This window comes from Segatella copri (genome assembly GCF_024330485.1).
Lineage (GTDB): Bacteria > Bacteroidota > Bacteroidia > Bacteroidales > Bacteroidaceae > Prevotella > Prevotella copri_L.
Genome location: NZ_JANDWX010000001.1, coordinates 576,716 through 634,386, shown reverse-complemented (window position 1 = coordinate 634,386; position 57,671 = coordinate 576,716). Strand labels below are relative to the sequence as shown.

Sequence of the window (57,671 nt, the reverse complement as noted above, 5' to 3'; positions counted from 1 at the left end):
CAGTAGCCAACTGCACCCAAACTGAATCTACAGAATCCTGAGGAACCATACGAATATCCGTAACCACCAGCAGGCGGTTCTTTCGGACGGCGAAGGAGTCGATAGGCAAATTGCTCAAAAATTCTTCAGGCTGTTGCGCTATCAATTCCAGGGAATCCTTGAATACCAGAAAATTGAATTTGTTGGTATAATGATGGGTAGTAGAAAACGAAATGGAATCGAGTTGTTTATTACTGTACTCTACCATAGCAGCATGCATCTGGTGATGAGCACGGCGATGATAACAACTGCTGAACATCAAGAGGATGCCCAGCATACAAAGAATCTGTATCGTCCATTTCTTTTTCATTTATTTCTCACTATATAAGTTCATCTGACATTCGTTGCACGCAAACTCCAGACGGAAGCGGCGACCGTCGCCCAACTGCAGGAAGAGAGGCTCTCTCCAGGATGGTTTCTTGCCTCCACGCTTCACACAGTAGCCCAACGAATAGCGGATACAATGGCGGCACTGCATCAGGAGCGATTCTCCCTTTTCATTGGTATACTTAGGTTGCAAACTTCGGTTTGCCTTGTCTTTTTCTATATTCTCATCATATTCTTCCTGGGTCTTAGCATCCCATGCAGAAGGAATATTCTTACCCAACTCAAATGCCGGAACTACTGGCGACAGACCATGAATCTGATAAAAATCTCTTGCATCATAGTTAGCTATATTATAGAGGTATCCCCATCTTCCGTATTCCGACTGCCAAGTCAATTCCTCTTTCGTAAGTCGGTGCTCACCGGGCTGACTGAATCCAAAACCATTGTTGAACAGGGTTCTATCCCATCCACCCCACAACGACTTATCAAGCTGTTTCTGATTTGCCTTGGTAAGTTCATCTATCAATTCACGCCGGATAGCAGTGAGAATACTGTTCGGAACAAAGTATGTCTCCATTCCCTTCAGAAGTTCTACCTGGTAAGCTTCGTAAATCGTATCGCCCAGTTTGCTCATCTGAGCCTTTATATTTTCGCCCTGCGGGCGTTTCGCCTTTTCGAGTTTCAACTCTTTAAACACCTCAGCCACCTGATAAATCAAGCCACCATCAACCTCTTTCGTCTTCATGATGTTGACAACAGCCTTTACCCCCTGTGGCTCTTCCCTGAACTCATTACCCATCACAGGCTCCATTGCTATGACAATATAGATTTTACGTTCAGCAGACTTACGGGCCAGCAAAGCCTCGAAAGCCCGATCGTTATTACGATAAAGAGCCATGCCCGGACGCAAATGTTCAGGCATTCCAAACGGATAGAGGCGATTGCCCTCTACTCTGTTCACACGAAAGCCTTCCAACTCACGGTCATCATTGATAAAACACAGTCCATCGCCATTTTTAAAGCTGGCTACTGTGGCTACGTTGAAAGAAATGTTGCCACGTATCTCCTTAACCTTACCCACAAACTCACCTATAGCTTTCGGCGTATCGAAAGAAGCAATATCCGGCTGTCGCCCATTCAGGAAATAATGGGTAAAGCCACGATTGAAAGTCTTCTTCAGATTAGGTGTAAAATTATATTGAACATGTCCCACCGATGCACGGCGATACTTACGCGGTTCAGCTTTTACGATTGCATCGAGTTGACTGCTATAGGCAGCCACCACATTCTTGACGTAGTTGATATCTTTTAATCTTCCTTCTATCTTGAACGAAGTAGCTCCAGCATCAGCAAGATCCTTGAGATGATCAAGCTGACAAAGATCCTTGAGCGACAACAGATAACGCTGATGTTCTATCTCCTGACCATTGGAATCGAGCAGATCAAACTTCATACGACAGAACTGTGCACATTCTCCGCGATTGGCAGAGCGCCCGAAACACTTCTCAGAAGCATAACAGACACCCGAATAGCTTACGCAGAGCGCTCCATGTACAAAGACCTCTATTTCTCTATCAGGAATCGCCTGATGGATCGCCTTGATTTCATCGAGCGAAAGCTCACGAGCCAGAACAACACGTTTGAAACCTAACGTGGTAAGCCAAAACGCCTTTTCTGGAGTTCTTACATCACACTGGGTACTGGAATGCAATTCTCTACTCCACAAATTCTGCGCCCTCACCTCAGTAAGCACACCCATATCCTGCAGCAAAAGTGCATCAACACCAATCTCATCAAGTTGCTGGATCATCTTAAGCGTATCCAACATCTCATCCTGATAGATGATAGTATTCACTGTAACATGAACCTTTGCTCCAAACTGATGAGCATAATCACACAACTGTCTGATATCTTCCAGCGAATTGCCTGCTGCTGCTCGTGCCCCAAAACGAGGTGCACCAATATATACGGCATCTGCACCATGATCAATGGCAGCAATACCACATTCCAAGTTCTTGGCAGGCGCCAATAATTCTAATGTTTGCATAAGAAATCAATCTCGAAATCATCCAACTCCTTCAAATTAACTGATTTCGTCAATATTGTAAGGAGTCTCCTGATAAACATAATAGTTGATCCAATTACTATAGAAGAGGTTGGCATGAGCACGCCATGTCACCAAAGGTTCTTCATTCGGATCGTCATGATAATAATAATTTTTTGGCAGTTCTACATCATCACGCTTGCCCATATCACGCTTATATTCCTTATCCAGCGTGTTTGGCGCATACTCAAGATGACCCGTCACAAAGAATTCGCGGCCGTTTCTGGCCATCACAATGCTGACACCGCTTTCAGGCGATTCGGCAATGATGTCAAGTCCTGGCACTTTTTCAATATCCTCACGTCTTACCTCCGTATGGCGACTATGAGGCATATTAAAGATATCATCGAAACCGCGGAAGATTGGCTGAGACAAATCGAGAGGCTTCTGCTTAAAAATACCAAACATCTTCTTCTCTAAAGGATACTTAGGAACACCATAAAAATGATAAAGACCAGCCTGGGCACCCCAGCAGATATAGAGTGTTGAAGTAACATGGGTACGGGCCCAATCAAAAATCTCTTTGATTTCAGGCCAATATTCTACCTCCTCATAAGCCATCGTTTCGATAGGAGCACCGGTAACTATCATTCCATCAAACTTCTGTTTGGAAAGTTCCTGAAAATCCTTGTAGAACATCATCATGTGCTCTATTGGAGTATTCTTTGGCGTGTGACTTTTCAACTTCATAAAATAAACCTCTAACTGAAGAGGAGTATTCGACAGAAGACGAACGAGATCTGTCTCGGTCGTAATCTTGAGGGGCATCAAATTGAGCACACAGATTTTCAACGGACGAATCTCCTGTTTATGCGCACGACTTTCGTCCATCACGAATATATTCTCATGCTTCAGCAGTTCGATAGCTGGAAGCTTATCTGGTAATCTTAACGGCATTTATTTTATTCCTTTCTTAAATTTTTCTGCAAAGTTACACAATTTCAGCGAAGATAACGAAAGAAGAAACATTTTTTTGAGAAATATAAATAAATTAATGTGGAAAAGCAAAAGAAATCTTTCACTTTGAAAAGGATTGTTAAAGATAAATGAGAATATTAAACCTATCATCCTGCTTTTAATCAAAAAAACATATAAGTTGCAACTTTATAGGCAACGCTTACGTCAAAGCTAAAAATGATGTATCCTATTAAGATTTGCAATTATGGAAAGTAAGAACATTAATCCACATTTAATCAGAACAGATGCAAAGAGTTCTGTAAAAATGAAAACAAAAAGTAAAAAGAGTATGAACGCAAGTTTTAAAAACATGGCGGTAGCGCTGTTCATCATGTCGGCTCCTATCGCTGTACAAGCTAAGCAATGGTCACTGCAGGATTGTATCAGTTACGCACTGGCTAACAACATTCAACTGCAGAAGACTCAACTCACAAAAGCTTCAGCTCAGGAGGACTATCTGCAATCAAAGTCAGCGCTTCTGCCATCGCTCTCTGCCAGCACCAATCAAAGTGTAAACTATACGCCTTGGGTTTCTAATGGAATCAGCGGAGAAGGTTTCAGCAAAGCTTCCATCGACAAGGTATATTACAATGGCAGCTATAGCGTGATGGGCAATTATACGATTTGGAACGGAAACAAAAACAGAAATCAGGTGAAACTGAACAAGCTGGCAAAGGAAGCGGCACAACTCGATTCGACAGCACAAGCCCTCAACCTGCAAGAACAGATTGCTCAACTTTATGTACAGATACTCTACTCTACAGAGGCTATCAACGTAAACAAAGAAAGTTATCAGTCGAGTGTTCAAAACGAAGAGCGTGGTAAGGAAATGGTAAAAATTGGCAAGATGAGCCAAGCAGACTTAGCACAACTCACAGCACAGAGAGCACAAGATGAGTTTAACATCGTGCAGGCTGAAAGTAACGTTAAAAACTATAAACGACAGCTGAAGGAACTCCTGCAGATTACCAGTGAAGAAGCTTTCGACATCGCTATTCCAAGCACAACAGACCAGATGGCTCTGGCCTCTATCCCAGGAATGAACAGTGTCTATACAGCTGCGCTTCAGAATCGCCCTGAGTTTTTGAGCTATCAAAACAAACTCGACCAGAACGATCTGAACATCAAGATTGCAAAGGCAGGAAAGTTGCCAACCATCAGCGCAAATGCAGGAGCTACGACCAGCACCACATCCATGAACAAAAACGGTTGGGGCAGTCAGATGAAAACCAACTTCAGCCTGGGTGGTGGAATCGGTGTCAGCATTCCTCTCTTTGATAACCGACAGACCAAGACTTCTGTCAATAAAGCACTCATTCAGCGTGAAAGCATCTTGCTCGATATAAAGAATGAGCAAACTAAGCTCTACTCTACTATCGAAAACTATTGGCTGCAGGCTAATACAAACCAAAGCCAGTTTAAGGCTGCCAAGGCGAGCAGCGAAAGTGCACAAACTAGCTACGATCTTTTAAGTGAACAGTTTAAACTGGGATTAAAGAACATCGTAGAATTGAGAACCGGCAAAGATAATCTTCTGAAGGCTAAACAGAACGAACTTCAGGCAAAGTATCTTACCATTCTGAATATCAACATGTTGAAATTCTACCAAAACGGCAGAATCTAAAGAGAAAGATTGGTATTAACATCCGAAAACATATTGCAAATCATTAATAGGTATACATACATTTTTATGAAAAAACTTAGAATCAGCAAAATCTGGATTGCCATGATTGTGGTAATCATCGTAGCTGTGGCAGCATGGCTGTTCTCAGGAAGCAAAAACGAAGAGCAAATAGACTTCAAGCAGGAAGCTGTAACCACACAAACATTGCAGAATAGTGTAACTGCAACCGGTACTATTGAAGCGGTAACTTCTGTAACGGTTGGTACACAGGTGAGTGGTATTGTAAACAAACTTTATGTTGATTACAATTCGCAGGTAAAAAAGGGTGAAGTCATAGCTGAACTCGACAAAACCAACCTGATGAGCGAGTTGAATACTGCCAAAGCTAACCTGGCAAGTGCGCAAAGCAGTTTGAACTATCAGAGTGCAAACATGAGCCGCTACCAGACCCTCTATAAGAAAGGTTTGGTAAGTGCTGACGATTATGAAAATGCGCTTCTCACCTATCGCCAGGCGAAAGAGCAAGTAGCTTCGGCCAAGGAAAATGTACAGAAAGCCCAAACCAACCTGAGCTATGCTACAATTACATCGCCAATAGATGGAACTGTCATATCAAAAAGCGTAGAGGAAGGACAGACCGTAGCAGCAAGCTTCAACACACCAGAGCTCTTTACTATCGCTAAAGATCTGACCAACATGCAGGTGATTGCAAATGTTGACGAGGCAGATATAGGCGGTGTAAAAGAAGGTGACCGCGTTAATTTTACAGTAGATGCTTATCCTGACGATGTATTCCAGGGAACAGTAAAACAGGTTCGTCTGGAAGCTACTACAACAAACAATGTAGTCACTTACGAGGTTGTCATCTCTGCACCTAACGCAGATCTCAAATTAAAACCAGGTTTGACAGCAAATGTAACCATCTTTACACAAGAACGTGCTGGTATTCTTGCCGTTGCCAACAAAGCACTCCGCTTTACTCCAACCAAGGAAACTGTGGGAAAGAATATCAAAATTGTTGACTGCAAAGGAAAAAACAAAGTTTGGACTCTTGCTAACAATACCCTTACAGCTCATTCTGTAGCCATAGGTCAGAGCGACGGTATACATACTGAAATTATCAAGGGTTTGAAGAAGGGACAGAAGATTGTAACTGAAATCATAGTTAATACCTCTGAAGAGAATGAGGAGCCTCAACAAAGTCAAGGTTTGATTAGCGGTCCTGGACCTAGAGGAAAGAAAAAATAAGGAATAAGAGTATGACAAACGACAATATTCAAGCAAACAGCGAAAAGAAAGTTGTGATAGAACTCGACAATGTTCGTCGCGACTTTCTTGTGGGTGAGGAAACTGTCCACGCCCTAAAAGGTGTAAGCTTTAAAATATACGAAGGTGAGTTTGTTACCATCATGGGTAAATCAGGATCAGGTAAATCTACCCTGCTGAACCAGCTAGGGTGTCTCGACACCCCATCCAGTGGCGAATACTATCTGGATGGAGTAAGCGTACGAAAGATGTCACGTAATGATCGCGCCATTCTTAGAAACCGAAAGATTGGATTTATCTTCCAGAACTACAATCTTCTACCGAAGACTACAAGTGTAGAAAATGTAGAACTTCCACTGATGTACAACCCGAGCGTAAGCGCAGAAGAACGAAAGCAACGTGCTATCGAATCGCTGAAAGCTGTTGGTTTAGGAGAACGTCTCTATCATAAGAGTAATCAGATGTCTGGAGGACAAATGCAGCGTGTAGCAATAGCTCGTGCGTTGGTCAACAACCCCGCTGTGATACTTGCTGATGAAGCAACGGGTAATCTCGACACCAGAACCAGTTTCGAGATTCTGGTACTCTTCCAGAAACTTTATGCAGAAGGAAGAACCATCATCTTCGTTACCCACAACCCAGACATTGCAAATTATTCGAGTCGTAATATCGAACTGCGTGATGGTCACATCATCAGCGACACCTATAACGAACATATTCTCTCGGCAGCCGAAGGTCTGGCAGCCTTGCCGGCCAACACGGACGAATAAGTTTTCAATGTTAACATTTAACATTACAACAAGTAAAATGAATTATCAGAATCTTTTCAAAATAGCCATCCGCGCCATTGCTGCCAACAAAATGCGCTCTTTCCTTACCGCACTTGGCATCATCATCGGTATTGCTGCGGTTATTACCATGCTTGCCATCGGACAAGGAAGTAAAGCCAGCATCAAGGCAAACATCGCAGAGATGGGATCAAACATGATTATGATTTCACCAGGTGCAGACATGCGTGGCGGTGTGAGACAGGATGCTTCGTCAATGGAGACGCTCAAGCAAGCCGACTATCAGAGCATCAAAGACGAATGTAATTATATCTCAGCTATTTCTCCTACTGTAAACAGTTCCGGACAGTGGATCTACGGAAACAACAACACCCAAAGTTCCATTTATGGTGTAAACCAAGACTATCTTTCCATCCGACAACTGAAAGTGGCAGATGGAGAAATGTTTACTGATACAGACATTAAGGCTGCATCTAAAGTTTGTATTTTGGGACAGACAGTAGTTGACTATCTTTTCCCTGATGGCAGTGATCCTATCGGTAAGGTTGTGCGATTTAACAGCATTCCATTCAGAGTAATCGGTGTCTTGAAGAAGAAAGGTTACAATAGTATGGGTATGGACCAGGATGATTTGGTACTTGCCCCCTATACAACAGTAATGAAGCGAATTATGGCACAAACCTATTTAGGAGGCATCGTCTGCTCAGCTATCACCGAAGAGGCTTCTCAACCCGCCCAAGATCAGATTACAGAAATATTGCGACGCAACCACAAATTGAAAGACGCAACAGATACTACTGAAGCAGATGAAGATGACTTCAACATCCGCTCACAAGAGGAAATTTCAAGCATGATGAATTCTACCATGTCTACAATCACCATCCTGCTCGGATCCGTGGCAGGAATCTCGCTGCTGGTAGGCGGCATCGGAATCATGAACATCATGTATGTATCTGTAACAGAGCGCACCCGCGAAATAGGTCTTCGAATGAGTGTGGGCGCACGAGGTATTGATATTTTGAACCAGTTTCTGATAGAAGCTATCTTACTTTCTGTAACTGGCGGTATTATAGGAGTGATATTGGGAGTTAGTTTATCGCTCAGTCTGAACTCTTTCTTCCATATAGCCACCCAAATAGAGCCTTGGAGCATTATTATGAGTTTTGCAGTCTGTACATTTACTGGAGTTTTCTTTGGATGGTATCCTGCAAAGAAGGCAGCAAGGCTCGACCCTATCGAGGCTATCAGATACGAATAAAAAAAATGGGGAGAACATTAAATATTCTCTGAGGTTTTTCAAAAAAAACAAAAAGTTTTTTGGTGAATACAAAATAAAGTTGTACTTTTGCGTCTGCGGAAGTGCAACTTTTTTTATTTGAAGTTAAACGAATCGCATGAATTGAATAGTAAACAGGTTTAAATATAGAAGATTATGAAATTTATAGGAATTATTCCAGCAAGATACGCATCAACACGTTTCCCGGGAAAGCCACTTGCCATATTAGATGGCAAACCAGTGATACAGCATGTTTATGAGAAAGTAGCAAGTTGTCTAGAAGCAGCCTATGTTGCAACAGACGATGAGCGAATTTTCAATGCTGTAGAAGCATTTGGCGGTAAAGCTGTTATGACGCGCAAGGATCATAAGAGCGGTACTGACCGCATAGAAGAAGCTATCGAAAAAATTGGTGGAGACTGGGATGTCATTGTCAATGTTCAAGGAGATGAACCTTTTGTTGACAAGAGTCAACTGGAAACCATCTGCCAGTGTTTTGATGACCCAACAACCCAAATTGCCACTTTAGGAAAAGCTTTTACCAGTATGGAAGCTGTAAAAAATCCTAATAGTCCAAAGATTGTTGTAGACAATCAAGGCTTTGCTATGTATTTCTCTCGCAGCATCATTCCATACGTAAGAGGAAAGAAAGAGGAAGAATGGCTCAAGAGTTTTCCTTATCTGAAACATTTGGGCATCTACGCTTACCGCAAAGAAGTTTTAAAAGAGGTAACCAAACTGCCACAAAGCTCACTAGAAATAGCAGAGAGCCTGGAACAACTTCGATGGCTGCAGAATGGCTACAAGATAAAAGTTGGTACTACAGATGTAGAAACTGTAGGCATCGACACGCCAGAAGATTTGCAGCGGGCAGAAGACTTTTTGAAAAACAGAAAGTAATAAGAAACATCATATACTTTTAAAGTATCGCAGAATGAACAAAATTGAAAATATCGTCAAAAAATATATTATTCACCATGGTATGTTCAAGTGGCAAACACCATATATCGTTGCCTTGTCCGGAGGTGCCGATAGCGTTGCCCTATTGCTTATCTTGAAAAATATAGGACTGAATATTTCTGCTGCGCACTGTAACTTTCACCTTCGCGGCGAAGAGAGTGACAGAGACGAGCAATTTTGTGTAAATCTGTGCCAACAACAGGGAATCAGTTTGTCTCGAATCCATTTTGATACTTATGCTTATGCCCATTTGCACAAGGTAAGTATCGAAATGGCTGCACGCAACTTACGCTACAGCTATTTTGCCCAATTAGTAAAAGACTTGCATGCAGGAGGCATTTGTGTGGCCCATCATCGCGATGACAATGTAGAAACTTTACTTCTGAATCTGTTAAGAGGATCTGGAGTAGACGGATTAGCAGGCATCGCCCCCAAAAACGGAAATATTCTGCGCCCTCTTCTCTGCATCAGCCGACAGGATATATTGCAATACCTAAAAGAAAAAAAGCAAGATTTTGTCACAGATTCAACAAATTTGGAAGACGATGCTTTAAGAAATAAAATTCGCCATCATGTAGTACCTCTTTTGGAAAGTATCAACCCCGCAGCAAGTGAAAATATCGCTCTCTCTGCCAAATACATACGCCAAGCGAAAAGTATACTTGAGAGCATGGATAGCATCAGTACAACCGACTCTAATAGGAAAGTTATATATATCCCTAAAGTATCTGTCATGAATGCTCCAAGTCCGGAATTCATACTCCATAAAGAATTAGGCAGATATGGTTTTCATGGCAATGTCATTGATGACATCTGTGAAAGCCTCTTCAGTCAGGATCGTGGTGTCGGTAAAATCTGGAAAAACGAAGACTATATGATAGTCATCGACAGAGAACAGCTGTTGATTTCTAACATAAAAGACTTGAATAACATTCAGGAGCAAAGAGCGTTCCGACTGCCAGAAGAAGGCATTTACAACATGGACGAAGGAACCCAAATCAAGATAAGAATCTTCTCGCACATGAGTGACTTCATGCCAAGCAAAGAATCGCAATGTATCACTTTGGATGCTGAAAAAGTCAGTTTCCCCCTCACCTACCGACTGGTAAAAGAAGGCGATAGATTTCAACCTTTCGGCATGAAGGGTAGCAAACTGTTGAGTGACTATATGACCGATAGGAAATTTGACTATATACAAAAGAAGACACAGCATGTATTAACTGATAGTAAAGGTGAAATCATCTGGCTTATCGGCGAACGTACGTCTGAAAAAACAAAAATTACCGAAACCACCAAGAAAATATTGGAGGTCATCATCAAATGAAAAAGAAAATATTATATATCACAAGTTTAGTTCTCATTCTGCTGGCTGCCGCCAGCACATGGAGCTATTATTGTCTGAACCCATCAAGTGATAGAGTGAACAAGGCAAAAGCAAACATAAAAGTATACAGTCACTACGAATTAATTCAAAATGGAAAAACAATACTCCGGTTCGACGAAGACACTACGACACTGGCTGCCAACTTTATGAACCGTTGGGCGTTGATTCCTTCATGTGAAGGAAGACTTGCCGCCTGCTACAACAACAGCATCAGCCGGAATCACTATCTTGGCAAAGATGCGGATAGCATCTTTAAAGAGAAAGTTGATTCTTTAGACAGTTTGTATAGAGACTCCAAATGGAAAGTTGGAGAACTGAACTATTATATTCACTCTCATTCTGTCCTGGATGCAGGCTACAACTCTATTTGCGCTTATACCCAACACGAACTGGAACTACGCGATTCTGCCAAGAAACTGATTGACTCCCTGAAACATGTACAGAAAAAGGGACATTTCAAGTTGAAACGCTCCATTTCATATCAAGCCTATTATAGAGATGAGAACGGAAAATGGAAGAGTCAGGCATGCAAACTCATCAAAGCTATGAATGGTGAAACTGCACAAGGAAGCCACACATTCCAACTTTCCTCAGAAACAACTCCTGAAGGGGTTAAAGCTATTTCACCTCAACTTGCAGCATCTTTAGCAACAGCTCATGGAGTCACACTTCGACGCTCTATTGATTACACCCTCTTACCTGATTCTCTAGGATATTATCGGGGTACAACCGACAGTATCTATCAACCAAATGGTCATGGATGCTGGCAAGGATACGATGGAACCTATTATGAAGGTTACTGGAAAAACGGGAAACGTGAAGGATTCGGATTCAGCATTGCTCCCAAGAAACCATTACGAATAGGCGAATGGAAAAATGACCGCTATAAAGGCGAAAGACTCGTATATACATCGGAACGTATTTATGGCATTGATCTGAGCAAATACCAGCATGGAAAAGGCAGAAAAAAATATGCTATCAATTGGAACCGTTTACGCATTACACATCTTGGCCGCCTCAGCAAAAAGACAGTTTCAGGTACAGTAAACTTCCCTATTCGCTTCATCTATATCAAGAGTACAGAAGGTAAATCGCTGTTAAATCCATATTATAGAAAAGATTATCGTGATGCAAAAGCACATGGTTACAAGGTTGGAACCTATCACTTCTTTACCACTATAACACCTGCTGCCGAACAGGCACGACACTTTCTGAAACACAGTATCATTAGGAAAGGCGATTTTCCTCCAGTTCTTGATGTTGAACCGCTTCCTAGTCAAATCAAGAAAATGGGAGGGTCTGGAGTATTGTTTGCACGCATTAGAACTTGGCTTAGAATAGTAGAGAGAGCAACAGGTGTTAAGCCTATTCTTTACATCAGCCAAACTTTCGTAAATCGCTATCTGCCAAAGGCTCTCGATCTGAAACATAACTACCAGGTTTGGATTGCACGATATGGAGAGTATAAACCAGACATCCGATTGGTATATTGGCAACTCTGCCCCGACGGAAGAGTAGCAGGAATACATGGAGAGGTAGACATCAACGTGTTTAACGGATACGATGACGCTTTTCAAAGTTTTGTTAAGAACAGGACCGTAAAATAACCTTTAAATGAGTAAGTTAGGTTAATTACGTTAAAGTAAGTTATAATTCTAGTCGTGTATCAATATTTTTATTATCTTTGCGCCAATTGTGCAATGTGTAACTAAGAGGAAAGATAATGAGACAGCTTAAGATACAAAAGAGTATAACCAATCGTAATAGTGAAGCCCTCGACAAATATCTTGTAGAGATAGGTAGAGCCCCTATGGTTTCTATTGATGAAGAAATAGAATTGGCTCAAGCTATCCGCAAGGGAGGTAGAGCTGGCGAAAGAGCAAAAAATAAGTTGATTGAAGCCAACTTACGTTTTGTGGTGTCGGTAGCAAAACAATATCAGCACCAGGGACTCACCTTGACAGACTTGATTGACGAAGGAAACATCGGACTCATCAAAGCTGCAGAACGCTTCGACGAAACACGAGGGTTCAAATTTATCTCATACGCTGTATGGTGGATTCGCCAGAGCATTTTACAGGCAATAGCTGAGCAAAGCCGAATTGTTCGACTTCCTCTCAACCAGGTAGGATCACTCAATAAGGTAAACCAGGAAATTAATAAGTTTGAGCAGGAAAACCAACGTCGTCCAAGCGTTGAAGAACTTGCTGCCAGAACGGGTGTTGACGAGGACAAGATTTCTCAGAGCATGGCTGCCAGTGGTCATCATGTAAGCATCGATGCTCCATTTAGTGATGACGATGACAACTCTATGGCAGATGTAATGGCAAGCGGAGACGATGCCAGAACAGACAAGCAGGTTGACCATGAAAGTATGGCACAAGACCTAAGACAGGTTTTAAAAGTTTGTCTCAAGGATCGCGAACTGAAAATTATCTGCGCATGCTACGGAATTGGGGAAACCGAAAAGGGGCTCGAGGAAATTGGTGATAAAATGGGGCTGACCCGTGAGCGAGTTCGCCAAATAAGAGAAAAAAGCATCACCAAACTGAGAGAATCCGGGAAGATAGGAATCCTTATGAAATATCTTGGTTAGGAAAGCTGCTGTCCAAAATATTTAGCATAGTTTTTCTGCCAAGTAACATCTTAACTCATAATAGATGAAGAAATATCAAACACACATCATTTTGACGATTATCTTCTGCATGATGGCTTTTGCAGCACATGCAAGAAGAATGTCACCGAGAGCCGCCTTTAGTGACTCGGTGATGTGTTTGGTATTTAAATATTCACAATCTGTTGACACAACAGGTAGAGCTGAGCACAAGAGTTATGCCTACACTAAATTTCAAATCAAAACAAACAAACGTAATGCAACGCTCATGCTAGTACCGACAATGTATGCGGTGGCTCATGGCGGTGGCAGAAGATTCATCAGCGAGTTTTATAACCAAATGACGCTAGACGCAAATGGCAGACCAGTTGCCAAGCGTTTGCTGAACATAAGCACCATTCCGCATAGAAGCAACACATTGTCATCAGTTTTGAAATACATGACTCCAACGGTATATGGAGAAACACTTTTCGAAACTAATATTCTTTCTCCTTTCCACTATAAGAATCGCAGATATTATAAATATGCCGTCACCCAATTACCATTCGGCAAAGCACAAGTCTACGTATATCCACGTCTCAAAAACACCCAAGTTATTGAAGCACGTGCCATTGTTGATTCCCAAAGCGGAAAGATAAGCATGGTAGACTTTGAGGGCGAATATGATATGACCCGTTTCTATATCTCTATTATTATGGGTAAAGACGGATTTGGTTCACTTTCTCCTTCAAGGTGCAGCATGAGAGCCAACTTCAGTTTTATGGGTAACAAGATAACGGGCATGTATACAACTGTATACGGACTGCCGAAAATATTAAGTGATTCACTCAATAATGTAGCCGATACTGCATTAATGGCAAAAGTGCGCCCAATTGAGTTAAACCAAGATGAGGCTAACATATACAAAAAATTCTACGAAAAAAGGAAACAAATAACAGATTCCTTGAATAACAACATACCAGAGAAAAACTTTGCAAAAGACATACTTTGGGATGTTATCGGTGACAATGTATTAAACAGGATTTCCCAAGGCTTCGGAAAGCAAAACCAAGGCTACTTCCGTATCAGTCCTATTCTCAACCCACTCTATATGGGATACTCCGAGCGAAAAGGAATTGTATACAAGTTTGACCTGAAGGGAGGCTACAGGTTTACAGAAAATCTGGAATTGGGGCTTCGCTTTAAAGGAGGTTACAGTATGAAACAACACAGATTTTATTTCAATATACCATTGACATTCAACTATAACCCGAAGCACAATGGATATCTGAAGTTAGAAATCGGTAATGGTAATAGAATATCGAATAATCGTGTTGCACGAAAGATGTTAGGCATCAGCAAACCAGAAGATAACGATTTTCTATATCCACTATTCTCAGAATATCCAGGATTGTCATTACCGGAAATTTCTACAGATATTGAGGCAAACAACAGAAAACTGACAGAGTTTAAAGATGATTACCTTCGTCTTACTAACCACTGGAGTTTCAACGACTATATCGGTTTTGAAGTAGGTTTAGTTTCACATCAACGAAAAGCTGTAGTAGAAAGTTTCTATAAACTGTTTAATTATCCAAGCAAATATGTGTCAGTAGCACCAGCTGTAGCTTTAGAACTGTTACCATGGGGAAAGAAAGGGTCGATTTTTAAAATAGACTACGAAAAGGGATGGAAAAACCTACTAGGTTCAAACATAGACTACGAACGGGTAGAAGCAGATGCACAAACTATTTTTCAAGCATCACGCCGTCAATCATATTCTATAAGGTTAGGAGCTGGCTTTTATACCCGCAAAGGTGATCATTGGGACTTCGTTGACTATACCAATTTCCATGACGACAATATTCCTGGTGGCTGGAATGATAGCTGGAGTGGAGAATTCGAATTACTGCCATCCCAATGGTATAATGCCAGTGATTATTACGTTCGCGGAAATTTCACTTATGAAGCTCCCATGATTGCAACTGCATGGCTCCCCCTGATTGGGAAATATATAGAAGCAGAGCGTCTGTATGTAAGCAGTCTTGTTGTAAACCATTTACACCCATATACAGAATGGGGATATGGAGTAACAACAAGAGCTATTACATTAGGATTCTTTGCAGCCTTCAAAAACACGAAGTTTAATGGCATAGGCTGTCGCTTCGGTTTTGAACTATTTAGAGATTGGTAATATTCATAAAAGCATGGATAAAACATGATTTCTAGGGCACAATATCAATAACATCATAAAAAAAAACAAAATATGAGTTCACAACTAACTGTTTATAAAGCAAGTGCAGGATCAGGTAAAACATTTACTTTGGCTCGCGAGTATATGACACTCGTGATAGCTAATCCTGCTTCCTATAGAACCATTCTTGCAGTAACCTTCACCAACAAAGCTACTGAAGAAATGAAAATGCGTATCTTAGGAAAATTATACGAAATTGCACACGGACTACCAGAAGCAAACGATTATGTAAATCAAATACAGCAGGCTTTACCATATCTTTCATCCAAACAAATTCAGAAAAATGCAGAATCTGCCCTGCATTTGCTCATACATAATTATAACTATTTCCGGGTTATGACCATCGATACGTTCTTCCAGAGTGTATTGAGAAATCTAGCACGTGAACTTGATCTGACTGCCAATTTACGGATAGAACTCAATGACTATCAAATAGAACAGCATGCCGTTGATGAACTTATAGAAAGTCTTGAAGATACCGATCGTCTGCTTTTCTGGATTATGGATTATATCAAAGAAAATATTGATGATGATAAGAGTTGGAATGTCATAGGACAGATCAAGAAATTCGGTGAGAACATATTCAAGGATTATTACAAAGCTCATTCCGACAAGCTGACAGAATTGATGGAACAAGAAGATTTCTTCAAGGATTTTACCGACCGAATGAAGAAAATGCGCGATAAGGCAAAAGAGCAGCTTAAAGAAATTGCTGCTACTTTTTTCGATTCCCTTGAAGAAGAAGGCTTTACGGCAGACGACTTAGCTGGAAAAACGAGAGGTATTTGGAGCTATTTCAACAAGCTGAAAAATGGCAAATACAGTGATGATGATCTACATAATGATACTTTCTGTAAATGTCGGGAAAGTCCGGAAGCATGGGTCAAAAAATCTGATGTAAAAAATTGTACTGATATCTTCAATTATGTAGAATCGGTACTCTACCCTATTCTGCTGTTTGCAGAAGATAATCGTCCAAGACTCACCCGAATCTTCAAAAGTACCGATCTGACCATAAAGCATCTTAATCAGCTCCGCCTTTTGGAAAGCATAGATAAAAAAGTCAGGGAGATGAACAGAGAGGCAAACCGATTCCTTTTGAGCGATACTCAGACCTTGCTCAACTCACTGATAAAGGATAGCGATTCGCCATTCATCTTTGAAAAGATTGGCACTCAACTCGACCATATAATGATTGACGAGTTTCAAGATACTAGCACCATCCAATGGAAGAACTTTAAAGTGCTGCTCGAAGAAACCATGAGTAGAGAAGATGCAGGTAACCTCATTGTTGGTGACGTAAAACAAAGTATCTACAGATGGCGATCCGGCGATTGGAGACTGCTCAATAATATTGATAAAGAATTTAATAAAAGCGCGAAAAAAGTAAGCATAGAAACTTTGGGTACCAACTTCCGCTCTGATAGAAACATCATAGAGTTTAACAATGCTTTTTTCACAGAAGCAGTAAAATTGGAGATTGAAGACCTGACGGATAAATGTCCAGAGGAATGTAAACAGCTGGAAAGCGCATATAGCGATGTCTGCCAGCAAGTACCAGACCACCATTCTGTTCCTAATGGTTCTATCAGTATCCAGCTCCTGGGCGGTGAAAATATTGAAGACAGAATGATGCAAACAACATTGGACACTGTAGACAAGTTGGTTGAAAGAGGTGTTCCTTGCAACAAAATAGCAATCCTGGTAAGAAGCAACCGTAACATACAGGACATTGCTGAGTATTTTATGAACCATTCCGACTATCCGTTGGTTTCAGATGAGGCATTCAGGCTGGATGCCTCCCAAGCAGTATGCACATTGGTTAACGCTCTCTACATACTGGTACACCCAAATGACAATATTGCATTAGCAACTCTCAACAAGTTTTGTGACACGTATTCTGTAGCTGGAAATATGCCGGAACAACTTTTGACCAATCGTTCTGAGTATCTGGAAATGCCACTGTTCGATCTCACAGAACGCCTTTTTGCAGAACTTAAACTTGGCGAAATAAAAGACATGATCAAGCAAACTGCCTACATCTGTACTTTTTATGATTGCTTAAGTAAATATCTTACAGATAACAGTAGTGATATCACTGGATTTCTGAAAGAGTGGGATAACCGTATTCACGAAAAAAGCATTCATAGCGATGGCGATGGAGGTATCAGATTCCTTACTATACATAAGAGTAAGGGACTGGAATACGATCATGTCATCATGCCTTACTGTGACTGGCAACTAGAAAAAGCCAACACTATCTGGTGCACACCGCAAGAAGCTCCATACAACGAACTTCCACTGGTACCTATAGATTTCAGTGCTAAACTGATGAAGCAAAGTATATATGAAGCAGATTATAATCATGAACATTTGCAAAACATAGTCGACAATTTGAATCTGCTTTATGTAGCCTTCACGCGTGCCAGTCACAACCTGATTGTAATTGGCAAACGAGCTAATAGTGCATATCGTTCTGCCATTATCGAATCTGTACTCGACAAGGTAGCCAGCCGACTTGAAGCTAATGATGTAAAGATGGAGTTAACAGGAATAGGTTCTGATGCCAAAACAGATGACATATCTTTCTGCTATAATGAAATATATGTACCTGATTCTTCCAAGAAATCAAACGAGAAGAAGGATACAAACGTGCTCTCAGCCTATTCTCAACCTTTAGAAATTAAAATAAATGTTACGCCTGAAATGCCAGAATTCAGACAAAGTAACCAGAGCCGTGACTTTATAAAGCGTGATGAAACTGAAGAACAACAGAAGTTTTATATCAAAATGGGTACCATTTTGCACAACCTCTTTTCTACAATCCGCACGGTTGATGATATTGATGGAGCCCTGAAACAGTTGGAGTTAGACGGACTTTTATACGATCAAGACCTCACACCAGAGAAAATAAAGGAGATGATCAGGAAAAGACTTGAATCACCAAAGGTAGCAAAATGGTTTGACAAGGAACTGACCATACTAAATGAATGTTCTATCCTGACAGTTGAAAATGGAAAAGTGGCAGAATACCGTCCAGACCGCGTGATGCAAAACTCAAGAAAAGAAACCATCGTGGTAGACTTCAAATTCGGTAAACAGAAAGTAGAACACCATGAACAGGTTAGAAAATACATCGGCTTGTTAAAAAGTATGGGACATCACCGAGTAAAAGGTTATCTATGGTATGTATACCCTAACAGAATAGTTGAAGTAATAAAATAATATGGTTCTATTGCCCCTTTCCAAAAAACAGGGCAACATAAAGAACAGTTGCAAACATTGAAAAGTCCATTAAGATATGAAAACATTTTTAAAATATGTAGCAAGAGATATTCTCGAGAAATACGGAAACAATCTCAGCGACATTGCCGTCGTGTTTCCAAATAAACGTGCCGCTCTTTTCCTCAACGAGAGTCTGGCCCGTTTGACTGATCACCCTATCTGGTCGCCATCTTACATAACAATCAGCGACCTTTTTCGCAAACATAGCACATTGAAAGTTGGAGATCCAATCAAACTTGTTTGCAATTTACATAAAACATTCGTAGCCTGCACTGGTATTGATGAGACCCTAGACCATTTTTATGGATGGGGACAACTTCTTATCACAGATTTTGACGATATTGATAAAAACATGGCAGAAGCAGAAAAACTCTTTGCCAATCTTAGCAATATACATGAACTTGATGACATATCATATCTTACAGAAGAACAGAAAACGCTGATTAAGAAATTTTTCAGCAATTTCAACGATGATCACAACTCAGAACTTAAAAAGAGATTTCTACAATTATGGAGCCATTTTCTTGATATCTATAAGCAGTTCAACATGCGTCTTGAAGAACAGGGATTGGCTTATGAGGGGGCTCTATACAGGAAAGTTGTAAATGATGAAAATATCAAATTCCAACACAAGAAATATCTCTTTGTCGGTTTTAATATGATGCAAGTAGTAGAACGGAAACTCTGCGACCGCTTGATGAAAGAGGGTAAAACACATTTCTATTGGGACTTCGATGACTATTATATGCAAAACAATCATGAGGCAGGTCACTACATTCGTGAATATCTCAAATATTATCCTAACGAATTGAATGATATGCCTCCTCAGGATCTTCGTGAAATTTATCATAACTTTGATAACAATAAAGACATTACATACATTTCGGCATCTACAGAAAACATTCAGGCTCGCTATGTAAACCAATGGCTTAAAGAAAAGAAACGCTATAAATATGGGAAAAAAGTGGCTATAGTATTAGCCGATGAAGGATTATTACAAAGTGTTATACATAGTCTTCCTACAAACGAAGACATCAAGTCGTTGCCAGATTATTCTGAGAACGACAAGTTAGCATATAATATAACATTGGGATATCCGCTTCAACAGACACCATTCTACAGTTTGCTCCAACAGCTCATCAAGTTGCAGGGCGTAGGTCACCCCAAGCATAGTAACAACTATCGCTTACATAATGTACTCATGACGCTCCGTCATCCATACACACGCTATATTTCTCAAAATTATAGCAAACTCTTGAGCGCTCTTGACGAGCAGAAGCAGTTCTATCCTACCCGCCAATTCCTAAGCATGGATGGTGATGAAGGCTTGTCACTGCTTTTCAAAGATTTGGGTGAGACTGCAACAGAAAATGAATACAACTTGAGACTCATCCAGTATCTGCTGGATATTTTGAAGACAATAGGTCTGAATAGTAAAGAACAGGACGATCCTTTATTCCAGGAATCGCTCTTCAGGACCTATACCTTATTAAACCGTCTGCAAGAACTCATCCAGACAGGAGACTTAGCAGTAGACTGCATCACTCTGGAACGACTCATCCAACAGCTCATCCAATCTACAAGTATTCCTTTCCATGGTGAACCTGCAGAAGGAATACAAGTAATGGGTGTATTGGAAACTCGAAATCTGGATTTCGAGCATATCTTAGTACTCTCATGCAACGAAGGGAAACTGCCGAAAGGTGTAAACGATGCTTCATTTATTCCCTATTCATTGAGAAAGGCATACGGCTTGACTACGGTAGATAACAAAGTAGCTATATACGCCTATTATTTTCACAGTCTGCTCCAACGCTCACACGACATCACTTTATGTTACAATAACGCAACAGAAGATGGCCAATCGGGTGAGATGAGCCGTTTTATGCTACAACTCCTGGTAGAAAGCCATCATGACATCGAGCGCTTTTCTTTGGTCGCAGGACAAAACACACTGCGTCCTACTTTTGAACCAATAGAGAAAAAACTGCATGCGCTCAGCCAGCTCAAGAATTTGAAAATGCTTACGCCAACATTTCTGAATACCTATTTGAGATGCGAAAAGCAATTCTACTATAAATATGTAGAAGGACTGATTGAGCCAGATGAAATTGATGAGGACGAAGTAGACAACAAAGTATTTGGAAATATATTCCATCGGGCAGCAGAACTGTTCTATCTGGGATTAGCAAGCAGCGATTCTCTGACAACCGACGGTAAAGGAGAACTCAAACTGACTCGTCCTATCGTTGTATCAAAAGAGCAATTAGAGCAAGCCTTAAAAGATGAATCGCTTGTTTATCGCCTGGTTGATCAGGCGTTCAGAGAAGAACTCTTTAAAGTTAGCGCTGCAGGGTATCGTCCAAAATATAATGGTCTGCAACTGATCAATAAAGAAGTAATAGCAAGATATATCCGGCAACTTGTCACGATAGATATGCGACAGGCTCCATTCACCATACTCGGATTAGAGCTGGTTGTAAAAACTGACGTCGAAGTAGAAACAAGTATCGGCAATTTATCTCTGTCAATAGGAGGTTTTATCGACCGACTGGACGCTGTTGCAGCTAACGGTAATGCAAATGGCAATAATCTTGCAGAACGAATCCGCGTAATCGACTATAAAACAGGACGTATTTCAACAACACGTCCAAGAGAACTGAGCGAAGTGTTTGATCCATCCATGCTCAACAAGCATACAGATTATTATTTACAATCTATGCTCTACTCGATTATTGTAAGCCACAACAGGAATCTGAATCCGGCTCAAGAGCCCGTATCTCCAGGCTTGCTGTTTATACAAAATGCAGGAGCAGAAGATTATGATCCGACATTAAAAATGGGCAAGGAACTCATCAGTAGCATAGATGTATACGAAGAAGAGTTTATGAAACAACTGAAAGTTCTCATCGCCAACATCTTTGACAAGGACCAACCATTCCGGCCTACAGATGATAAGCATCGTTGCGAATACTGTCCATACGTAGCTTTATGCAAATCATAGAAACATATATAATATGTGGAAACCAAAATGATTGGTTAAAATGCGCAAAATACTTGCTTTTTTGAATTATTCTATGTATATTTGCAAAAAGAATTATTGAATATGACAGAAAAAGAAATAAACAAGATAGTTAGTGAGAACTTAAACTATGTAAAATCAGTAGCCAACCAGTATAAAGGTAAAGGCGTTGAGTTTGATGACTTGGTTAGCGAAGGAACGCTGGCAATGCTTATGGCAGCCAGAAAGTTCCAAGCCGACCGGGGCACCGATTTTGTGGCTTATGCCGGTCCGTTCGTTCACAAGGCTATATCACAGGCCATCGATAAACAATCAGGACTTTATCGTTTACCGAAAGACCAGAAGAAATTTGCCCCAAGAAACGCAGACAAGGCTGTATCTGTAGATGCGCCACTAAGCGCAAACAATCCGTATACCCTATTAGACATATTAAACGATCCGGATGTAAAGATTGCAGATGATACCCTGAATATAGAAATGATGAAGAAAAAGATGGCAGAAAGCATTGCAGATTTATTGCCACGAGAGAAAGAAATCATCACCAAATTCTATGGTATAGGTGTTCCTAAAGAAACGATGGCTGAAATTGCTGAAGATATGGGGCTCAAACGCGAGCGAGTTCGCCAGATACGAAATCTGACCATACGCAGATTGAACAGGAGTATCCGCCACCAGGCATTGAGAAACTACTTCAAGAGGTAACTCGCAATAGTTTGTAAAAACAAAAAGGAGGGTGAATCATTAACTTATGATACACCCTCCTTTTTGTTTCATGTTCTAGTTATTAACAATTAAACTTACTCCAATCCCTTAAAATGATTAGCACGATATTGACGGGGAGTAACGCCTATTCGCTTGAAGAAATTAGCATAGAAACTCTGACGAGTATTGAAACCAGCCATTTCGCTGATACCTTCTACACTCATTCTTGCATAACGCTTATCGGTAAGTAAAGACATAGCATCGTTTACTCGATAATCATTCACCAACTCGGCATAATTCTTATGAAATCGAGTTGCGCATACAGCAGAAATATAGCGAGAGTTAGTATTCAAATCCTCTGCAAGTTTCTTGGAACTATAGTCTGGGTCCTTGTACTTTCTTTCAGTAACAAGAACACGGATTATCTCGTCGCGAAGGCGGTCCTTAGTTTCTTCACTCAGCATAGATTGATATCTTGCTATTTTTTCTTTTTTAGGTTGAATATTGTACTTAGCCATAGTTATGTTATAAAATTTATTACAACAAAGGTACGACTTTTATTTAGAACGACCAAATTTTTTCTCACTTTTTTGAAAAATAAACACAAAAAAGTCGTTTATATGAAATAAAATGGTTATTTTTGCATTAATTTTCAAGCTCAAAGCCGAGTATATCATAATTATTAGTCAAGAAGCATAGATATGAAGCAAATATTGTGGTTTATAAAAACGTATTTTACGTTTGTCATTTTGTTCAGTATTCAGAAACCATTTTTCATGATATTGGAAAAGGCTTCTGCTACACAACCTATCGATAATATCTGGAGCGAAATGCCTACAGTGATGTGGTACGGTTTATCACTCGACCTCTCTATGGCTGGTTACCTCACCGCACTACCGGGTTTGTTGCTCATCGCAATGATTTGGTTTCGTAAGGAGATTATACGTCCCATTCTGAATGTTTATTATATACTGGCATCTTTCCTGGTTTCCATTACATTCATACTGAATGCAGGATTATATCCATATTGGAACTTCCCGCTAGATAGCACTCCATTATATTATTTCTTTACTTCGCCAAAGGATGCACTTGCAAGTGTTGGAGGGCTTTACATCTTTTTTGCTCTCCTCATCACTGTGCTGCTTACCATAGCCGTCTGGTTCGCACTCCGCATGCCTCATACCCAGAAGCGCTATTCCAGCAGATACAGCAACTATGGTTTTGGAGATTTCGGCAGTGGTCGTAGAACATACTACTCTGACATAGAGCATCATCGTATGCGCCATTCTCTTATTCTGTTGCTGCTTACTGCCCTTCTCTTCATCCCTATCAGAGGAGGATTTACTGTATCTACAACAAATACAGGAAAGGCATATTTCAGCCAAAATGCGTTTTTGAATCATGCTGCCGTCAATCCGATGTTCAGCCTGTTTGAATCACTGACCCATCAGGAAGATTTTGCATCGCAATACCGATACATGTCAGAAGAAGAAGCTAACAAGCTCTTTGCTCAAATGGTAAGCTCAAGCGACCAGAACACCTACCCGCTCCTGAATGAAGAAGCTCGGAAAAACGGAAAGCCGGATATACTTATTATTATTATGGAAAGCTTTGCCAACGACATCATGCCTTCCGTCGGAACACATAAAGACGTAGCGGTCTGCTTGGACTCAATAGCCAGAAAGGGAATTTTCTTCCCAAGATTCTATTCCAACACTTTCCGCACGGATCGTGGTCTGGTTGCTGTTTTGAGCGGTTATCCTGCACAACCTACAACCAGCATCATGCGCTACCCGGCAAAATCTGCACAATTACCATCATTGGCACGTTCATTGGCTAAAGCAAAGCATTACGGCAATGCATATTATTATGGTGGCGATGTTGATTTTGCCAACCAGCGCTCTTGGCTGGTTTCCCAGGGCTATGAGAGAATCATTTCAGATAGTGATTTCCCTATAGAAGACAAATTGAGCAAATGGGGAGTACACGATCATATCGTAGCCAACCGGCTGCTTGCAGACCTCAGGAAAGAACAGAATGCCAAACAGCCTATGCTGAGAGTATTCCAGACATCAAGCAGTCATGAGCCATTCGATGTACCATATAGCAGACTGAAAGATAAGCGTTTAAATGCATTTGCTTACACTGATAGTGTCATAGGTCATCTTCTGCGTGAATACAGCAAATTGCCTAGATGGAAAAATACTTTGGTATTACTCGTTGCCGATCATGTTGGCGCATACAAAGAACATCTTGACAACTTTGACCGCAGCCGCTATCAGATTCCACTTATCATGACCGGTGGAGCAATAGCTCGCCCAATGAATGTAAAACTCATAGGAAGTCAGCATGATATAGCAGCTACACTGCTCGGACAATTAGGCATTCCTCACAAAGACTTTTTGTTCAGCAAGAATATGTTGAGTGATGCTACGCCTAAATTTGCATTCTTTGATGTACCCGATGCTTTCGGCATGGTATCAGAGGAGAATTCTATCATCTACGACAACAAATCCAAAAAGGTTGTTTATGATAAAGGCAAAAAAGGTTATAACCTGAAGCGAGGCATGGCTTATCTACAGAAGTTGTACGATGACTTGAGTGCAAAATAGCCCAAACGACAGGGCAACAGATTATCAGAAACAAGAAAGCGAACATTACAGAATTTCATAAAGAAAGACTATGATAGAATTACTTCATCAAATAGAACAGATTGATACGCAGATTTTTCTGTTTTTCAATGGTTTTCACAACGTGTATTGGGATTACTTCATGATGATTTTCTCAGACCGTTTTGTATGGGTTCCGTTCTATGCCAGTTTTATCTTTGTACTGCTTAAGAATTTTCCTGTCAAGGTTGTGATGAGCACTATAGTTGTCATCACTCTGATTATCTTGTTTTCAGACCAGACTGCATCAGGAATTCTGAAGCCATTAGTAGCAAGAATGCGTCCCAGCAATCCTGATAATCCTATCAGTCCGATGGTACATGTTGTTCAAGGATATCGGGGTGGCAGATATGGTTTCCCATCTTCTCATGCAGCCAATGCATGGAGCATGGCCTTCTTTGCACAATATCTGGTTCGCCGGAGCAAACTCACGATATTCTTATGCCTGTGGGCATTGATAACCAGTTATTCCCGCATGTATCTCGGTGTACACTATTTTGGCGACATCCTGATTGGTACCCTCATTGGTTTTCTCTATGCCACCTTATATTATTATATATTTCAGTATTTTTTAAGGAAGCATACCGAACGTTTTAAGCCCAACCACGACATCAGATTTGCAAGCGTCCCTATCATTACGGGGCTCGTTTCTATTTGGGTAATCATTTGTACCAGTGGAATACTATCTTTTTATAGCATACCACTGAGATAAACAAATGTATAAAAAGAGTTAGATTATAAAAATGGTTTAGATTAACATTATTATTAACATATAAAATTTAAAGATTATGAAGAAATTATCAATTCTTGCATTTGCTATGGGCCTGATAGCTTTCACAGCATGTTCTGAGAAAAAGGCACCTGCACCAGCTCAGGCAGAACAGACTGTTGTAACCGATTCTGCATTTCAGGCTGCCGCAGCCGGTGAATATAAGAGCGCAGATGGTGAGCGTAGTGTAACTTTGAACAGTGATTTCTCTGTTAAAGTAAAAGGCCTTAACAAGGAATTTTACAAGTGGGAATTGCCAGCTAAGCCAGAAGGTAAAGCAGCTGTGATTATCCTGAGCCGCAAGGGTCTTGATGCCGATGTTCAGGAGCAGGCTACACTCGATACAGAAGAAGGTTCTATCATTATTAAGAACGAAACATTCCGCAAAAAGTAATAGAATATGAACCTGGTATAAAAGCAAAACGCCCTCGCTTCACAGCGAAGGCGTTCCTTTTGGTATTAGTTTCATTTAAGGTAAAAAGATTGTATTCAGGATAACGATGCAAAGATAGACATATTTTTCGAAACGAACGAATCTTTTTATATGTTTAAAAACATATTTTGTGAATTATTGCTCCCAAAACAAAATTATCTGCCAGATAATTTCGGTACTTACAATTAAATTTGTATCTTTGCACCATAAATTTAAAAATTATTCTTTTTATTGAATTATGGCAATTAATGAAGAAAACAATTTGGAAGAGAAGAAAAGTATCTCTTTCGTAGAACAGTTAGTTGAGGAAGACCTCAAAGAAGGCAAAAACGGAGGACGAATCCAGACGCGTTTTCCGCCAGAGCCTAATGGTTATCTGCATATCGGCCATGCCAAAGCTATCTGCATGGACTTTGGTGTTGCAGAGAAATATAATGGTGTTTGCAATCTTCGTTTTGATGACACTAACCCTAGCAAGGAAAACAATGAATATGTAGAGAATATTCTTCAAGACATCCAGTGGCTCGGTTTCAAGTGGGGCAATATCTACTATGCTTCTGACTACTTTGAGAAGCTTTGGGATTTTGCTGTCTGGATGATCAAGAAGGGCAATGCATATATAGATGAACAAACTGCTGAAGAAATTGCACAGCAGAAGGGTACTCCTACCACACCAGGTACTGCTAGTCCATACCGTGATCGCCCAATCGAAGAAAACCTTGCTTTGTTTGAGAAGATGAATACTCCTGAGGCCGTAGAAGGCAGCATGGTTCTTCGCGCAAAACTCGATATGGCGAATCCAAACATGCATTTCCGCGATCCTATCATGTATCGTATCATCCAAACTCCTCATCACCGTACAGGAACAAAATGGCATGCATATCCTATGTATGATTTCGCTCACGGACAGAGTGACTACTTTGAAGGGGTAACCCACTCTATCTGTACATTGGAATTTGTACCTCACCGTCCGCTTTACGATAAGTTCATCGACTTCTTGAAGGAGAAGGACGGAACTGCAGATGTATTAAACGACAATCGTCCACGTCAGATTGAGTTCAACCGATTGAACCTCACTTATACAGTAATGAGCAAGCGTAAGCTTCACCAGCTGGTAGATGAGAAACTGGTTATCGGATGGGACGACCCACGTATGCCTACTCTTTGCGGAATGCGCCGTCGCGGTTACTCTCCTGAGAGTATTCGTATGTTTATCGACAGTATCGGTTATACTAAGTTCGATGCTCTCAACGATATGGCCTTACTCGAAGCATCTGTTAGAGAAGACTTGAACAAGAAAGCATGTCGTGTGAGCGCAGTACTTGATCCTGTAAAACTCGTAATTACCAACTATCCGGAAGGTGAAACAGAGGAAATGGAAGCAATCAATAATCCAGAAAATGAAGCTGATGGCACACACACCATCACATTCTCTAAGAATCTCTGGATAGAGCGTGCTGACTTTATGGAAGATGCTCCTAAAAAATTCTTCCGTATGACTCCGGGTAAAGAAGTTCGTCTGAAGAATGCTTACATCGTTAAGTGCACTGGATGCACAAAGGACGAAAATGGTGTTATCACTGAGATTCAGGCAGAATACGATCCTATCAGTAAGAGCGGCATGGAAGGTGCCAACCGTAAGGTTAAGGGTACATTGCATTGGGTATCAGCAGATCACTGCGTAAAGGCAGAGGTGCGCGAATACGACCGTCTCTTTATGGTAGAAAATCCATCTGCTGATGAACGTGATTTCCACGAGTTGCTCAACCCAGACAGCTTCCACGACTATCCTAACTGCTATGTTGAGGAATATGCAGCCAACAAGAAGCCAGGTGAATATCTCCAGTTCCAGCGTATCGGTTATTTCATGGCCGATCTTGATTCTACTGCAGAAAAACCGGTATTCAACAAAACCGTTGGTTTGAAGGATACATGGGCAAAACAGAATAAATAAATCACCTATATCTGTCTCAGTTTCAACAGCTGAGACAGATATTATTTATATTCAAGATAACAAATGAATACAGCAGAGCTTTTTCTTTGGATACTCGACAATTTAAATTACTGGGTAGTAACCCTTTTCATGGCTATCGAGAGTTCATTCGTCCCATTCCCATCAGAGGTGGTTGTTCCACCTGCAGCATGGAAAGCCATGGATCCTGATAGCGGAATGTCGTTTATCCTGGTCATCGTATTTGCCACCATTGGTGCCAATATCGGTGCACTTATCAACTATTATTTAGCTAAATGGGTAGGCCGCCCTATCATCTACCGTTTTGCCGACAGCCGCATCGGACATATGTGCCTGATAGACCGCCAAAAGGTAGAAGTTGCAGAAGAGTATTTCCGCAAGCATGGAGCCGCATCCACTATTTTTGGGCGCCTGGTACCAGCTGTCCGCCAGTTAATCAGCATTCCAGCCGGTTTGGCAGGTATGCATGTAGGCAAATTCTTGCTCTATACCACAATCGGTGCGGGCATCTGGAATACAGTTTTAGCAACCATCGGTTGGGGTATTTACCAATATACAGACTATAAAACAACACAAGATGTATATCAGCAGGCATTAAAGTATAGTCATGAGCTCGGTTACATCATCTTGGCTCTTGCCGTTGTTATTGTAGCATTCCTTGCATACAAGGGGCTCAAGAAGAAATAAGAAACTATCCCCCATCCTGCTTCCTCAAGCGGGATGGGGGATTTTTTCTTTCGTATAATTACTTATCTATCTTGTATAGCATTTCATCATGGCAAAACATAAATGGATTCAAGTGACCTATTCCTTGATAATCCAATCACCTATCGTCCGCTGGTTGCTGTCATAATTTACACCAATCTTAAACAGACGCTTACCATCGGCAGAATATGGAATCAGATATCCCTTTTCATCTATCTGTCTGATAGCTTCCTCGGCTGAACCATCATATTTCAACTCGAAAACAAATACGGCATCAGGCATATACACCACGGCATCAGCCCTACCTATCGCACTATCCTCCTCTACCCTCATGTGTGCTCCCATCAGGTTAAAGATAAGATAGAACACTGTCTGGAAATCCCGTTCACTCTTGTTACTCAATCGGTTGGAAATGCTGGCAAGATAAGCCTTCAGGCGCACCATCGCTCCCTCAACGTCTGCCTCATAGAGCTTTTCCAGGAAATCACCTACCAGACTATTGTTATCCAGTGATATTGGTGAAAGATAGTTAGGTGCAAGACTCTTGAGCATGCCAATCTTAACCTCTCTGTTAGGATATTCCAAGGTATAACGTTGCAGCATCGGGTTATACTTCTTGATGGTGAGATAACCACTCTGATAGAGCAACGGAAGCGCAGAAGTCATCATTTCCGGCGAAACATCAAAGTCATCCACATCACATGATTTCTTCTCAATATCCATCACATTGACGTGATACTTCTGCAGCGTCTTGATAAGATAAGTCGGCGTACCCGAGCCAAACCAGTAAGGAGCTATATCCCGTGCATTCAGTGCCTTTACCAGACTGAACGGATTGAATACATCTTCAGATTTCTTACTGAAATGATAGCCGTCGTAGAATCTTGTCAGCTCTGCCAGACACTCCTCATACGTCATACCCAGGTCTTCTCCCAAAGCCTCTATATCCGGTTTCATCTGAGTGGTAAGTTCCTTCTTGCTGATACCGCAGATAGCCGAATACTGGTCGAACATACTGATGTTATCGAGGTTATTCAGTTCGCTGAAGATGCTGAGCTGCGAGAACTTGGTGATACCCGTGATGAAGGTAAACTCCAAGTATGGATCGAGCATCTTGATGGGACTATAGAAGTTCTGCATGATGAGGCGCAGCGGTTTCAAATTTTCCTTTTCATGCACTACATCCAGCAAAGGGGCATCATATTCATCAATGATAATCACTACCTTATTACCCGTCTGCTTGTATGCTTCTTTCACCAGGTCTTTCAAACGGAGGTTAGCGTCCACCTGATGCGTCTTGTATCCCCAGATCGTTTCCTGCTCTTCAAGCATATCTGCCAGGTATCTTTCCAGCTGCTCCACTCCCATGTGCTTGGCGCCGCTCAGGTCGAAATGCAGCACAGGGTGCTTCACCCAATCCTTCTCATAATCAGCAATGGCCAATCCCTCAAAAAGTTCTTTCCTTCCCTCGAAATAGGCCTGGAGGGTAGATGCAAAGAGCGACTTTCCGAATCGTCTTGGACGACTCAGAAAGACATACTTCATTTTTTTCTCTCGAAAATCCACGATGTATGGGGTCTTATCTATATAGAGATAATTACCCTCTCTGATATTCGAGAATGTCTGTATTCCTACAGGATAGAAATTTACCATTTTTGCCATATTCCTACATGCTTTACGTTTTGCGCTGCTAAGTTACGAATATTTTTTTGAATAGGAAAATTTTGGGAGAGATATTTTTCACAATTATCTTTTGCACTATTAAATTAATAATTGCTTGACAGAAACTTCTACTACCCCGCCATTTCCGTCACTAATGACCACAGGACGATTGTATAAAGCCTTTTCTACCAACATATCATGCTGAGCTTCAACTAAGCCTGATTCAACTTTGTTGATAAAGCCCTCAATCTCACTTTCACTCATAATCCTTAATTATTTTAAATTTAACAATATCCTTAATCTTTGTTGGAATAAGATCTGGTTGCTAAAGTGGTTTTAAATTCTTTTGGATGCAAATATACTGCAAAATCTTGATAACGCCAAATATTTGAATGAAATTAACATCATTATTGGTCAAATAACTGAACTTTCGCATATCAGGAAGTTAAAGGAATTAAGGTAGTTAAGGAGTTAAGACGTATGTCTTGCTGATTAAAAAACTACGCCAAAAAGACTGTTGTCTTAACTCCTCAGCGACCGTAGGGAGCGATAACTCCTTTAACTTCTGAACTTGCGAAACTTGAATTCAGTAAGTACAATAAATCTCGGAAAATTCGTTGATAAATGTAACAAATCGTTAAAAAAGATGCCTACTTCCTACGAAGTAGACACTTTTTTGGGGGAAGTAGACACCTTTTTTCAGAAAAAAACACTATATTTGCCAACGAAAGAACTATTAGGAAACATACCTAAGAATAGAATTGGAAAAAGACAGTATATTTTTACATACTATAATAATAGATTAATATGAGAAATTATTTAACTGGAAAAGAACGATTACTGGTTGCAGCACTTGCTTTAATTCTTCCATTTTCTTTCGCGAAAGCAGAAGCAAGAGAAGATGGAAAGACGGGGCAGCAAGGCTGGTATGTAGGAGTAGAGGGTGGAATGCCTTTCGGCTTCTCTACCTTCTCAAGTTTCGGACACGACAAGACGCATCCCGGTTGGGCTGCTGGCTTATATGTCGGCTATCGTTTTAACTCCATCTTCTCGGCTGAGTTATCTGCCAAGTATGGAGAAATGAACTTGTCGGCACAAGACTGTTGTGTAGAACGTAACTATTGGTTGGGTAGCGACGGTGTGCGTTACAAGGCAGGTGTCCTAGGCATGGACAGTTGGGAATATGCCAATCTGAAAAGCCATGTCTCTATGGGACAATATGGAGCCAGAGTAAATATCAACCTCCTTGGGTTGTTCCATCAAACAGCTGACAGCCGATGGGATTTGGCAGTATCACCTCATATTTATGCAGTAACTACCAAGGCTGATATCCAGACTATAGCCGATGATGCCAAAGTGATAAAAGGTTCTACCAACTGGCATTTGGGTTATGGTGCAGACTTGCAGGTGGGCTACCAACTGACCTCATGCCTGAAATTGGGCATCTATTCCGGTTTGACTCGTCTTACTGGCGAACGTATGGATGGAATGCCGGAATATCAGCATAAGAACAACTTCTTGTGGGAAAGTGGCATAAGATTAGGAATCAACTTGCCTTTTACCAATCATCATCCGTAACTCCTAAAACAAGATAGAGAATGAAAGCAAAAAGAAGATTTAATATTTGGTTATGGGTGCTGTTATGCGTCCCATGCCTGTTGACAAGTTGCGACCATGATGTTCATGATGACAAAGAAGAAAGCGGCTTGTCGGTATCGCTCATTTGGGCTGATGAAGCCGACCAAGGTACGGAAGTGAAGGATGTAAAACTCTGGATATTCAATGCCGATGACGGCTCGCTTGTAGAGGAAAAACAATATGGCGGTGCACAGGAGGTGGCAAGCCAACGCTTCCAACTCCCGGAAGGGCATTATCAGATATTGGCTATTACCAATCTCATAGAGCCATTCTTCACCACTGACCAGACCAGAGCTTTGACTAATTGGAACAATATCCAGATAGGTTTGACCAATCCTAAAGATGTGAAGCATAATGCCTATTTCGGAGTTGCCGATGTGAAGATAGACAACAAGGAAGGCAGCTATGTGGTGCAAACCCCTATAAAGAGCGTGCTTTCGGAACTGACCATCATCATTGAGAACATACCGAAAGGCACAGAGATGAATGGCAAGGTGTTGGATTGTGCCGGCTGCCTGTTCCCAACACTGAAGAACAGTGATGGAGACTACGGTTTGCCGAGCATAGAGCCAGCGGAAGTGGAACTCCCTACCCTCCTGGCTACGGAATCAACCCTGAAATCGGAAATCATCCGGCTGATGCCGACCATACAGGGAAGCCCCGCCTCTCATATTTATCTCCGACTACAGCTCCCAGACAAGACCTTGCAGGAGTTTGACATCACTGCTCCTAAGATGAATGTTGGTGGAAAGTATGAGCTAAGGTTCAAGTACGAAGAAATGCAGCCGAAGATGAATCTGGAAGCTACCATCAACGGTTGGACGAACCTCAACAATGAAGTAGAAACCAAATAATAATAATAACTTTTAAAATATGGATAATATGAAAAAGATGACGAAGTTTTTCGCCCTTGCACTCTTAGCAGGTGCAATGGTTTCATGCAGTACAGAAGATACCGCTTCTACAACAGCAAATGGTAAGGTTGCCGTGCAGTTTACTGGTGGTATCAGCGTAAACACCCGTGCCAGCGGAACCACTTGGGACAACGGTGACCGTATCGGAATCACCGATATCGGCAACGATACCCGGTACGGCAACGTGCCTTTCATCCTGAAGAACGGGAAATTTGAGGCAGAAGGAAAGGTTATCTATTTCGAAGATACAAAGACCCATACTTTCCGCGCCTACTATCCGTACAACGCGGCGGGAGGCATCCTCACAGCCACGACCGATGCCACGGCGCAGCAGAACCAGCCTGCCATCGACTTTCTCTTTGCTTCAGGAGCCACGGGAGACAAAAGCAGCCCGGTGGTGAGCTTTACCGACAAAACCTACAAAGGCGGTGAAGACAACTCCTTCCACCACCGCATGAGCCGGATAACCCTTACCTTCGAGGCGGGCGATGGTGTGGATTTCAACGTGGTCAAGCCTGAACGTTACACGCTGGACGGATTGTTACTCACCGGTACGTTCAACACGGCCGACGGTATTGCCACCGCAGACAACGGACTACAGACCGGAGAACTGACCATGAATCTGGCAGACGGCAATCTCACGTCATCGGTCATCCTCTTCCCGCAGACAGTTGCATCCCTGCCGTTGGTTGTGAATTACAAAGGTCAGGAATATCCTGCCACACTCACCATGCCCGATGGCGCACTGCTGGCGGGCAACAACTACACCTATACTGTCAAGGTGAGCAACAAAGTCCTTGAAGTCAGCGAAGCCACCATTGCAAAGTGGAACGATATAGACGGTGGAGAAGTGGATGCTGACCTGTAAGATATTAATAATTAATTGATTAGAATGAAGAATTATGAGACATAGATTATTTATCCCCGCAGCCACCGCACTGCTGTTCGCCCTCGCCGCCTGCACACAGGACGAACTGGCTGACGGTAGCCGTCTGTCCAAAGAGGAATATCCTATAGTCATCCATGCCACCGGACTGTCCGTGGAGGCTGCCCCATCAACCCGTGCATCCGTGGACGGCGACTGGCAGGGCATCAATTCCGTGGCACTCAAGATTGGCGATGCGGTAAAGAAATACACCGTTACGGCTACGGATGCCGACGGCTACAAGAGTGCCACGCTGACCTCCAACGACCCGTACTACTGGATCAGCCGCAACCCGATTACCGTATCGGCATGGTGGCCCTTCAACAATGCCGACATCACACAGATGCCTGCCGTGAAGGTGGCAGAAGACCAAAGCAAACTGGCTGACTTCCAGAACAGCGACTTCATCTCCGCCGAAAACCAGACGGTGAAATTTGATGACCCGACACTTGGATTTACCCACCGCACGGCACGCGTGGCAATAGAACTGAAGCCCGGCACGGGATTCACAAGCGTGGACGGTGCCACGGTGAGCCTCGTAAGCCTGTCTGCCGATAACGGCAACCCGACCGCCATCAAGACTTACAACGCAAGCGGCAACACCTACGAGGCACTGACTGCCCCGCAGACCGTTCCGGCAGGCAAGCCGTTCGTCAAGGTGGAACTCGGCAGCGGCACCTTCTACTTCCGCCCACAGAACAACGTCGTATTAGAGGCTGGCAACCGCTATTCTTACACCGTCAAGGTGAACGCCACCGGCCTGACGTTAGAGGGTTGCACCATCGGCAGCTGGGCTGACGGCGGCGGCGAGAGCGGCACAGCCGAGGATTTGGGCTACATCTACGACAGCAACACCAAGACCTACACGGTCTATAACGCCGACGGCCTGCTGGCATGGAACGAAGCCTCACAAAAAGATGAATCGATAAATTGCACCCTCACCGCCGACATCGACATGACGGGTAAGGAATGGACACGGTCAGACATATTTACATTCTACTCCGGCGTCTTTAATGGACAAGGACACCGCATTACAGGATTTAACTCTTCAGCAATGAATAATACTGGATTTTTGGGTTCACTCTTAAGTGAACGTGGAGTGATAAAGAACCTACAACTCATAGATGTGAATCTGTATGGCAGTAGTGGAAATACTGCAGGAATAGTGGGCCGAAATCATGGCCAAATCATTGCCTGCTCTGTGACGGGAAAAATTTCTGCATCATATGGTGGAACTTGTGGTATAGCCGAATCAAATTATGGCGATATCATCGCTTGCTGGTTCGACGGCACATTGAAAGAGTCTAACAATGGAGCTATAGTGCGTTATAACTACGCTGATATAACTTCCTGTTATTGGGGAGGCAATGCCGGGCAAGGAGTATTCCGTATTGAAGGAGGAACGGTAGATGCCACGAAGGTGGACGGCGCGACAGTGAAATGGCAGACAGCCGTCGACGGCATGAACACCGCCCTCACCGCTGGCGACTACCAGTGGGCACTAGGCACCAACGGTCTGCCCGTACTGCAAAAGAAACAATAACAATCTCTAAACAACACGCATCATGAAACGAACAACCATTCATATATCCGCAGCCATCGTCCTGCTGCTCGGCCTTGCCGCCTGCACACAGGACGAAGCGGGCTTCCTACCGGAAGGGGCGGAAGGCACCCCCATCGTCTTCACCGCCACGGGGCTGAATCCCGCCGCGACAGCCATCGCCGGCACCCGTGCCCCCGTGGATGGCAATTGGACGGGTGTGCAGAGCGTGGCAGTGCTGATGGACGGCACGGTGAAGACGTACAACGTGACGCCCTCCACCGCCGACCCCACCAGCGCCACGCTGACTTCCACCGACCCGTACTACTGGACCAACCACAACAACATCACCGTCACAGCGTGGTGGCCCTACACCGCTGGCGAGACAACCCAGCCTGCTGTGAAGGTAAAAGCCAACCAAAGTACCCAGAAGGACTTTGAGGGCAGCGACCTCATCGTAGCCGACGGGCAGAAGGTGACCTACGGTAGCCCCACGCTCCGCTTCACCCACCGCACGGCGCGGGTAACCATCGTTCTGACGGACTACACCGAGGGGCTGGCATCCGTGCAGCTGACGGGACTCTCCACCGAAGGCGACAACCCGGATATAATCGTCCCGTATGACAAGGGCAGCAACACCTACATCGCCCTCGTAGCCCCGCAAAGTGTGGCAGCTGGCACGACCTTCATTACCTGCACCTTCACAAACGGCAAGACCTTCGTTTATAAGATGAAGAATGCTACCGTCTGGCAGGCGGGCGGAGAATATACCTACACCGTCTCCCTCGCTGCGGCAAAAGACCTGGGCTATACCATAGAGAGCAACGGCAGCTACACCGTGACCTCCGCTGATGGCCTGATGAATATAGCCAAATTAGTGAACGGAGGTAAGACCGACATAAACATTACCCTCGACAAAAACATTGACTTGACGGGCAAAGGCTGGACGCCGATAGGCACAAGCTTCGATAACTCATACAAAGGCACTTTCGACGGCGGCGGCCATACCATCACGGGGCTGGCCGTTACGACAAATGACCAATTTGTGGGTCTGTTCGGCTATCTCAATAGAGCTGGTACGGTGAAGAACGTGGTGATGGAAGGCATACAGATAACAAGCAATCACATGTTTGGCTGTACTGGCGGCGTGGTAGGATATAGCTGGGGCACCATTGAAAACTGCTCGGTGTCGGGTAGCGTCAGCGGCACGGATTGTGTCGGCGGTGTGGTGGGTTCACAAAAGGCCGGTTCCATCATCGGGAGCAGCTCCTCTGCCACAGTGAAGGGAACGCACTATGTCGGCGGTGTGGCAGGAGAAAAATGGGGCAGCATGACCGCTTGCTATGCCACAGGCAACGTGACCTTAGAAATAGCTTCCCAAAAGAATAACTTTGGCGGCGGTGTAGTGGGATTAAACGGAGGAAGCCGCGTCCTTGCCTGCTATGCCACGGGCAACGTAACCAGTACGGGTAGCAGCACCGGCAATGTGCATATCGGCGGCTTGTTTGGAGATAGCTACACCACCGTGACCGCCTGCTATTGGAAGAATAATCAGGAACGAGGCTATAAGACCGCCCCCGAATCCACGAAGGTGGACGGCACTTACGTTACCTGGCAGAAAGCCGTCGATGCCATGAACACCGCCTTGCAGAACGCAGGTTCAAAGTGGCGTTACGAACTTAACGGAGCATTGCCTACCTTGAAGAAGCAGTAAGCCGTTGCGGGCGGAAATGTTCCGCCCGCAACGAACATTAACCGACAAGGGTCTATATGCCACGGTGAAAAGGTGGCGTATAGACCCTTTTTGCACTATTATACTTCCTTCCAGTCAACAAGTCCCTTTCCCATATCATCCAGTTCTATGGCAAGGGCAATCACCTTGCGCTTATCAGCCTTGAAAGGTTCGGCATACTGCTTGGCTTTCATCTGCTCCGTGGCAGCATCCACGCCACCGTTGTTGCTCAGTTTCAACTCCAGCACATAGATGAAGTTGGTGGTTTCTACCACCATATCTATTCTGCCCGTAGCAATCATCTTTTCTACTTCTACCCGGCAGCCGATGGCATTGAATATGGTGCTCATAATCAGTCGGTAGCGCTCTTCCATATCCATGCTGGCAAGTTTCTTGTTGCTGTAAGGTACATCCGCAATAAGCGCCTTTAGGCATTTCATGGCTTCAGGAAGATTGCCAAGGCTGAGGTGAACATTCAGAAATGCCTGAGTAGATTGAAGGTCATTATTCTTGCGCATGGCAAGCGTTGGCAACACGATTTCATTCAAGGCTTGCCGAACCTCGAAGTTAGGAATGCCAAGAAGATAAGTTCCGTTTATGTAACCCTTAATCGTGAGATAGCCCGACTGATAGAGAAACAGCTCTGCTCCACCGCCTGTTACGTCAGAAGTTTCTATGATTGTGTCCAACAGGGCACTATGATCAAAATCCTTCAAACGAATTTCCATGTCATCCACAAACTTTGGAAGCAGCGAGGTTGCACCCGATGAAGCCCAGTAGTTCCTCAGTTTAGAATCAGCGAGTGCATTGATAAGACTGAATGGATTGAAGACATCAACCATATTTTCATGGCTGAAATGATAGCCGTCATAATAAGCAGTCAATTGCACTACGGCTTCATCGAAAGTCCATCCCTTACTTGCTGCCAACTTGTTGATTTCCGGTTTGAAATCACGTAAGACTTCTTCCTTCGTGATACCGCAGAGAGCCGCATACTCAGAATCAAAGCTGATGTTGCTCAGATTGTTGAGCACAGAGAAGAGGGAGATTTGCGTAAACTTGGTGATGCCGGTGATAAAAACAAACTTTTCGTATTTATCATCTGCCTTGAGAATGGCAAAAACCTCTCTATAGATAGCGGTACATGCTTCGTGGTGAGGAGTTTTCCAGGAATGCTGCAATGGAGAATCGTATTCATCGATAAGGATGGCAACCTGCTGTCCGGTTTGCTCATACGCCCCCACGATTATTGCATTGAAGCGGTCGGCAAGACTATCTGTAGGGTCAGGAACCAATGAATATTCTCCTTCGTATTGTCTGAAAATATTATTGAGATAAGAGCGCAATGTTTCCGGTTCTGCGCCTGCACGACTCATATCCAGTCTGATGACAGGTCGCTTCACCCATTCCGTCTCCATCTGCATGATCTTCAAGCCCTCGAAGAGTTCCTTCTTTCCCATGAAGTAGGTTTCAAGCGTATCGACCAGCACAGATTTACCAAAGCGGCGTGGGCGGCTCAGGTAATTATACTTTTTCCCCCTATTGGCAAGTTGCCAGATAATATCTGTCTTGTCAACATACAGGCATCCTTGCTTTCTGATTTCCTCGAAAGACTGGATGCCTACCGGTAATTTTCTATCATTTATCTCTACCATAATTCCTAATCTTTGTTTTCCAATTGCAAATTTACGATTATTTTCCGAAACCGCCATACTTTTCTCATCTTTTTTGCACTTTCTTACTGAACTTTCGCATGGGGGGAAGTTAGAGGGAAGTTAGAGGGAAGTTAAGGGACAAATGTCCTGCATTTTAAGCTAGAAGACTATTGTCTCTTAACTTCCCGAACGACCGTAGGGAGTGATAACTTCTTTAACTTCAATAAATTCCCACACTGGCGAAACTTGAATAACTCCTTAAAATTCGTTAACTTCTGAACTTGCGAAACCAGAATCTAATATGCAAAACTTCAAGTTTTCTGCGTTAATATTTGTTTAAAAATCAGTCCTTTTTCGGTATTGTTAACTTCTTTTATCTGATAATTGTTTAACACAACATAAGACGGGATTCCCTACCCTACTCACTTTTTCAAAGATTTCAGCGGTAAGAAAAGAGGAAAAAAGGGACCCTAAAAAAAAGGCACCCATTTCGGGACCAAAAATAAACGCTTAAAATATGTAAAAACGGGCTGAATTCTTAAAATATGTTTATAAAAAGCGAAAAACACCCTTCACCACCCTTCACCCGTAACTATTTGACACACAAAACCTTAAATAAAAAGGTGAAGGGTGAAGGTTTGAAAACTCTTTTTTATATATACGCGCGGCAAGGAAAAAAATCCGTTTTTTCATTTTTCTGATTATCTGGTTTTTCCAAAAATCCTAAAAAAAAGAATATAATATAAGATTTAAAATATACCCTTCACCCTTCACCTCGTCACTTTTCCGATGTTTCGCTTCTTCACTACTTCTTCTTCAAAATACCCCAACAAAAATGGGCGCAAAAATGCTGCGTTAAAAACTTTAACCTAGGTTATTCTTTGTAAAAAGTGAGGGCTATAGCCTTCACTTCCAATGTGCAGCTTTTTGTGTAACTTCGCAGCATGGAAAATAATAACGTAACAAAACAAGAAGTGCTGAAATTTTCAGCAGAAATGGAAGAAGAAGCCAGCATAAAACTGGCTATCGCCAAAGTATGTGACGTAAATGTCACAGACATCAGAATAGTAATGGGTGGACGCGACACAATATCGGAAAAGATAAAAAAAAAGATAATCACTCCTGAAATCCTCTACGCAATGGATAAAGCCATTATATCCATTCTCATAAAAATGGATCTGGAGGATGCCTGCAATGGTACGACCTGGGAATATGAAGGAAACATCCAAGGAAAAACCAGATTCTGGTATTACTGCGATGAAGTGAGCAAATGGATACTGCACAAAGGTTCGGTATACTGGGACGACCTCAGCAATAGTTTGAGCAACTGGAAAAATATCCTATCCTACAATTCTGTTGCGATGAAAAAGGCGGAATTAAACCAAAAATTCAAACTCATAAAACCCAAAAAGAAATGAAAGAAAACAAAACCACAAACGAGACCGGAAAGAACCCGGAAACAGAACAGGAGAAAGAGGTCTTGCCCTCTTTTTTCCAGACTCTGAAGACCTCTACCAGCAAGCCTCTCCCCAACAGAGAGGTGCTGGAGTACAACATCATGCATTCGGCACCGGTGAAAACCAATACCGAAGGCTACAGGTCGATGACGAAGGTGGACAAGAGAACGGCAGAGGACATCAAGCACAGGCTGCCCTGCATCACTCCCAGCGTGCAGCTCAAGGGAAGCTCCAAGAAGCTGACTGACTTCAGGAAGGAAACCTACTGGCTGATGCTCGATTATGACGACGTGCCCCCCAAAAACATCGCGGCACTCAGGCAGAAAGCCCGGAAAATCCCCTTCACCATGGTCTTCTACATCACCGTCTCGGGCAAGGGATTCCGCATCCTGCTCAGATATATGCGGCCTGAAGGATGCAATCTCACTGCCACCGAACTCCACCTGCTCGCCATCAGGAAAGCCATGAGCATGTACGACAAACTGCTGGGTATCAGCAGCGACAAGCAATGCCAGGACATGGTGAGGAGTTGCGGACTGGCTTACGACCCCGAGGCTTACTTCAACTGGAATGCCGAAGTTCTCCCCATCACCCGGGAGGAGGTGGAGAACTTCGAAAAATCCACAAAGCAACAGGAGGAACAGAACAGGAAAAGGCAGACGGAGGCTGAAAAGCCCAGAAAGAAAAGCCCGCGCAAACAGGAAGAAGAGACGCCACCCAAGACGCTCACCACCGAAGAGATTCTGCAGTATGTAGACAAACTGGCTGAGAACTGGGAGGAGCGGTTTGAGGAGCATCATCACAACAGCTACGTAGTGAGATACGCCACATTCTGCCTCTGTTTCGGAGCCCAAATGGAGGAGGCTGTGAAACACATGGCAGATAAGTTTGGCGGCGAATATGCCGATACCGAGCGGGTGGCACGAGAGATTTACAAGCACACCGAACGGCTGGGAACCTGGAAGATAAGACAGCAGGGAGATGATGAGCAGAAACGCTATACCAGCATGAGAGCACTGCTGGGATGGCTGGGAGCCCGATATGAAATGCACCACAACACGCTGAGCAACCAGTATGAAGTGCGCGCCATCAACACCGGAGAGAAACTCTATCTCGACTGGACCGAAGTGGATACCCGGGTGAGCAATTCCCTGTTCGTGAAGATGGAACTGGATAACATCTGCACCACCCAGAAAAAGCTGGATACGGTGATAAGAAGTAACTTCAGCCCCGAATTCAACCCCATGGAGGAATATCTGAAGAGTCTGCCGAAATGGGACCGAAAGACTGACCATATCGCAGAATTGGCCCATCGGGTAACCGTGATGCAGACCGGCGGTTACCGCCATACGGAGGAGGATTTTGCCTATGCCTTCAGGAAATGGCTGGTCAACATGGTGGTTTGCTGGGTTCGGCCCGATGTCACCAACCAGTCTATCATGGTTTTCGTAGGCAAGGGCGGCATCTTCAAGACCACGTTTTTCGACCATCTTCTGCCGCCCCATCTGCGCAAGTATTTCGCCAACGATTCTACGGGCGACTACAAGAACAAGGATTTCCTGCAGATGTGTGCCAGCAAGGCGATCGTGTGTCTCGATGAGTTCAGCTGTCTGCGCGGCAAGAACCTGGATTCCTTCAAGAGCAACATCACGAAGCGCAACATCAGCATGCGAATCCCTTATGCCGAGTGGGACTGCATCTTGCAGAACAATGCGGGGTTCTGTGCCACGAGCAATGAGGTTCATATCATCGATGATGAGGAGAACCGCCGTTTTCTCATCTGGCGCATCGAGAAGATCAAGAGTCCCATCGACTTCCCCTTCAATTACGAGGGCATCTACTCCCAGGCTGTGGCACTGGCTCAGGAGGTGATAGAGAAGCGCCGGAGGGGTGAGCCCTGCGACTGGGTTTACTGGTTTACGAAGGAGGAGAACGAGGAGATTCAGCGCCACAATCTTTATTTCCGTGTAAACAACTACATAGCCGAGCGCATCAACAAGTTCTACCGTGTTCCTGATGCCGATACGCCGTCCGAGTTCTGCAAGTTTGTTACGGCGAGTGATGTAATGGAGCGCATCTGCACGAACCCCGCCTTCCGCCAGTCGATGTCGAACAAGGATATTTCGATGTTCATGGAGGCGCTGGGGTTCAAGAAGATTCACCGCAAGACGGGCAACGGCTGGAAGGTGATAGAGATGCGTCCTGACGAGATAGAGAACAACCAGAAGATGGATGGCAGCGAGAATATTCCGCCCGAGGATCTCCCATTTTAGGAAATTCTGCTTCGGAGATAATTTTTTATCTTTCGGAGATATTTCCGTATCTTTCGGAGGGATTTTCTTATGATTCGGAGAGATTTTATTCTAACAGGCAGAAGAAAGAAGCAACTGACAAAAACAGACTAAAAAGAACAAATTATGATAGAAGACAGAAGTTACGGGAAGGCAGAGCTCGCCATGCTCTACTTTCCCACCGCTACCCCCAGGGTAGCGCTCAACCGGCTGGTAAGATGGATCAACCGGTGCCCCGAGCTCAAGCAGAGCCTCTGTTCGGGCTACGCCGGCAAGTTTTCCCACTTCTACACCCGGCAACAAGTAGCAGAAATCATCGATTTTCTGGATGAACCATAAAAAATCACCCTGGAAGGGAATGCATACAACACACTATGCATATCCCTTCCAGGGTGAGTTTATTATAGGAAAAAATACCCGTTTTTTAAACGCTTTTTCCCTTAGACTTCCAGTCGTCAATCGTCCCCGTCTTAGACGAGAAATTGCAGCCTATCAGATAAATCGTTCTGTTGTCTGTAGCATACTCACGGGCATATCCTTTTTCCTCGATTTGTTTCAAGGCTTCAGTCGCTGACCCATCACGCTTAAATTCGAAGATATATACAAACATTGGGGTCTCAATAATGCAATCAACCCGTCCTTCACTTTGCTCCTTTTCTATTAGAACGGTAAAACTGCTTATCATGCGAATCACCAGATAGAAGGTATATTGAAAGTATCGCTCTTTTTCCCGCTCGTCATCTTTACGACGTTGGCTATAGGGTATACTGGCGAAGAAGGAAGTGAGTAATTTCTCCAATTTGTCACAATCTCCCATCTTCATCGTATTAACAACTTCTACGACCCAAGCGTCAGGCGATTCCTTGGGCTTCAGATAGTTGGCAGCCACCATGGTTACGAAACCAGCTTTTACTTCATCGTTTGGAAAATCCAAGAGATAAGAATCGGTATCCATGTTCCAATCCTTAATGGTGAGATAACCACTCTGGTAAATCATTGGCAATGGAGCCTCTGTATCCGCCTTGTAATCTATAAAACTGCTGGTAGGATAAAATTTCCCTGTCAGTTCATTGAGGTTTTCGTCGAAGTGAGCTAATAAGCGGACCAGATAAGTAGGCGAACCTGTACGGAACCAGAAATCACTCAGGATTTTCTTACTCAGTGAGTTCAAGATACTGAAAGGATTGTAGATGTCGAGCATGCTTGGGCTGAAATGGTAACCGTCATATTTGCGCTTGAGCCGATATTTCATCTCATCCTCAGACACTTTATATCTTGCAGCCATTGCCTTGATTTGCTCATCAAAAACAGAATACAGTTCCTCTTCCGTGATGCCGCAAAGAGCCTCGTAGCGGTCGTCCATGCTGATGTCATCTGGTTGGTTGAAACCACTGAATACGCTTACTTGCGAGAACTTGGTAACACCTGTCAACAGCACGAATTTCAAATCTCTGTCAGCAGCCTTGAAGACACTATAGAAACCTTTCATAATCTCGCGATGTCGGTCTTCCAGCAAACGTTCGTTGCCTTCAGAATCGAAGGTCTTTAACCCTGAGTCTAAAACATCCAGTAAAGGTTTGTCATATTCATCTATCAGGACAACGGCGCCCAGTCCTGTCTTTTCGTGGGCAGCTTTCAAAACAGCCATAAATCTGTCTCCCAAGGTGTTGGCCAATGGGTTTCTGCCATAATTCAGTTCTTGGGTTTCAACAAAAGTCTGCAAGGTTTTTTCCAATTCGCCAGCCTGTGTGAAATTCTTGCCGTTGAAATCTATATGAAAAACCGGATATTGCTTCCATTCTTTTTCTAACTGTTCGATGGCAAGACCTTTAAACAATTCTTTTTTTCCTTGGAAGTAGCATTCCAGGGTAGAAATCAACAACGACTTTCCGAATCGTCTTGGACGACTCAGAAAATATATTTTCCCATTATGCACTAAATCATAGAGGAGCTTGGTCTTGTCGAGATAAACATAACCGCCATCTACAATTTCACTAAAGTTTTGTATACCTATAGGATATTTCATATTGTTGCTTTTTATTGAATTTTTGGCAAAGTTACGAAAAAAAATGGTATCTGCAAAATAATGCGGAATAAAATGTCTTTATTTTCAGATAAAAGCAATTCTTAATATCCCTGCGCTCCGCTATACATCGTTGAAAGTTCAGTAACATAAAAAAATACCACTTTTTTCAACCTTTTTTTCCCGAATCCCTGCAAATCGCACAAATCGCATAGTTGGGGGGTCGGGAATGTTGTATCTTTGTATCGTCAATCAGAGAGGTTGATGCAGCAACGGTCTCAGCGGAGACACAGACTGCTTTTTACTAAAACTAAATTTTTAAAAGTATGATTCTTATCAAATTAGCGAAGAACAAGAACAAGACTATCAAGGAAGCGTATGGCAAGTATTATGCGCGACCAGTAGTAACAGAAACCATCGGTATCGATGAACTCGCCGAACACATGGCGAGCCACAACACCCCGTTCTCGAAGGGTGCCATCAAGGGCCTTCTCACCGATATGGTGAGCTGCGTGAAGGAGCTCGTGCTCCAGAACAAGGCTGTGAAGATAGACAACCTCGCCATCTTCTCCATCGGCATCATCAACAAGATGGGAGCCGCCAGCATCAAGGAGTGGAGCCTCGCCAAGTTTGTAGAAGGCTACCGCCTCAGAGCACGTGCTACAGGCAAGCTCAGCAACACCCAGCTCTCTCTCGATGCCAACGCCAAGAACGCCATGGATCTCCTCAACTCTAGCGAGAGCGCTGCAGGCGATACCACCACTGGCGATACCACACAGGGCGGCGGAACCACTGGGGGCGGCGGAACATCACAAGGCGGCGGTACATCACAAGGCGGCAGTACCGACGGAACAGGCGACAACGGAGACGGCCTGGAGTAATGATCCGTCTCTCAAATATGCAAAACGACAGAAGAAGGAAGGAGTGAACTGACCGGCGACAGGGATATTCCGAAGGCACAAAGCGGCTGGTTTTCATCCTGACGATTACGGATAAACAGCAAATCATAATGACCCAAGAACCTGCCTTTTACGGGTATCCGGGCTGGCAGTTCCTCCCCCGCCCTTCTTCTTCCAGAAACGCTTACTGAAACTAAATTTCAACCACTAAAACAAGCATGTGACTATCATTATCCACTTAGTATTAATCATTAAAAAACAAAGCAAAATGAAAAAAGTAAATTGGAAAAACATCATCAACTTCCTCATCACGGTATTAACAGCTGTAGCCAGTTCATTCTGTGTACAGAACTGCTAAAAGAAAGGAGGTTGCCATGACACAGAAACATCGTAGCATTTCACTCATCGTGATCCACTGTTCTGCCACGAGAGTGACTCAGGATTTCACATTCGAGCAGTTGGAGGCCTGCCATCTTGCCCGCGGTTTCAAGAGTATCGGCTATCATTATTACATCACGAAGGATGGTGTGGTATATCCGGGTCGTCCGGAATCGGAAGTCGGAGCCCATGCCCGTCATTACAATGCCCACAGCATCGGCATCTGTTATGAGGGAGGTCTCGACAAGAACGGCAAGCCTGCCGATACGCGTACTCCAGCCCAGAATCAGGCTCTGTATTCGCTTCTGGAGAGCCTCTGCCTCTCCTATCCTGATGCAGAGATACTGGGCCACCGCGATTTGCCGAACGTACACAAAGACTGTCCGTCGTTTGATGTCAAGCGATGGCTGAAGTTGGTAGATTTCCACATCTAGCCGAAGCCAGAGGATCTAGCTGTCTAAACTAAGAAAATTACTAAAAAAGGGTGTGTCATGCAGTTATGACACACCCTTTTTTCTTTATCTATTTCTTCTTCGTCAAACCTATCTTCTTGCCTACCTTAAAACGGTCGAAACCTTCGCCATAAACACCGATGACGGCACTCTGGCTGACAAAGGCGGTAGGATCTATCTCGTCGATAAGACGGAATATCTTCTGAGACTCACGCTGACGCGCCAATACAAACAGCATGTGGACATCCTTGCCACTGTAACAGCCATGACCATCCATTACCGTACAACCTCGGTCGGCAGCGGTATTGATGGCTGCACTGAGCTCCAGATATTTGTCGCTGATGATGAAGAACTGAACCGAACGGCGCAACGCATTCACCACATGATCTACACAGAGCGACTGCACAAAGAGGCAGACATAACCGTAAATCACCATCTCCCAATCGCGCAATACCAGATAAGAACTGGTGATGATACACAGGTCGCAAATCATGATGGCATGACCCAGGGAAATGTTCCAGTACTTGTTGATCATCGCCGCTACGGTATCAGAACCACCCGTAGAACCATTGCAGGAAAGACCCAGACCGGCACTGCTGCCCATGAAGAACGCACCGATGACCGTTGCCATGAACGGCTGGTCGTGAAGCAGCGGCGTCATGCCTACCGTATGCGTCTCTATCAGACGGGTAGTTAAGGCAAAGATACCAACACCATAGATGGTCTTCAGACAGAACTTATAGCCCAGAATGCGGAATGCGATGAGAAGCAGGAACACATTGAGCGCCAGATAAGATACAGATGCCGGGATGCCAAATCCCCAGCAAAGGATAGAAGCGATACCTCCTACACCACCCATCGTGATATGATTGGGAAGCAGGAAGATGTTCAAACCGATACTACCTTCTATCATCGCCAGGGCAATGATAACGTAGTCGCGGATTTCATGAAGTTTTGTTTTTCTCGTCATATAAATATACGTATTTCTTAAAATGCAGTGCAAAGGTACTAAAAAATAAGTAAAAAAAAGGCAGCTACGTGAAATATTACTTAAAAAACCAATCTTTTTTATGAAACCGGCACATTAATTCGAAAAGATTTCCTATTTTTGCAGAAACTATGCATTATTAATAATCAAAAATTTCTAGTCTATGGCTAATTACGAAAATGAAATCAACTCGTGGCCAGTGCTGAAAAACGGACTGCACTACAAATGGCTTGTCGACTACGCTGCATTCAGCGCCTTCGGTACTTTTGAACTCACAGCAGAGGAATGGGAAAAACGCGACCTTATCGTCAACTTTAAAGGCAACTCTGAGCTCACTACGGAGATGGACCATCAGGAAGCCCTGAAGAAGGCTATCGAAATGGTATCAGACAAGCTGAAGAGTCTTTTGGGAGAAGAGGCAGCACAGTTTACCCTGGTCTGCATTCCTGCAGCTCTTGAGGCGCATACCAAGCGCCGTTTCAAGGAGTTCAGCGAGGAGATATGCAAGGCTACGGGCATGACCAACGCCTACCCTGCCTTCAGCTACACGCATGATGTAGATGAAGATGGCGATCCTGTAGATGAACTCCATATCGACGAGGCTTTCTTCCAGGGCAAAAAGATTATTCTCTTTGATGACATCATCGCATCCGGCAATTCGGTAGCCAAGTTTGCCGACCAGCTGGAAGGATATGGTGCCAAGGTTGAACTGGCGCTAGCACTGGGTAAAAAGATTTCTGACGGATATGACCAGAAATAAGATACTATAAATTAATAGTTTTTTAGGCACGTATTACCGTGCCTAAAAAACACCGTTTATCATCAGAAAGCGATTTGCTTTCCCTTTTCTATAAACTCTGCATTCACGATGTCGATATCCTTCCACATCGCCATATCCGACTCTAATGCGGCCAGGCTTGAGATATCCTCGCCATAACCGAAGAGGCGCTCTATCATCACACCATAGGTAAGATGCTCTATCTTCTCTATCGGATGAAGAACCACCGATTCCTCAAAACTGCTTTTCTTACCATTCCGGATTTCTACCAGCAAACGGGCACGTAACAGCTCCTTAACCGACTGGTTGACAATCTGTTGAGGTATCTTCGTTAAATCATGAATTTCTTTCGGAGTATACGCCTGTTCGCCCTGATTGAACCGACGACATACCAGATGCATCACTACCCCACAAACCTTGATGCGCTGCACCAGTTTCAGGTGATCGTACTGCAAATCACCATCATAATAATGGATGTTCTGGTTGGTATGGCAAAGCAAGGCGCCAAACACAACGATAGCCCACGAAATCTGAAGCCATAACAGGAAAAGCGGAATGGCTGCCAGCGAACCATAGATGACATTGTAGCTGGACAGGAAAACCTGCAGATAGATATATCCATACTGAAGTGCCGTCATGCAGACACCTGCCAGGAACGATGGAACCAGGGTACTGCGAACCCGGATATAGGTATTCGGGATGACATAATAGCAGAACACGAAGAACAGGAACATCGGAACAAAAGCCGCCAGATGAAGGATGAACGAAGGAATGGTATCACCGATATCCGCTATCCTGTCTACATTATCCACCATATTCACCGTCCATACATTGATGCTCGAAGCAAAGAGAATCAGCAGTCCCAGACCAAACAGAATGGTAGGATATTCGGTAACAATCTGCTTCCATGAACGCTCGCCCGTATGCCAGATGTCATCGAAGGTAAGCTCTATCTTCTGCATCAGCGAAACGATAGTATAGAGAAACATCACGATACCCGTACCGATGATATAGTTGCTCTGCGTATTCTCGATATAATTGTGTACGAAGTTAACGATAGTCTGCGCTACAACGGGCTGTGCCTCGAAGGTGGTAGAGAGCCAGGATTCGAGCAGAGAGGCATAGCCGAAACCACGGGCTATGACAAACATCATTGCCATGAAAGGTATCAGAGCCATGAAGGAGGCAAAAGTCAAGGCAGCCACATCCCTCGCCCACATATCCTTGAGATAGAAGATGCGACCGGCAAGCATACCCATTTTGATCCAAGACTTGAGTCTGCCCCGAAAGTCTTTGATATTAGAAGAATTGAACTCTCTGATATCTTCGTAAAAACCTAGTATTCTGTTTATTACCCCCATAAGTTTAAAGTATTGGTTTCACGATAAAACATCAAATCCCTCCACAACACCACCGGGATGCCGTGAAGGGATTTGTCTTAGTATAAATTGCTACAATTCTATGGATTAATAGAACTTGAAGTAGTTGCGAGCATTGTTGTAAGAGATATCCTCTACCATACGAGAGAGGCTCTCCATGTCGTTAGGAAGCAAGCCCTTCTCTACATCATTGCCGAGGAGGTTGCAGAGCAAACGACGGAAATACTCGTGACGTGGGTAGCTGAGGAATGAACGTGAGTCGGTCAACATACCTACGAAACGGCTCAGGAGACCCAATACAGAGAGTGCGTTCATCTGGCGGGTCATACCATCGAGCTGATCGTTGAACCACCAGCCAGAACCAAACTGGATCTTACCTGGGCAAGAACCATCCTGGAAGTTACCGAGCATAGTAGCGATTACCTCGTTGGCACATGGGTTCAATGTATAGAGGATAGTACGTGTGAGCTTACCCTCCATGTTGAGCTCATTGAGGAAGCTGCTCATAGCCTTGGCTGTAGTGAACTCACCGATAGAATCGAAACCGGTATCAGCACCGAGTTTGTTGTACATCAGTGTATTGTTGTCGCGGATAGCACCATAGTGGTACTGCTGTGTCCAGTCGGCAGCGTGATCCATCTCAGCGCAAACCTTGAGGAATGCATGCTTGTACTGACGGATTTCGAGAGCAGAAAGCTGCTGGCCACGCATAGCCTTGGCAAAGATAGTCTCAATCTGAGAATCTGTGTATGGCTCATCGTAGAACTCCTCGATACCATGGTCGCTCAACTTACAGCCGTTCTCAGTAAAGAAGTCGTGACGCTTCTGCAAAGCATCAACCATATCCTGGAATGTAACGAGATTAACACCTGCTACCTCACCGAGCTTGTTCATATAGTCAGCGAAATCTGGCTTCTCGATGTTCATAGCCTTGTCAGGACGCCAAGCAGGAATCATCTTGATTTCGAAACCGCTCTCACGTGTCTGCTTGTGGTAACGCAGGTCATCGATTGGGTCGTCTGTTGTACAAACGCACTCTACATTATAATGACGCATCAAGCCACGAGCGCTGAACTCAGGCAACTGCAACTTCTCGTTACACTCATCGTAGATTTCACGGGCAGTCTTAGGGCTGAGCTGCTTATCGATACCGAAAGCAGTCTTGAGCTCCAGATGAGTCCAGTGATAGAGAGGGTTACGGAAAGTATAAGGCACTGTTTCAGCCCACTTCTCGAACTTCTCCCAGTCGCTAGTATCAGTACCTGTGCAGAAGCGCTCATCTACACCGTTGGTACGCATAGCACGCCACTTGTAGTGGTCGCCGCCGAGCCAAAGTTCTGTAATACTCTTAAACTTGTGATCATTGGCTACCATCTCAGGGATGAGGTGGCAGTGATAATCGATAATTGGCATTTTAGCCGCATGATTGTGGAAAAGATCCTGTGCAGTCTTAGTGTCGAGCAGGAAGTTTTCATCCATAAATTGCTTCATAATTCGTTATCGTAGTTTTTAAATGTTTATTTATACATTTCAAATTGTAGCGCAAAGATACAACAAATATCGGAAAAAAGAATCGTTTAAGCGAAATATTTTTGATAATTTCACTTAAACGATTACGTTGGCTGTATTATACAATGATTCTTGTCTTATGATAGCTTTCACGGAACTCGCTTGGCGAGCATCCTTTCTTTTTCTTGAAGATGCGGTTGAAGTTGCTGAGATTGTTGAATCCGCAATCAAAACCTATCTCACTGATACTCTTGGCGGTATCTACCAGCATGCGGGCAGCATAACCCAGACGCAGGTCGATGATATACTCAGAAATATTTCTGCCGGTATGGAGCTTGAAGAAACGGCTGAACGCACTGCTGCTCATGCCTGCCAGCGAGGCAAGCTCCGGCAGACGGAGTTCATCCATATAGTTCTTGGAGATGAAATTCTTCACCTTCAGGATGCGCCGGCTATCGTCTTCTACCGTTACCTTGGCATAACTGCTGGAAGCCAGGGTGCGGGCATTTTCGCAGCGTGACAGTTCGTAGAGAATGGTCAGGAACTGCTGTACGGCATAGAAACCGTCTTTTACGGAACTTAAAGTATCGAGCATTCCGTATACCTTCATGATTGCCTGCATCGGGAATGAGAGTCCCTTCTTCGCTTCCTGCATCATACGGGTAATGCTGGCGTAGGGATTTCTTCCGAAGAGCGTTTCATCACTCATGGAGAAATCAAACTGGATGGTAATCTCACGGATGTCATCGCTGTGGCATTCGTTCTGCTCCCATACATGCTCCAGATCGGGCGATGTGATGAGACAGAGATCATAGTCGCCTATCACCTCCTGCGAATCTCCAACGATTCTTCTTACTCCCTTTGCATTCTCTACAAAGTTCAACTCGTACACCGAATGGTTATGGATAGGATAAGTAAACTCCTTCTTATGCCTGTCTGCAATATAGAGCACATCCTTACCCATCAGCGGTGTTATCTCGTGTATGATTCTTCTATCTTCTGCCATGGTACTAAATGATTAATAACTAATCACTATTTTAGATATTCAAAGTCTTCAGAATGTCGCTCATCTTCTGCTTGGTTGCAATACGGGTAGGAACCAGAGGCAGACGGAGCTCGTTCTCGATGAAGCCCATATCATTGAGGAGCGCCTTTACGCCGGCAGGGTTACCGTCAACGAAGAGCAGACTGTAGAGCTCGGTGAAAGAATGATGAATCTTACGGGCTGGCTCATATTCGCCACGGAACTCGAGACGGATCATACGGCTGAAAGCCTTAGGCAGGGCATTGCCGATAACAGAGATAACGCCGGCAGCACCACTGGCAATCATAGAGAAGGTAAGCGCATCATCGCCGCTGATAACATCAAAATTATCAGGTTTGTTCTTGATAATCTCATCTACCTGCTCCAGGCTGCCACTAGCCTCCTTCACGGCTACCACATTAGGGAAGTCGCGGGCGATACGGCAGGTTGTTTCAGGCTTCATGTTGATACCGGTTCTGCCAGGAACATTGTAGAGCACGATAGGCAGCGGACTAACCTGGGCGATGGCCTTGAAGTGCTGATAGAGACCTTCCTGAGAAGGTTTGTTGTAGTAAGGACAGATACTGAGGATGCCATCGATGCCACTCCAGTCGGTGTTCTTGATTTCTTCAACGACAGCAGCAGTATTATTACCGCCACAATATTTCAATATCTTGATACGACCCTTGTTCACGTCTTTCACCAATTCTGTGATTTTATCTTTCTCTTCCTGTGTAAGACATGGAGCCTCACCAGTTGTGGCAAGGATGCAAAGGAAGTCTGCACCATTGTCAATTTGAAACTCTACCAATCGCTTGAGCGACTGATAATCAACCGAGCCATCGGTGTTGAAAGGAGTAATAAGGGCAACACCTAAACCCTTGAATATGTTCTGTGCCATAATCTATAATATCAAAAACGTTGGCAAAAGTACACAATTATTGTCAATTTGCAAAATAAAATTGAACTTTTCTTTCAAGATTGTACCATTTTTGAAAAAAATCTGTATTATTATACCATATTTCACGTTTTTTTAGTAACTTTGCACCCTGATTAGAGTGAAGAACGAAGAGTGAAGAGTGAAGAATTCTACAGCTTTACAATTCATAAAGTTCAATTTTCAATGTTCAAAGTAAACAAATGAGATATTTCATATTCTTCGGTTACGACGGCACCAACTACCACGGCTGGCAGATTCAGCCCAATGCCAATTCGGTGCAGCAGGAGTTGCAGCGCGCCCTCTCCATACTTCTGAGAAAGGAAATGGAGGTGGTGGGAGCAGGAAGGACCGATACCGGCGTACATGCCCGACACATGGCAGCCCACTTCGATACCGACAGGATTCCGATGGAACCCGACCAGCTGGTATACCGTCTGAACCGCATCCTGCCCCGCGACATCGCCGTATACGAAGTAAGGGAGGTAGCCCCGGAGATGCATGCACGTTTCTCTGCCATCTCGCGCACATACCATTATTATATACATACGCAGAAAGATCCGTTTGAACGCCATTATTCACTGCAGATAAACTATCCCCTGAATTTCGAGAAAATGAACGAGGCGGCTCAGCATTTTCTGCATCACGAAGACTATGCAGCGTTCTGCAAGGCGGGTGGCGACAACAAGACTACCATCTGCCACGTAACAGCCGCCCGATGGATACAGATCTCTCCTACCACCTGGTATTTCGAGATTACCGCCAACCGTTTCCTGAGAAACATGGTGAGAGCCGTAGTGGGAACGCTCATCGATGTAGGCAGAGAAAAGATTACGATGGAACAGTTTCTCGATATCCTGCACAACGGAAGCCGCAGCGATGCAGGCGAAAGCATGCCGGGTAACGCATTGTTCCTGGAAGAGGTAGGGTATGATTTCAAAGATTAAATGATTAGAAACACAAGGGCGCGAGCCTCATTCAACATTCAACATTTAACATTTAACATTCATAAAAATGTGGTTAGTATTAGCATTTCTCTCAGCAGCGCTGCTGGGATTTTATGATGCCTTCAAGAAGAAGGCGCTTTCAGGTAACGCAGTGATTCCCGTGCTCTTTCTGAACACGCTCTTCTCATCGCTCATCTTCCTGCCGTTCATCGTGATGAGCTATACAGGAAATTCGCTGGATGGAACGATGTTTCATGTAGCAGAAGGCGGATGGGAAGTTCACAAGTACATCGTACTCAAGAGTTTCATCGTATTGAGCAGCTGGATTTTCGGTTATTTCGGCATGAAGCACCTGCCGCTCACCATCGTGGGACCTATCAACGCCACCCGACCGGTAATGACACTCGTAGGCGCCCTGCTGGTTTATGGCGAGGTTCTGAATCTATATCAGTGGATTGGTGTCATACTTGCCATCATCTCCTTTGCCATGCTTTCGCGCAGCGGCAAGAAAGAGGGTATCGACTTCAAGCACAACAAATGGATTTACTTCATCGTGCTGGCTGCCGTGCTCGGTGCAATAAGCGGTCTCTACGACAAGTATCTGATGGCTCCACCAGAGAATGGTGGTGTAGGATTAGACAGAATGATTGTGCAGAGCTGGTACAACATCTACCAGTGTTTCCTCATGGGAGCCATGCTGCTGATGATATGGTGGCCTACCAAGAAGAATTCTACCCCATTCCACTGGCACTGGAGCATTATCTTCATCAGTATCTTCCTTTCGGCAGCCGACTTCGTTTATTTCTACGCTCTAAGTTTGCCTGGCGCCATGATCAGTATCGTGAGCATGATTCGCCGCGGTTCGGTTATCGTCAGCTTCCTCTTCGGTGCAGCCATCTTCCATGAGAAGAATCTCAAGGCGAAGTTCATTGATCTGCTCCTCGTTCTGCTCGGAATGCTCTTCCTCTATTTCGGAACAAAGTAAAAGTTCTATGCCAGCACGCCCTGAAAGGGCAGAAGCTCCTAGCCCAGGGCAACACCCTGGGTATAAGGTATATATAGAAAGTCGCCCTGAAAGGGCAAAAGCTTTGAAATAGAAAGCTTTTGCCCTTTCAGGGCGACTTTGTTGTTGCTGGATCAAACCCAGGGCGATGCCCTGGGCTAGGAGCTTCTGCCCTTTCAGGGCGTGTGGGGAAGCCTTACCCCCACACTGTTTTTACCAGATATGTGCACGCTTGTTCTTAGGAACAAAGAGCTTGTCGCCCTTCTTGATGTTGAATGCCTTATACCATGAATCCACCATTGGGAGGGCACCGTTTACACGAGCCTCGTTTGGAGAGTGAACATCCACGGTCATCAGATACTGCAGGTACTCAGGACGGGCATTGCCTGCCCATACACGTGCCCATGCCAAGAAGAAGCGCTGTTCTGGAGTAAATCCATCCTTCACACCCAACTTCTCTGTCTTCATCACATTCTGAAGTGCACGGAAAGCGATGTTCAAACCACCATTGTCACCGATGTTCTCACCCAGGGTCATCTGGCCGTTTACCTTCTTGCCAGCCAACTCAATCTTGTTGAAATGGTCAACCAGGATCTTGGTGCGAGACTCGAAGTTCTTCTTGTCAGCAGCAGTCCACCAGTTGTGCTGATTACCGGTCTTGTCAAACTGGCTGCCCTGATCGTCAAAGCCATGACTCATCTCATGACCGATTACACCACCGATACCACCATAGTTCATCGCATCATCGGCTGTCGGGTCGAAGAATGGAGGCTGGAGAATAGCTGCAGGGAAGCAGATCTCGTTGGTAGTTGGGTTATAATAAGCATTGATAGTCTGAGGAGTCATTCCCCACTCTGTCTTATCTACCGGCTTGTTCACCTTGCGGGCGATGGCATCCTTGGTAAAGAACTCAGAGATATTTGCCATATTCTCGTAGAGAGAGAGGCTGTCATCTACCTGCAATCCGCTATAGTCCTTCCACTTGTCAGGATAACCTATCTTGATGATGAAGTTCTCCAGCTTATCCTTAGCCTGTGCCTTGGTAGCAGCACTCATCCAGGTAGCCTCGTCAATGCGCTGTGAAAGCGCAGTCTGGAGATTGTGAACCAAGTCGAGCATACGCTTCTTGCTGCTCTCCGGGAAGTACTTCTCTACGTAAATCTTTCCGATAGCCTCGCCCAACACACCGCTCACGGTACTTACGGCACGCTTCCAGCGAGGACGGTCCTGCTGAACACCGCTCATTACCTTGCTCAACTCAAAGGATACGGCACGGAAATCATCGCTCAATACGCTGGTTGCACCAGAAATCACCTTAATCTCTGCGTATGTCTTCAGATCATCCAGAGAGGTCTCTGCGAGAATCTTCTCAACCTCGTGGATTGGTTCAGGCTGACCCACGCAAATTTCCTTGAAAGCAGGGAAACCGGATGCCAGGAACACATTGCCCCAGTCGATGCCAGGATAATCGAGCACGAGCTGGTTGTAGGTCATCTTGTGATAGTTCTTGTCGATGTCGCGGAGCTGTACCTGACTATAGCTTGCCTTAGCGATGCGGGTCTCGATAGCCATCACAGCCTCCATCTTCTTCTGGGCGGTAGCCTCGTCATTGCCTACCATCTGGAAGAGCTTCTTCATATAAGCCTTGTATGCATCACGAATCTTCTTGGTCTGCTCGTCATCGTTTACATAGTAATCGCGTACACCAAGACCAAGACCACTCTGTCCTACCTCAACGAGGTTGTTGGCAGCATCACGAAGGTCGGCGCCCACACCGATGCCATACATCATGGTACCCTCGCCACGGAAATCGAGCTGAGCGGTAACGAGCTGATACTCTCTGCGGTCCTTGATGGCTGCAATGCGGTCGAGAGTTGGCTTGATAGGTGCCCATCCCTCCTTGTTCAGGCGAACGCTGTCCATACGGAGGTTGTAGAGCGAACCGATCTTCTGTCCGAGTGACCCCTTCTGCTGTGGCTTGGAAGCATATTCAAGGATGATGTCCTGGATGCGCTTCTGGTTCTGCTCAAAGAGATCGGTGAAAGCACCATTGTCGGTATGCTCGGCATCGAGTGGATGATTCTTCATCCAGTTGCCTGCGGCATAGCGATAGAAATCATTACCCGGCTTGATGGTCAAGTCCATGTTGGTCTTGTCAATACCGGAGCCCAACTTCTCCTGCTGGGCAAAAGCAGTTGTTGCACTGAGCAACAATGCTGCAAATAATACTTTTGTTCTCATTATTGTTTGTATTTAACTGTTTCTTTTTTTATAAGGGCGAGACCTGCAAATGTCAGGGCGCCATTCAGCATCAGAAGCTCATAGCCGAACTTATAGCCCACATACTGCGAGGTAAGGGTATCGATGGCGAAGCAGATGAGCGGACTGGCGATGCAGACCCATGGCGACCA

46 protein-coding genes (2 of these 46 running past the window's edge) are annotated in these 57,671 nt (G+C 44.0%); 31 read left to right on the top strand and 15 right to left on the bottom strand.

Annotated features, from left to right (window positions below):
• The 3 genes in view from NNC77_RS02545 to metA are tightly spaced (at most 36 nt apart) and all read right to left on the bottom strand, a layout consistent with a single transcriptional unit that may run on beyond the window.
• Positions 1 to 349: the start of a zinc ribbon domain-containing protein gene (locus NNC77_RS02545; RefSeq protein ID WP_218458339.1), read on the bottom strand. It extends 578 nt beyond the left edge of the window; 349 of the gene's 927 nt are visible here — the first part of the coding sequence; it begins with the start codon at positions 347 to 349; its stop codon lies off the left edge, out of view.
• Positions 350 to 2,413: a peptidase U32 family protein gene (locus NNC77_RS02540; protein ID WP_254969696.1), complete on the bottom strand. Its 2,064-nt coding sequence runs from the start codon at positions 2,411 to 2,413 to the stop codon at positions 350 to 352.
• A 36-nt stretch (positions 2,414 to 2,449) separates the two neighbouring features.
• Positions 2,450 to 3,367 (bottom strand): homoserine O-acetyltransferase MetA, encoded by a 918-nt coding sequence (gene metA, locus NNC77_RS02535; protein WP_006846715.1) that lies wholly within the window; start codon positions 3,365 to 3,367, stop codon positions 2,450 to 2,452.
• Between the two features lie 349 nt (positions 3,368 to 3,716).
• Here metA and NNC77_RS02530 point away from each other — a divergent pair, with 349 nt between their 5' ends.
• The 12 genes from NNC77_RS02530 to NNC77_RS02475 all read left to right on the top strand — a co-directional run bounded on the left by NNC77_RS02530 (position 3,717) and on the right by NNC77_RS02475 (position 22,581).
• Positions 3,717 to 5,051, top strand: coding sequence for a TolC family protein (locus NNC77_RS02530; protein ID WP_254969697.1), 1,335 nt, complete (start codon positions 3,717 to 3,719; stop codon positions 5,049 to 5,051).
• A 66-nt stretch (positions 5,052 to 5,117) separates the two neighbouring features.
• Positions 5,118 to 6,299, top strand: a complete 1,182-nt coding sequence (locus tag NNC77_RS02525; protein WP_254969698.1) for an efflux RND transporter periplasmic adaptor subunit — start codon at positions 5,118 to 5,120, stop codon at positions 6,297 to 6,299.
• An 11-nt stretch (positions 6,300 to 6,310) separates the two neighbouring features.
• On the top strand, positions 6,311 to 7,087 hold the full coding sequence (locus NNC77_RS02520) for an ABC transporter ATP-binding protein (protein ID WP_254969699.1): 777 nt from the start codon (positions 6,311 to 6,313) through the stop codon (positions 7,085 to 7,087).
• A gap of 37 nt (positions 7,088 to 7,124) precedes the next feature.
• A complete protein-coding gene (locus tag NNC77_RS02515) occupies positions 7,125 to 8,363 on the top strand; it encodes an ABC transporter permease (protein WP_117694876.1) in 1,239 nt (412 codons plus the stop codon).
• A gap of 174 nt (positions 8,364 to 8,537) precedes the next feature.
• Positions 8,538 to 9,281 carry a 3-deoxy-manno-octulosonate cytidylyltransferase gene (gene kdsB, locus NNC77_RS02510; protein ID WP_254969701.1) on the top strand — a complete coding sequence of 248 codons (744 nt, stop codon included), beginning with the start codon at positions 8,538 to 8,540 and terminating at the stop codon, positions 9,279 to 9,281.
• A gap of 34 nt (positions 9,282 to 9,315) precedes the next feature.
• Positions 9,316 to 10,665: a tRNA lysidine(34) synthetase TilS gene (gene tilS, locus NNC77_RS02505; RefSeq protein WP_254969702.1), complete on the top strand. Its 1,350-nt coding sequence runs from the start codon at positions 9,316 to 9,318 to the stop codon at positions 10,663 to 10,665.
• On the top strand, positions 10,662 to 12,332 hold the full coding sequence (locus NNC77_RS02500; RefSeq protein WP_254969704.1) for a GH25 family lysozyme: 1,671 nt from the start codon (positions 10,662 to 10,664) through the stop codon (positions 12,330 to 12,332). Before tilS ends, NNC77_RS02500 begins: the two co-directional genes overlap by 4 nt.
• Before the next feature lie 116 nt (positions 12,333 to 12,448).
• On the top strand, positions 12,449 to 13,321 hold the full coding sequence (locus tag NNC77_RS02495; protein ID WP_006846722.1) for a sigma-70 family RNA polymerase sigma factor: 873 nt from the start codon (positions 12,449 to 12,451) through the stop codon (positions 13,319 to 13,321).
• Between the two features lie 64 nt (positions 13,322 to 13,385).
• Positions 13,386 to 15,512, top strand: a complete 2,127-nt coding sequence (locus NNC77_RS02490; protein WP_254969705.1) for a DUF5686 family protein — start codon at positions 13,386 to 13,388, stop codon at positions 15,510 to 15,512.
• 72 nt (positions 15,513 to 15,584) lie between these two features.
• The gene (locus NNC77_RS02485; protein ID WP_254969706.1) at positions 15,585 to 18,797 is read left to right on the top strand and encodes a UvrD-helicase domain-containing protein; all 3,213 of its coding nucleotides are present in this window, start codon (positions 15,585 to 15,587) and stop codon (positions 18,795 to 18,797) included.
• 76 nt (positions 18,798 to 18,873) lie between these two features.
• Complete coding sequence (locus NNC77_RS02480; protein WP_254969708.1) at positions 18,874 to 21,861, top strand: PD-(D/E)XK nuclease family protein; 2,988 nt, start codon at positions 18,874 to 18,876, stop codon at positions 21,859 to 21,861.
• 102 nt (positions 21,862 to 21,963) lie between these two features.
• Complete coding sequence (locus NNC77_RS02475; RefSeq protein WP_006846726.1) at positions 21,964 to 22,581, top strand: sigma-70 family RNA polymerase sigma factor; 618 nt, start codon at positions 21,964 to 21,966, stop codon at positions 22,579 to 22,581.
• 95 nt (positions 22,582 to 22,676) lie between these two features.
• Here NNC77_RS02475 and NNC77_RS02470 read toward each other — a convergent pair whose 3' ends face one another.
• Positions 22,677 to 23,045: a helix-turn-helix domain-containing protein gene (locus tag NNC77_RS02470; protein WP_228023599.1), complete on the bottom strand. Its 369-nt coding sequence runs from the start codon at positions 23,043 to 23,045 to the stop codon at positions 22,677 to 22,679.
• 237 nt (positions 23,046 to 23,282) lie between these two features.
• Between NNC77_RS02470 and NNC77_RS02465 the strand changes: the two genes are divergently transcribed.
• The 5 genes from NNC77_RS02465 (at position 23,283) to NNC77_RS02445 (ending at position 29,111) form a co-directional block, all read left to right on the top strand.
• Entirely contained in the window at positions 23,283 to 25,193 is a 1,911-nt protein-coding gene (locus NNC77_RS02465) for an LTA synthase family protein (RefSeq protein WP_254969709.1), read from the top strand.
• A gap of 70 nt (positions 25,194 to 25,263) precedes the next feature.
• A complete protein-coding gene (locus NNC77_RS02460) occupies positions 25,264 to 25,962 on the top strand; it encodes a phosphatase PAP2 family protein (RefSeq protein ID WP_117694862.1) in 699 nt (232 codons plus the stop codon).
• Between the two features lie 76 nt (positions 25,963 to 26,038).
• A complete protein-coding gene (locus NNC77_RS02455; protein WP_022121194.1) occupies positions 26,039 to 26,413 on the top strand; it encodes a hypothetical protein in 375 nt (124 codons plus the stop codon).
• A gap of 277 nt (positions 26,414 to 26,690) precedes the next feature.
• A complete protein-coding gene (locus tag NNC77_RS02450) occupies positions 26,691 to 28,406 on the top strand; it encodes a glutamine--tRNA ligase/YqeY domain fusion protein (protein WP_117694859.1) in 1,716 nt (571 codons plus the stop codon).
• Between the two features lie 63 nt (positions 28,407 to 28,469).
• Complete coding sequence (locus NNC77_RS02445) at positions 28,470 to 29,111, top strand: DedA family protein (protein ID WP_117726887.1); 642 nt, start codon at positions 28,470 to 28,472, stop codon at positions 29,109 to 29,111.
• A gap of 117 nt (positions 29,112 to 29,228) precedes the next feature.
• Here the strand turns inward: NNC77_RS02445 and NNC77_RS02440 are convergent, their stop codons facing one another.
• The gene (locus NNC77_RS02440) at positions 29,229 to 30,791 is read right to left on the bottom strand and encodes an ATP-binding protein (RefSeq protein WP_254969710.1); all 1,563 of its coding nucleotides are present in this window, start codon (positions 30,789 to 30,791) and stop codon (positions 29,229 to 29,231) included.
• 99 nt (positions 30,792 to 30,890) lie between these two features.
• Complete coding sequence (locus tag NNC77_RS02435; protein WP_254969711.1) at positions 30,891 to 31,055, bottom strand: hypothetical protein; 165 nt, start codon at positions 31,053 to 31,055, stop codon at positions 30,891 to 30,893.
• Positions 31,056 to 31,598: 543 nt separating this feature from the next.
• Here NNC77_RS02435 and NNC77_RS02430 point away from each other — a divergent pair.
• Genes NNC77_RS02430 through NNC77_RS02410 form a run of 5 tightly spaced genes read left to right on the top strand, consistent with a single transcriptional unit; the run spans position 31,599 to position 37,522 of the window.
• On the top strand, positions 31,599 to 32,369 hold the full coding sequence (locus NNC77_RS02430; protein ID WP_254969712.1) for an outer membrane beta-barrel protein: 771 nt from the start codon (positions 31,599 to 31,601) through the stop codon (positions 32,367 to 32,369).
• Between the two features lie 20 nt (positions 32,370 to 32,389).
• Positions 32,390 to 33,283, top strand: a complete 894-nt coding sequence (locus tag NNC77_RS02425; RefSeq protein WP_254969713.1) for a FimB/Mfa2 family fimbrial subunit — start codon at positions 32,390 to 32,392, stop codon at positions 33,281 to 33,283.
• A gap of 28 nt (positions 33,284 to 33,311) precedes the next feature.
• Positions 33,312 to 34,211, top strand: coding sequence for a fimbrillin family protein (locus NNC77_RS02420; RefSeq protein WP_254969803.1), 900 nt, complete (start codon positions 33,312 to 33,314; stop codon positions 34,209 to 34,211).
• A gap of 34 nt (positions 34,212 to 34,245) precedes the next feature.
• The gene (locus NNC77_RS02415) at positions 34,246 to 35,811 is read left to right on the top strand and encodes a fimbrillin family protein (protein WP_254969714.1); all 1,566 of its coding nucleotides are present in this window, start codon (positions 34,246 to 34,248) and stop codon (positions 35,809 to 35,811) included.
• Positions 35,812 to 35,833: 22 nt separating this feature from the next.
• Entirely contained in the window at positions 35,834 to 37,522 is a 1,689-nt protein-coding gene (locus NNC77_RS02410) for a fimbrillin family protein (RefSeq protein WP_254969715.1), read from the top strand.
• Between the two features lie 98 nt (positions 37,523 to 37,620).
• On the opposite strand, the gene NNC77_RS02405 is transcribed toward NNC77_RS02410, so the two are convergent.
• Positions 37,621 to 39,195 (bottom strand): ATP-binding protein, encoded by a 1,575-nt coding sequence (locus tag NNC77_RS02405; protein WP_254969716.1) that lies wholly within the window; start codon positions 39,193 to 39,195, stop codon positions 37,621 to 37,623.
• A gap of 944 nt (positions 39,196 to 40,139) precedes the next feature.
• Here NNC77_RS02405 and NNC77_RS02400 point away from each other — a divergent pair.
• From NNC77_RS02400 to NNC77_RS02390, 3 genes are all read left to right on the top strand, one after another.
• Positions 40,140 to 40,613 (top strand): hypothetical protein, encoded by a 474-nt coding sequence (locus tag NNC77_RS02400; protein ID WP_117693175.1) that lies wholly within the window; start codon positions 40,140 to 40,142, stop codon positions 40,611 to 40,613.
• Entirely contained in the window at positions 40,610 to 42,925 is a 2,316-nt protein-coding gene (locus NNC77_RS02395; RefSeq protein ID WP_254969717.1) for a BT4734/BF3469 family protein, read from the top strand. The genes NNC77_RS02400 and NNC77_RS02395 overlap by 4 nt, the downstream gene beginning before the upstream one ends.
• Positions 42,926 to 43,069: 144 nt before the next feature.
• Positions 43,070 to 43,282 carry a DUF4248 domain-containing protein gene (locus NNC77_RS02390; RefSeq protein ID WP_254969718.1) on the top strand — a complete coding sequence of 71 codons (213 nt, stop codon included), beginning with the start codon at positions 43,070 to 43,072 and terminating at the stop codon, positions 43,280 to 43,282.
• 85 nt (positions 43,283 to 43,367) lie between these two features.
• Here the strand turns inward: NNC77_RS02390 and NNC77_RS02385 are convergent, their stop codons facing one another.
• Positions 43,368 to 44,969 (bottom strand): ATP-binding protein, encoded by a 1,602-nt coding sequence (locus tag NNC77_RS02385; RefSeq protein WP_203069301.1) that lies wholly within the window; start codon positions 44,967 to 44,969, stop codon positions 43,368 to 43,370.
• A gap of 323 nt (positions 44,970 to 45,292) precedes the next feature.
• Between NNC77_RS02385 and NNC77_RS02380 the strand changes: the two genes are divergently transcribed.
• The 3 genes from NNC77_RS02380 (at position 45,293) to NNC77_RS02370 (ending at position 46,677) form a co-directional block, all read left to right on the top strand.
• Positions 45,293 to 45,847: a DNA-binding protein gene (locus tag NNC77_RS02380; protein ID WP_117726898.1), complete on the top strand. Its 555-nt coding sequence runs from the start codon at positions 45,293 to 45,295 to the stop codon at positions 45,845 to 45,847.
• Positions 45,848 to 46,133: 286 nt separating this feature from the next.
• Positions 46,134 to 46,223, top strand: a complete 90-nt coding sequence (locus tag NNC77_RS02375) for a smalltalk protein (RefSeq protein WP_153081463.1) — start codon at positions 46,134 to 46,136, stop codon at positions 46,221 to 46,223.
• Positions 46,224 to 46,239: 16 nt separating this feature from the next.
• A complete protein-coding gene (locus tag NNC77_RS02370) occupies positions 46,240 to 46,677 on the top strand; it encodes an N-acetylmuramoyl-L-alanine amidase (RefSeq protein WP_006846748.1) in 438 nt (145 codons plus the stop codon).
• A gap of 88 nt (positions 46,678 to 46,765) precedes the next feature.
• Here NNC77_RS02370 and NNC77_RS02365 read toward each other — a convergent pair whose 3' ends face one another.
• Complete coding sequence (locus NNC77_RS02365; RefSeq protein ID WP_254969719.1) at positions 46,766 to 47,665, bottom strand: YitT family protein; 900 nt, start codon at positions 47,663 to 47,665, stop codon at positions 46,766 to 46,768.
• Between the two features lie 181 nt (positions 47,666 to 47,846).
• Between NNC77_RS02365 and NNC77_RS02360 the strand changes: the two genes are divergently transcribed.
• A complete protein-coding gene (locus tag NNC77_RS02360; RefSeq protein WP_006846750.1) occupies positions 47,847 to 48,443 on the top strand; it encodes a phosphoribosyltransferase in 597 nt (198 codons plus the stop codon).
• A gap of 62 nt (positions 48,444 to 48,505) precedes the next feature.
• Here the strand turns inward: NNC77_RS02360 and NNC77_RS02355 are convergent, their stop codons facing one another.
• From NNC77_RS02355 to dapA, 4 genes are all read right to left on the bottom strand, one after another.
• Entirely contained in the window at positions 48,506 to 49,822 is a 1,317-nt protein-coding gene (locus tag NNC77_RS02355) for a YihY/virulence factor BrkB family protein (RefSeq protein ID WP_254969720.1), read from the bottom strand.
• A 105-nt stretch (positions 49,823 to 49,927) separates the two neighbouring features.
• Entirely contained in the window at positions 49,928 to 51,331 is a 1,404-nt protein-coding gene (gene uxaC, locus NNC77_RS02350; protein WP_117586887.1) for a glucuronate isomerase, read from the bottom strand.
• A 136-nt stretch (positions 51,332 to 51,467) separates the two neighbouring features.
• Positions 51,468 to 52,355 carry an AraC family transcriptional regulator gene (locus tag NNC77_RS02345; RefSeq protein WP_203069395.1) on the bottom strand — a complete coding sequence of 296 codons (888 nt, stop codon included), beginning with the start codon at positions 52,353 to 52,355 and terminating at the stop codon, positions 51,468 to 51,470.
• A 31-nt stretch (positions 52,356 to 52,386) separates the two neighbouring features.
• Positions 52,387 to 53,274, bottom strand: coding sequence for a 4-hydroxy-tetrahydrodipicolinate synthase (gene dapA / locus NNC77_RS02340; RefSeq protein WP_117693154.1), 888 nt, complete (start codon positions 53,272 to 53,274; stop codon positions 52,387 to 52,389).
• Between the two features lie 239 nt (positions 53,275 to 53,513).
• Here dapA and truA point away from each other — a divergent pair, with 239 nt between their 5' ends.
• On the top strand, positions 53,514 to 54,257 hold the full coding sequence (gene truA, locus NNC77_RS02335) for a tRNA pseudouridine(38-40) synthase TruA (RefSeq protein WP_181985915.1): 744 nt from the start codon (positions 53,514 to 53,516) through the stop codon (positions 54,255 to 54,257).
• A gap of 67 nt (positions 54,258 to 54,324) precedes the next feature.
• Positions 54,325 to 55,242 (top strand): DMT family transporter, encoded by a 918-nt coding sequence (locus tag NNC77_RS02330; protein WP_117726902.1) that lies wholly within the window; start codon positions 54,325 to 54,327, stop codon positions 55,240 to 55,242.
• Positions 55,243 to 55,473: 231 nt separating this feature from the next.
• On the opposite strand, the gene NNC77_RS02325 is transcribed toward NNC77_RS02330, so the two are convergent.
• Together NNC77_RS02325 and NNC77_RS02320 are read right to left on the bottom strand one after the other, a co-directional pair.
• Entirely contained in the window at positions 55,474 to 57,501 is a 2,028-nt protein-coding gene (locus NNC77_RS02325; protein ID WP_118200301.1) for a M13 family metallopeptidase, read from the bottom strand.
• A protein-coding gene (locus NNC77_RS02320; protein WP_254969721.1) for a sodium:solute symporter crosses the window boundary here: on the bottom strand, positions 57,501 to 57,671 show its final stretch. The gene runs 1,266 nt beyond the window's last position; only the last 171 of its 1,437 coding nucleotides appear in the window; its start codon lies beyond the right edge, outside the window; the stop codon is at positions 57,501 to 57,503. The genes NNC77_RS02325 and NNC77_RS02320 overlap by 1 nt, the downstream gene beginning before the upstream one ends.

Bases quoted from the DNA above. Each gene is read 5' to 3' on its own strand.
- NNC77_RS02425 (WP_254969713.1), top strand. From the start codon at position 32,390: ATGAAAGCAAAAAGAAGATTTAATATTTGGTTATGGGTGCTGTTATGC.
- NNC77_RS02325 (WP_118200301.1), bottom strand. From the start codon at position 57,501: ATGAGAACAAAAGTATTATTTGCAGCATTGTTGCTCAGTGCAACAACT.
- NNC77_RS02345 (WP_203069395.1), bottom strand. From the start codon at position 52,355: ATGGCAGAAGATAGAAGAATCATACACGAGATAACACCGCTGATGGGT.
- NNC77_RS02395 (WP_254969717.1), top strand. From the start codon at position 40,610: ATGAAAGAAAACAAAACCACAAACGAGACCGGAAAGAACCCGGAAACA.
- NNC77_RS02455 (WP_022121194.1), top strand. From the start codon at position 26,039: ATGAAGAAATTATCAATTCTTGCATTTGCTATGGGCCTGATAGCTTTC.
- uxaC (WP_117586887.1), bottom strand. From the start codon at position 51,331: ATGAAGCAATTTATGGATGAAAACTTCCTGCTCGACACTAAGACTGCA.
- NNC77_RS02445 (WP_117726887.1), top strand. From the start codon at position 28,470: ATGAATACAGCAGAGCTTTTTCTTTGGATACTCGACAATTTAAATTAC.
- NNC77_RS02375 (WP_153081463.1), top strand. From the start codon at position 46,134: ATGAAAAAAGTAAATTGGAAAAACATCATCAACTTCCTCATCACGGTA.
- dapA (WP_117693154.1), bottom strand. From the start codon at position 53,274: ATGGCACAGAACATATTCAAGGGTTTAGGTGTTGCCCTTATTACTCCT.
- NNC77_RS02500 (WP_254969704.1), top strand. From the start codon at position 10,662: ATGAAAAAGAAAATATTATATATCACAAGTTTAGTTCTCATTCTGCTG.
- NNC77_RS02430 (WP_254969712.1), top strand. From the start codon at position 31,599: ATGAGAAATTATTTAACTGGAAAAGAACGATTACTGGTTGCAGCACTT.
- NNC77_RS02400 (WP_117693175.1), top strand. From the start codon at position 40,140: ATGGAAAATAATAACGTAACAAAACAAGAAGTGCTGAAATTTTCAGCA.
- NNC77_RS02470 (WP_228023599.1), bottom strand. From the start codon at position 23,045: ATGCTGAGTGAAGAAACTAAGGACCGCCTTCGCGACGAGATAATCCGT.
- NNC77_RS02440 (WP_254969710.1), bottom strand. From the start codon at position 30,791: ATGGCAAAAATGGTAAATTTCTATCCTGTAGGAATACAGACATTCTCG.
- NNC77_RS02450 (WP_117694859.1), top strand. From the start codon at position 26,691: ATGGCAATTAATGAAGAAAACAATTTGGAAGAGAAGAAAAGTATCTCT.
- NNC77_RS02480 (WP_254969708.1), top strand. From the start codon at position 18,874: ATGAAAACATTTTTAAAATATGTAGCAAGAGATATTCTCGAGAAATAC.
- NNC77_RS02405 (WP_254969716.1), bottom strand. From the start codon at position 39,195: ATGGTAGAGATAAATGATAGAAAATTACCGGTAGGCATCCAGTCTTTC.
- tilS (WP_254969702.1), top strand. From the start codon at position 9,316: ATGAACAAAATTGAAAATATCGTCAAAAAATATATTATTCACCATGGT.
- NNC77_RS02435 (WP_254969711.1), bottom strand. From the start codon at position 31,055: ATGAGTGAAAGTGAGATTGAGGGCTTTATCAACAAAGTTGAATCAGGC.
- NNC77_RS02360 (WP_006846750.1), top strand. From the start codon at position 47,847: ATGGCTAATTACGAAAATGAAATCAACTCGTGGCCAGTGCTGAAAAAC.
- NNC77_RS02525 (WP_254969698.1), top strand. From the start codon at position 5,118: ATGAAAAAACTTAGAATCAGCAAAATCTGGATTGCCATGATTGTGGTA.
- NNC77_RS02330 (WP_117726902.1), top strand. From the start codon at position 54,325: ATGTGGTTAGTATTAGCATTTCTCTCAGCAGCGCTGCTGGGATTTTAT.
- kdsB (WP_254969701.1), top strand. From the start codon at position 8,538: ATGAAATTTATAGGAATTATTCCAGCAAGATACGCATCAACACGTTTC.
- truA (WP_181985915.1), top strand. From the start codon at position 53,514: ATGAGATATTTCATATTCTTCGGTTACGACGGCACCAACTACCACGGC.
- NNC77_RS02520 (WP_254969699.1), top strand. From the start codon at position 6,311: ATGACAAACGACAATATTCAAGCAAACAGCGAAAAGAAAGTTGTGATA.
- NNC77_RS02355 (WP_254969720.1), bottom strand. From the start codon at position 49,822: ATGGGGGTAATAAACAGAATACTAGGTTTTTACGAAGATATCAGAGAG.
- NNC77_RS02495 (WP_006846722.1), top strand. From the start codon at position 12,449: ATGAGACAGCTTAAGATACAAAAGAGTATAACCAATCGTAATAGTGAA.
- NNC77_RS02475 (WP_006846726.1), top strand. From the start codon at position 21,964: ATGACAGAAAAAGAAATAAACAAGATAGTTAGTGAGAACTTAAACTAT.
- NNC77_RS02530 (WP_254969697.1), top strand. From the start codon at position 3,717: ATGAACGCAAGTTTTAAAAACATGGCGGTAGCGCTGTTCATCATGTCG.
- NNC77_RS02380 (WP_117726898.1), top strand. From the start codon at position 45,293: ATGATTCTTATCAAATTAGCGAAGAACAAGAACAAGACTATCAAGGAA.
- NNC77_RS02415 (WP_254969714.1), top strand. From the start codon at position 34,246: ATGAGACATAGATTATTTATCCCCGCAGCCACCGCACTGCTGTTCGCC.
- NNC77_RS02485 (WP_254969706.1), top strand. From the start codon at position 15,585: ATGAGTTCACAACTAACTGTTTATAAAGCAAGTGCAGGATCAGGTAAA.
- NNC77_RS02515 (WP_117694876.1), top strand. From the start codon at position 7,125: ATGAATTATCAGAATCTTTTCAAAATAGCCATCCGCGCCATTGCTGCC.
- metA (WP_006846715.1), bottom strand. From the start codon at position 3,367: ATGCCGTTAAGATTACCAGATAAGCTTCCAGCTATCGAACTGCTGAAG.
- NNC77_RS02490 (WP_254969705.1), top strand. From the start codon at position 13,386: ATGAAGAAATATCAAACACACATCATTTTGACGATTATCTTCTGCATG.
- NNC77_RS02410 (WP_254969715.1), top strand. From the start codon at position 35,834: ATGAAACGAACAACCATTCATATATCCGCAGCCATCGTCCTGCTGCTC.
- NNC77_RS02365 (WP_254969719.1), bottom strand. From the start codon at position 47,665: ATGACGAGAAAAACAAAACTTCATGAAATCCGCGACTACGTTATCATT.
- NNC77_RS02370 (WP_006846748.1), top strand. From the start codon at position 46,240: ATGACACAGAAACATCGTAGCATTTCACTCATCGTGATCCACTGTTCT.
- NNC77_RS02460 (WP_117694862.1), top strand. From the start codon at position 25,264: ATGATAGAATTACTTCATCAAATAGAACAGATTGATACGCAGATTTTT.
- NNC77_RS02540 (WP_254969696.1), bottom strand. From the start codon at position 2,413: ATGCAAACATTAGAATTATTGGCGCCTGCCAAGAACTTGGAATGTGGT.
- NNC77_RS02385 (WP_203069301.1), bottom strand. From the start codon at position 44,969: ATGAAATATCCTATAGGTATACAAAACTTTAGTGAAATTGTAGATGGC.
- NNC77_RS02390 (WP_254969718.1), top strand. From the start codon at position 43,070: ATGATAGAAGACAGAAGTTACGGGAAGGCAGAGCTCGCCATGCTCTAC.
- NNC77_RS02465 (WP_254969709.1), top strand. From the start codon at position 23,283: ATGAAGCAAATATTGTGGTTTATAAAAACGTATTTTACGTTTGTCATT.
- NNC77_RS02420 (WP_254969803.1), top strand. From the start codon at position 33,312: ATGAAAAAGATGACGAAGTTTTTCGCCCTTGCACTCTTAGCAGGTGCA.